Source organism: Microbispora sp. NPDC046973 (assembly GCF_040644495.1).
Taxonomy (GTDB): domain Bacteria; phylum Actinomycetota; class Actinomycetes; order Streptosporangiales; family Streptosporangiaceae; genus Microbispora.
The window spans coordinates 112,593-167,362 of record NZ_JBEYWQ010000019.1 but is presented as its reverse complement, the minus strand read 5'-3'; the positions used below and the strand labels follow the sequence as shown (position 1 = coordinate 167,362).

At 71.6% G+C, this 54,770-nt stretch carries 53 protein-coding genes and 1 pseudogene (1 of these 54 only partly in view); 24 read left to right on the top strand and 30 right to left on the bottom strand.

The features are described from left to right. Positions 1–423 (top strand): multicopper oxidase domain-containing protein (locus ABZ860_RS29815; protein ID WP_357226228.1); only part of this gene is annotated, 423 nt, incomplete at its 5' end. Between the two features lie 50 nt (positions 424–473). Here the strand turns inward: ABZ860_RS29815 and ABZ860_RS29810 are convergent. After that, the gene (locus tag ABZ860_RS29810) at positions 474–1,652 is read right to left on the bottom strand and encodes an ROK family transcriptional regulator (RefSeq protein WP_357226226.1); all 1,179 of its coding nucleotides are present in this window, start codon (positions 1,650–1,652) and stop codon (positions 474–476) included. 231 nt (positions 1,653–1,883) lie between these two features. On the opposite strand from ABZ860_RS29810, the gene ABZ860_RS29805 reads away from it, so the two are divergent. The 4 genes from ABZ860_RS29805 (at position 1,884) to ABZ860_RS29790 (ending at position 5,495) form a co-directional block, all read left to right on the top strand. Continuing rightward, positions 1,884–3,791, top strand: a complete 1,908-nt coding sequence (locus tag ABZ860_RS29805; protein ID WP_357226225.1) for an endonuclease/exonuclease/phosphatase family protein — start codon at positions 1,884–1,886, stop codon at positions 3,789–3,791. A 65-nt stretch (positions 3,792–3,856) separates the two neighbouring features. Next, positions 3,857–4,321, top strand: a complete 465-nt coding sequence (locus ABZ860_RS29800) for an Rrf2 family transcriptional regulator (RefSeq protein ID WP_079311982.1) — start codon at positions 3,857–3,859, stop codon at positions 4,319–4,321. A gap of 34 nt (positions 4,322–4,355) precedes the next feature. Next, entirely contained in the window at positions 4,356–5,141 is a 786-nt protein-coding gene (locus ABZ860_RS29795; protein WP_357226222.1) for a DNA-formamidopyrimidine glycosylase family protein, read from the top strand. 66 nt (positions 5,142–5,207) lie between these two features. Then, positions 5,208–5,495 (top strand): glyoxalase/bleomycin resistance/dioxygenase family protein, encoded by a 288-nt coding sequence (locus tag ABZ860_RS29790; protein WP_357226236.1) that lies wholly within the window; start codon positions 5,208–5,210, stop codon positions 5,493–5,495. Positions 5,496–5,863: 368 nt separating this feature from the next. Here the strand turns inward: ABZ860_RS29790 and ABZ860_RS29785 are convergent, their stop codons facing one another. The 8 genes from ABZ860_RS29785 to ABZ860_RS29750 form a co-directional block, all read right to left on the bottom strand. Further along, positions 5,864–6,220, bottom strand: coding sequence for a helix-turn-helix transcriptional regulator (locus ABZ860_RS29785; RefSeq protein ID WP_357226220.1), 357 nt, complete (start codon positions 6,218–6,220; stop codon positions 5,864–5,866). A gap of 253 nt (positions 6,221–6,473) precedes the next feature. Next, on the bottom strand, positions 6,474–6,968 hold the full coding sequence (locus tag ABZ860_RS29780; protein ID WP_357226217.1) for a nicotinamide-nucleotide amidohydrolase family protein: 495 nt from the start codon (positions 6,966–6,968) through the stop codon (positions 6,474–6,476). Then, positions 6,965–7,717 (bottom strand): CDP-diacylglycerol--glycerol-3-phosphate 3-phosphatidyltransferase, encoded by a 753-nt coding sequence (gene pgsA / locus ABZ860_RS29775; protein ID WP_357226216.1) that lies wholly within the window; start codon positions 7,715–7,717, stop codon positions 6,965–6,967. Before pgsA ends, ABZ860_RS29780 begins: the two co-directional genes overlap by 4 nt. Further along, complete coding sequence (gene rimO, locus ABZ860_RS29770) at positions 7,714–9,126, bottom strand: 30S ribosomal protein S12 methylthiotransferase RimO (protein ID WP_357226213.1); 1,413 nt, start codon at positions 9,124–9,126, stop codon at positions 7,714–7,716. Before rimO ends, pgsA begins: the two co-directional genes overlap by 4 nt. 30 nt (positions 9,127–9,156) lie before the next feature. Further along, positions 9,157–9,876 (bottom strand): helix-turn-helix domain-containing protein, encoded by a 720-nt coding sequence (locus ABZ860_RS29765; protein WP_357226212.1) that lies wholly within the window; start codon positions 9,874–9,876, stop codon positions 9,157–9,159. Between the two features lie 160 nt (positions 9,877–10,036). Continuing rightward, the gene (locus ABZ860_RS29760) at positions 10,037–11,425 is read right to left on the bottom strand and encodes a cytosine permease (protein ID WP_357226210.1); all 1,389 of its coding nucleotides are present in this window, start codon (positions 11,423–11,425) and stop codon (positions 10,037–10,039) included. Next, the gene (locus ABZ860_RS29755; RefSeq protein WP_357226208.1) at positions 11,422–12,378 is read right to left on the bottom strand and encodes a 2-oxoglutarate and iron-dependent oxygenase domain-containing protein; all 957 of its coding nucleotides are present in this window, start codon (positions 12,376–12,378) and stop codon (positions 11,422–11,424) included. The genes ABZ860_RS29760 and ABZ860_RS29755 overlap by 4 nt, the downstream gene beginning before the upstream one ends. Next, positions 12,375–12,824, bottom strand: a complete 450-nt coding sequence (locus tag ABZ860_RS29750) for a nucleoside deaminase (RefSeq protein WP_357226206.1) — start codon at positions 12,822–12,824, stop codon at positions 12,375–12,377. Before ABZ860_RS29750 ends, ABZ860_RS29755 begins: the two co-directional genes overlap by 4 nt. 94 nt (positions 12,825–12,918) lie before the next feature. Between ABZ860_RS29750 and ABZ860_RS29745 the strand changes: the two genes are divergently transcribed. Then, positions 12,919–14,424 carry a PucR family transcriptional regulator gene (locus tag ABZ860_RS29745; RefSeq protein ID WP_357226203.1) on the top strand — a complete coding sequence of 502 codons (1,506 nt, stop codon included), beginning with the start codon at positions 12,919–12,921 and terminating at the stop codon, positions 14,422–14,424. A 45-nt stretch (positions 14,425–14,469) separates the two neighbouring features. Here the strand turns inward: ABZ860_RS29745 and ABZ860_RS29740 are convergent, their stop codons facing one another. Further along, on the bottom strand, positions 14,470–17,025 hold the full coding sequence (locus tag ABZ860_RS29740; protein ID WP_357226201.1) for a DNA translocase FtsK: 2,556 nt from the start codon (positions 17,023–17,025) through the stop codon (positions 14,470–14,472). A 10-nt stretch (positions 17,026–17,035) separates the two neighbouring features. Then, positions 17,036–18,025: a helix-turn-helix transcriptional regulator gene (locus ABZ860_RS29735; RefSeq protein ID WP_357226198.1), complete on the bottom strand. Its 990-nt coding sequence runs from the start codon at positions 18,023–18,025 to the stop codon at positions 17,036–17,038. A gap of 29 nt (positions 18,026–18,054) precedes the next feature. Between ABZ860_RS29735 and ABZ860_RS29730 the strand changes: the two genes are divergently transcribed. Further along, positions 18,055–18,930: an NmrA/HSCARG family protein gene (locus ABZ860_RS29730; RefSeq protein WP_357226197.1), complete on the top strand. Its 876-nt coding sequence runs from the start codon at positions 18,055–18,057 to the stop codon at positions 18,928–18,930. A 25-nt stretch (positions 18,931–18,955) separates the two neighbouring features. On the opposite strand, the gene ABZ860_RS29725 is transcribed toward ABZ860_RS29730, so the two are convergent. The 5 genes from ABZ860_RS29725 to ABZ860_RS29705 form a co-directional block, all read right to left on the bottom strand. Then, entirely contained in the window at positions 18,956–19,729 is a 774-nt protein-coding gene (locus ABZ860_RS29725) for an IclR family transcriptional regulator (RefSeq protein ID WP_079315726.1), read from the bottom strand. A 30-nt stretch (positions 19,730–19,759) separates the two neighbouring features. Next, positions 19,760–20,923: an enolase C-terminal domain-like protein gene (locus tag ABZ860_RS29720; protein ID WP_357226194.1), complete on the bottom strand. Its 1,164-nt coding sequence runs from the start codon at positions 20,921–20,923 to the stop codon at positions 19,760–19,762. A gap of 168 nt (positions 20,924–21,091) precedes the next feature. After that, positions 21,092–22,381, bottom strand: coding sequence for a sugar ABC transporter substrate-binding protein (locus tag ABZ860_RS29715; protein WP_357226191.1), 1,290 nt, complete (start codon positions 22,379–22,381; stop codon positions 21,092–21,094). A 33-nt stretch (positions 22,382–22,414) separates the two neighbouring features. Beyond that, positions 22,415–23,293, bottom strand: coding sequence for a carbohydrate ABC transporter permease (locus tag ABZ860_RS29710; protein WP_142558464.1), 879 nt, complete (start codon positions 23,291–23,293; stop codon positions 22,415–22,417). A 19-nt stretch (positions 23,294–23,312) separates the two neighbouring features. After that, positions 23,313–24,170 carry a sugar ABC transporter permease gene (locus ABZ860_RS29705; RefSeq protein WP_357226233.1) on the bottom strand — a complete coding sequence of 286 codons (858 nt, stop codon included), beginning with the start codon at positions 24,168–24,170 and terminating at the stop codon, positions 23,313–23,315. A gap of 255 nt (positions 24,171–24,425) precedes the next feature. Between ABZ860_RS29705 and ABZ860_RS29700 the strand changes: the two genes are divergently transcribed. Together ABZ860_RS29700 and ABZ860_RS29695 are read left to right on the top strand one after the other, a co-directional pair. Continuing rightward, entirely contained in the window at positions 24,426–25,343 is a 918-nt protein-coding gene (locus ABZ860_RS29700; protein WP_357226189.1) for a 5-dehydro-4-deoxyglucarate dehydratase, read from the top strand. 57 nt (positions 25,344–25,400) lie between these two features. After that, a complete protein-coding gene (locus ABZ860_RS29695; RefSeq protein ID WP_357226187.1) occupies positions 25,401–26,702 on the top strand; it encodes a pectate lyase in 1,302 nt (433 codons plus the stop codon). A gap of 48 nt (positions 26,703–26,750) precedes the next feature. Here the strand turns inward: ABZ860_RS29695 and ABZ860_RS29690 are convergent, their stop codons facing one another. The 3 genes from ABZ860_RS29690 to ABZ860_RS29680 all read right to left on the bottom strand — a co-directional run bounded on the left by ABZ860_RS29690 (position 26,751) and on the right by ABZ860_RS29680 (position 29,532). Further along, positions 26,751–27,179, bottom strand: a complete 429-nt coding sequence (locus ABZ860_RS29690; protein WP_357226184.1) for a nuclear transport factor 2 family protein — start codon at positions 27,177–27,179, stop codon at positions 26,751–26,753. 132 nt (positions 27,180–27,311) lie between these two features. Next, the gene (locus ABZ860_RS29685; RefSeq protein WP_357226183.1) at positions 27,312–28,715 is read right to left on the bottom strand and encodes an aldehyde dehydrogenase (NADP(+)); all 1,404 of its coding nucleotides are present in this window, start codon (positions 28,713–28,715) and stop codon (positions 27,312–27,314) included. Positions 28,716–28,728: 13 nt separating this feature from the next. Continuing rightward, the gene (locus tag ABZ860_RS29680; protein WP_357226180.1) at positions 28,729–29,532 is read right to left on the bottom strand and encodes an NAD(P)-dependent oxidoreductase; all 804 of its coding nucleotides are present in this window, start codon (positions 29,530–29,532) and stop codon (positions 28,729–28,731) included. Positions 29,533–30,097: 565 nt separating this feature from the next. Here ABZ860_RS29680 and ABZ860_RS29675 point away from each other — a divergent pair. Genes ABZ860_RS29675 through ABZ860_RS29655 form a run of 5 tightly spaced genes read left to right on the top strand, consistent with a single transcriptional unit; the run spans position 30,098 to position 38,246 of the window. Continuing rightward, the gene (locus ABZ860_RS29675) at positions 30,098–31,000 is read left to right on the top strand and encodes a 5-dehydro-4-deoxyglucarate dehydratase (protein WP_357226177.1); all 903 of its coding nucleotides are present in this window, start codon (positions 30,098–30,100) and stop codon (positions 30,998–31,000) included. A gap of 8 nt (positions 31,001–31,008) precedes the next feature. Continuing rightward, the gene (locus tag ABZ860_RS29670; protein WP_357226175.1) at positions 31,009–32,268 is read left to right on the top strand and encodes a glucarate dehydratase family protein; all 1,260 of its coding nucleotides are present in this window, start codon (positions 31,009–31,011) and stop codon (positions 32,266–32,268) included. Then, complete coding sequence (locus ABZ860_RS29665; RefSeq protein WP_357226172.1) at positions 32,265–33,386, top strand: hypothetical protein; 1,122 nt, start codon at positions 32,265–32,267, stop codon at positions 33,384–33,386. Before ABZ860_RS29670 ends, ABZ860_RS29665 begins: the two co-directional genes overlap by 4 nt. A 47-nt stretch (positions 33,387–33,433) precedes the next feature. Next, positions 33,434–36,676, top strand: a complete 3,243-nt coding sequence (locus tag ABZ860_RS29660) for a BTAD domain-containing putative transcriptional regulator (RefSeq protein WP_357226170.1) — start codon at positions 33,434–33,436, stop codon at positions 36,674–36,676. Positions 36,677–36,707: 31 nt separating this feature from the next. Next, positions 36,708–38,246, top strand: a complete 1,539-nt coding sequence (locus ABZ860_RS29655) for a DHA2 family efflux MFS transporter permease subunit (RefSeq protein WP_357226169.1) — start codon at positions 36,708–36,710, stop codon at positions 38,244–38,246. A gap of 6 nt (positions 38,247–38,252) precedes the next feature. Here the strand turns inward: ABZ860_RS29655 and ABZ860_RS29650 are convergent, their stop codons facing one another. From ABZ860_RS29650 to ABZ860_RS29635, 4 genes are all read right to left on the bottom strand, one after another. Beyond that, a complete protein-coding gene (locus ABZ860_RS29650; protein ID WP_357226166.1) occupies positions 38,253–38,750 on the bottom strand; it encodes a DUF402 domain-containing protein in 498 nt (165 codons plus the stop codon). 49 nt (positions 38,751–38,799) lie between these two features. Beyond that, complete coding sequence (locus tag ABZ860_RS29645) at positions 38,800–40,485, bottom strand: ribonuclease J (RefSeq protein WP_357226163.1); 1,686 nt, start codon at positions 40,483–40,485, stop codon at positions 38,800–38,802. Positions 40,486–40,592: 107 nt separating this feature from the next. Next, positions 40,593–41,507: a 4-hydroxy-tetrahydrodipicolinate synthase gene (gene dapA / locus ABZ860_RS29640; protein ID WP_357226161.1), complete on the bottom strand. Its 915-nt coding sequence runs from the start codon at positions 41,505–41,507 to the stop codon at positions 40,593–40,595. Positions 41,508–41,791: 284 nt separating this feature from the next. After that, complete coding sequence (locus ABZ860_RS29635; RefSeq protein WP_357226159.1) at positions 41,792–42,004, bottom strand: hypothetical protein; 213 nt, start codon at positions 42,002–42,004, stop codon at positions 41,792–41,794. Positions 42,005–42,225: 221 nt separating this feature from the next. On the opposite strand from ABZ860_RS29635, the gene ABZ860_RS29630 reads away from it, so the two are divergent. From ABZ860_RS29630 to ABZ860_RS29610, 5 genes and pseudogenes are all read left to right on the top strand, one after another. Then, positions 42,226–42,963 carry a GntR family transcriptional regulator gene (locus ABZ860_RS29630; protein WP_079315738.1) on the top strand — a complete coding sequence of 246 codons (738 nt, stop codon included), beginning with the start codon at positions 42,226–42,228 and terminating at the stop codon, positions 42,961–42,963. A 52-nt stretch (positions 42,964–43,015) separates the two neighbouring features. Continuing rightward, a complete protein-coding gene (gene radC / locus ABZ860_RS29625; protein ID WP_357226157.1) occupies positions 43,016–43,693 on the top strand; it encodes a DNA repair protein RadC in 678 nt (225 codons plus the stop codon). A gap of 94 nt (positions 43,694–43,787) precedes the next feature. Next, positions 43,788–44,267 (top strand): GntR family transcriptional regulator, encoded by a 480-nt coding sequence (locus tag ABZ860_RS29620; protein ID WP_357226156.1) that lies wholly within the window; start codon positions 43,788–43,790, stop codon positions 44,265–44,267. Then, a pseudogene (locus ABZ860_RS29615) lies at positions 44,233–44,481 on the top strand (GntR family transcriptional regulator); the annotation flags it as partial. The gene ABZ860_RS29620 and the pseudogene ABZ860_RS29615, both read left to right, overlap by 35 nt. 187 nt (positions 44,482–44,668) lie before the next feature. Then, positions 44,669–44,803 (top strand): GntR family transcriptional regulator, encoded by a 135-nt coding sequence (locus ABZ860_RS29610; protein ID WP_357226153.1) that lies wholly within the window; start codon positions 44,669–44,671, stop codon positions 44,801–44,803. A 77-nt stretch (positions 44,804–44,880) separates the two neighbouring features. Here the strand turns inward: ABZ860_RS29610 and ABZ860_RS29605 are convergent, their stop codons facing one another. Next, positions 44,881–45,738: an SAM-dependent methyltransferase gene (locus ABZ860_RS29605; RefSeq protein WP_357226151.1), complete on the bottom strand. Its 858-nt coding sequence runs from the start codon at positions 45,736–45,738 to the stop codon at positions 44,881–44,883. 79 nt (positions 45,739–45,817) lie between these two features. Between ABZ860_RS29605 and ABZ860_RS29600 the strand changes: the two genes are divergently transcribed. Together ABZ860_RS29600 and ABZ860_RS29595 are read left to right on the top strand one after the other, a co-directional pair. Beyond that, positions 45,818–46,228 carry a MarR family transcriptional regulator gene (locus ABZ860_RS29600; protein WP_357226149.1) on the top strand — a complete coding sequence of 137 codons (411 nt, stop codon included), beginning with the start codon at positions 45,818–45,820 and terminating at the stop codon, positions 46,226–46,228. Positions 46,229–46,532: 304 nt separating this feature from the next. After that, on the top strand, positions 46,533–47,183 hold the full coding sequence (locus tag ABZ860_RS29595) for a DUF2306 domain-containing protein (RefSeq protein ID WP_357226146.1): 651 nt from the start codon (positions 46,533–46,535) through the stop codon (positions 47,181–47,183). 89 nt (positions 47,184–47,272) lie between these two features. On the opposite strand, the gene ABZ860_RS29590 is transcribed toward ABZ860_RS29595, so the two are convergent. From ABZ860_RS29590 to ABZ860_RS29580, 3 genes are all read right to left on the bottom strand, one after another. Continuing rightward, complete coding sequence (locus ABZ860_RS29590) at positions 47,273–48,535, bottom strand: serine hydrolase domain-containing protein (protein ID WP_357226232.1); 1,263 nt, start codon at positions 48,533–48,535, stop codon at positions 47,273–47,275. A 173-nt stretch (positions 48,536–48,708) separates the two neighbouring features. Further along, on the bottom strand, positions 48,709–49,329 hold the full coding sequence (locus ABZ860_RS29585; RefSeq protein ID WP_357226144.1) for a DJ-1/PfpI family protein: 621 nt from the start codon (positions 49,327–49,329) through the stop codon (positions 48,709–48,711). Next, positions 49,326–50,300 (bottom strand): GlxA family transcriptional regulator, encoded by a 975-nt coding sequence (locus ABZ860_RS29580; protein ID WP_357226141.1) that lies wholly within the window; start codon positions 50,298–50,300, stop codon positions 49,326–49,328. The genes ABZ860_RS29585 and ABZ860_RS29580 overlap by 4 nt, the downstream gene beginning before the upstream one ends. 175 nt (positions 50,301–50,475) lie before the next feature. Here ABZ860_RS29580 and ABZ860_RS29575 point away from each other — a divergent pair, with 175 nt between their 5' ends. Next, positions 50,476–50,910, top strand: a complete 435-nt coding sequence (locus ABZ860_RS29575; RefSeq protein ID WP_357226139.1) for a nuclear transport factor 2 family protein — start codon at positions 50,476–50,478, stop codon at positions 50,908–50,910. Between the two features lie 18 nt (positions 50,911–50,928). On the opposite strand, the gene ABZ860_RS29570 is transcribed toward ABZ860_RS29575, so the two are convergent. Continuing rightward, positions 50,929–51,570: a helix-turn-helix domain-containing protein gene (locus ABZ860_RS29570; protein WP_357226136.1), complete on the bottom strand. Its 642-nt coding sequence runs from the start codon at positions 51,568–51,570 to the stop codon at positions 50,929–50,931. Between the two features lie 97 nt (positions 51,571–51,667). On the opposite strand from ABZ860_RS29570, the gene ABZ860_RS29565 reads away from it, so the two are divergent. After that, entirely contained in the window at positions 51,668–52,642 is a 975-nt protein-coding gene (locus ABZ860_RS29565) for a zinc-binding dehydrogenase (protein WP_357226134.1), read from the top strand. Positions 52,643–52,704: 62 nt separating this feature from the next. Here ABZ860_RS29565 and ABZ860_RS29560 read toward each other — a convergent pair whose 3' ends face one another. After that, complete coding sequence (locus ABZ860_RS29560) at positions 52,705–53,112, bottom strand: VOC family protein (RefSeq protein ID WP_357226132.1); 408 nt, start codon at positions 53,110–53,112, stop codon at positions 52,705–52,707. 562 nt (positions 53,113–53,674) lie between these two features. Between ABZ860_RS29560 and ABZ860_RS29555 the strand changes: the two genes are divergently transcribed. Then, entirely contained in the window at positions 53,675–54,493 is an 819-nt protein-coding gene (locus ABZ860_RS29555) for a cellulose binding domain-containing protein (protein ID WP_357226129.1), read from the top strand. Positions 54,494–54,537: 44 nt separating this feature from the next. Here ABZ860_RS29555 and ABZ860_RS29550 read toward each other — a convergent pair whose 3' ends face one another. After that, positions 54,538–54,770, bottom strand: the 3' portion of a protein-coding gene (locus ABZ860_RS29550) for a ClpX C4-type zinc finger protein (RefSeq protein ID WP_357226126.1). 133 nt of this gene lie beyond the right edge of the window; 233 of the gene's 366 nt are visible here — the last part of the coding sequence; its start codon lies off the right edge, out of view; the stop codon is at positions 54,538–54,540.

The window sequence follows — 54,770 nt, the reverse complement described above, 5'->3', positions numbered from 1 at the left end:
CTCCCCGACAAGACCTTCACCGTCGTCTTCAACGACATGAAAACCAACAACCTCACCCAGGCGCCCGACTTCACCGCCCAACTCGGCCAACGAGTCGAGTTCATCGTCATCGCCCACGGAAACCTCTTCCACACCTTCCACATCCACGGACACCGCTGGGCCGACAACCGCACCGGCATGCTGAAAGACCCCCAAGACCAGAGCCGGATCATCGACACCAAGACCACAGGACCCGCCGAATCCTTCGGCTTCCAAGTCATCGCCGGCGAACGCGTCGGCCCCGGAATGTGGATGTACCACTGCCACGTACAAAGCCACTCCGACATGGGAATGGCCGGGATGTTCACGGTGACCGACGCGGACGGGAACGTGCCGGGCCACTCCATGGACGACATGCCGGGCCACGCGATGAGCGGCATGTAACGGGGACGCGGTCGTACGCCGAGACCGGGGGGTCGGCCGGGAAGCACTCCCTATGCCGTGAAGATCTCCTCGCGGGCCTGGTCGAGCGCGGCGAGGACGGCGCCGCGCAGCACCGGGTTGCCCTCCACCTCGCTCGTGACGACCTGCGGCGGGACCGGGCAGATGCGCGCGACCGCCTCTTCCACGCGGGCGGTCAGCGCCGCCCCGCCGGCCCGGCAGACCTCTCCGGCCAGCACCACGAGGCCGGGGTCGAGCACCACGCACACCGACGCCACGCCGAGGGCGAGCCGCGAGGCGACCTCGTCGAGCAGGGGCTCGCCCGCGGCACCGGCCGCGACGGCCGCGGTCACGCAGTCGGCGGCCGTGCCCCCGGCGAAGCCGTGCCCGCGGGCCAGTTCGGTGACGGCCTCGGAGCTGACCAGCGACTGCAGGCCGCCCCCGAGCGACGGCAGACGCCCGGGCACCGCCCTGACGTCGTCGGCGAGCGGCACCCCGGGCACCGGGAGGTAGCCGATCTCCCCCGCGCTGCCCGACCGGCCCCGGTGCAGCCGTCCCCCCAGGACGACGGCCAGGCCGATGCCGCGGCCCACCCACACGAGCACGAAGTCGTCCACCTCCTGGGCGGAGCCCTTCGCGCGTTCGGCGATCGCGGCGAGGTTGACGTCGTTCTCGATCGTGACGTCCCTGCGCAGGTCGCGCGCGAGCGCCTCGTGGATGCCCTCGTGCCACTGCGGCAGGTCGAAGGAGAACCGCACGTCCCCGGTGCGGGGATCGACGACGCCGGGCGTGCCGATGACCACGCCGCGCAGCCGCGACAGCGCCACCTTCGCGCTCCTGCAGGCCTTCACCACGGCCGCGTGCACCAGCGACACCGGGTCGTCCTGCTCCTCGGGGGACGCCGTCACCTCGGCCACCACGTCGCCGTTGATGTCGGCGATCGCCGCCGACACCCGGTCGGGCCCCACCTCGAGCCCCGCGACGTACGCGCAGGAGGCGATCACGCCGTACAGCGCGGCGTTGGGCCCCCGGTTGCCCGCCTGCTCCCCCACGACCTCGACCAGGCCGCGCTCTTCCAGGCGCGCCAGCGTCTGGGACGCGGTGACCTTGGACAGGCCGGTGAGCTCCCCGATCTGGCCGCGCGTCAGGGGACCCGAGGCGAGCAGCAGTTCCAGGGCGGCCCGGTCGTTGATCTCCCGGAGCAGCCGGGGCACGCCAGGACGTCGCTCCATGCTCCTGCTTCCCATCGTCTGAGTCTCCGGCTCGCCGTCGGTGCGCCCACCCACGCCCCTCCGGTTCGCTCGGCCCCCGGCGGCGCTCCGGCCATGTGCGCCCGTGAATGAACAACAAGGTTTCCAGCAAGCTTAGCGAGCCGACAGGGACGAGGAACGCCCCAGGTCGAACGTATTGGTAACGCTCCCATGGTTTATGAGGATGGCTCATAGGAGCCCGAAGGGAGCGCGATGACCGAAACGACCGGGCAGCCGCACGCCACACCGGCCCGGAGGCTTCCCGCTGCCCCGTGGCCGTTGCTCATGCTCATGACGGGCGTCGCGCTCCTGTTCGACGTGGTGCGGGTGTTCCTGCCGTCCCTCATCACCCTGTACGGCAGGGCGGGCGAGACCGACCCCGCGAGCATGGGGCTGTACGCCGCGCTGTGGTTCGTCCTGCCGTTCGCCGCCGTCCCCGCGGCGCGGCTCGCGTCGCCCCGGATCGTCAGGACGGCGGGCGCGGTGGCGCTCGTCGCGGCCCGGCTCGGCCTGCAGGCGGCGAACGGCGGCACGCCCCAGCTTCTGCTCGCCTCCGCCGGGGTCACGGCGGGCCTGGTCTTCCTGTACGGCTGCGCGCGGACGACGGCGGGCACATGGGTGCCGGCCGGGCTTGCCGGCGGCCTGGCCGGGTCGTCGATCCTCCATCTGGCCCTCGACCGGGTGGACCTCGTCTGGCGGGACGGGCCGCTGCCCTGGCTCGCCGTCGCCCTGCTCTGCCTCGCCTTCCTGTGGTCCGTACGGCTCTCGCCCGCCTCCCCTGACCAGGCCCCTGCGGCCGTGTGGTTCGTCTTCGGCCCGATGCTCATGCTCGCGGGCATGTACTGCGGCGGCCCGGCCATACTCGCCCAGGACACCGCGCAGCACAGCGGGCCCTTCACCGCCCTTGCGGTCGCGCTCCAGGTCGCGGCGCTGTGCGCGGCCGTCGTCTGCGCCTGGACCACGTCGTGGGGCTGGACGGCCGGGCTCTTCCTGGTCGCCGGAGTGGCGGCGGAGGAGACCGGCGTGCAGGGCCTGCCGGCCCTCGTGACGGCGGTCGCCCTCGGCGCCTGCGCCGGCATCGCCGGGAACCACAAGGGCACCGCGCAGAGCGCGGGCGGGGGCGTCGCGGCGCTGAGCGGGATGCTCGTGTTCCTGACCGGAGCGTTCCTCTACTACGCGGCCTTCGACGCCGACCTGGGGTTCCCCAACGCGCTGGTCCCGGTGGCGGTGGCCGTCCTGGTCGCCGTCGTGACCGTGCGCGCGGACCGGCGGAACCGGACCGCCGGGATCGATGCACAGGCCGTGCGGCGGGCACCGCACCGATGGGGGTCGATCGCGCTGTCGCTCGCCCTGCTGACCGGCCTCCTCACCTGGCAGTCGCCGCCCGCCACGAAGGCGATCACGGGGAACGAGTTCACGCTCGTGGCGTACAACATCCGGATGGGCTTCGGGCTCGGCGGCAGGCTCGACCTCGACGGCGTCGCCGCCTGGGCCGCGACGCGGCGTCCCGACGTGGTGCTGCTCAGCGAGGTGGACCGGGGCTGGCTGCTGAACGGCGGGCACGACGACCTGGCGAGGATCGCCCGCGGCCTGGGCATGCGCTACTACTTCGCCCCCGCCGCGGACCGCCTCTGGGGCGACGCGCTGCTCACGAACCTGCCCGTCTCCGAGATCGGCTCGACCCGGCTGGGGCGGCACGGCTACCCGACCGGCGCCCAGGCCCAGCCGATCGTGCTGGAGGTCGGCGACCACGAGGTGGGCATCGTGAACACGCACCTGCAGGAGCCGCGCGGGCAGGCGCCCGAGGTGGCGGCGATCGCCCGGCGGCTCGCCGCGAACACCCTCCCGCCCGGGGTCGGTGTGGCCGACCCGCGACCGGTGATCGTGGCGGGAGACCTCAACACGACGCCGTCGGACCCCCAGATGCGCGTGCTGGAGGCCGCGGGGCTGTCCGACCCGCTGCGGGCGCTCGGCGACCCGCCCACCTCGCCCGCCGACGCTCCGGTGCGGCGTATCGACCACGTGCTGATCTCGGACGGGCTCACCGCGGTGGCGGCCGACGCGCCCCGGGTGCCGTTCTCCGACCACCTCCCGCTCGTCGTACGGCTCCGGCTGAAGTAGGCCCGGCCGGGCCATGTCGGCAGGCGGCGTCCTACCGATGCCAACCAGGCGGGATAATCGACTACATGCGACTTTCTGCCCGTGTCGACTACGCCCTCCGTGCCGCCGCCGAACTCGCCGCGGCGGGTGAGGGACCCACCACGGTGGGCGAGCTGGCCAAGGAGCAGGAGATGCCCCCCAAATATCTGGAGAACATCCTGCTGCAGATGCGCCGCGCCGGACTGGTGCGCGGGCAGCGGGGCCCAGAGGGGGGCTATGTCCTGGCGCGGCCGGCCAGTCAGATCTCGCTCGCCGACGTGATCCGCGCGGTGGACGGGCCGCTGGCCAACGTGCGGGGCGAGCGGCCCGAGCACGTCGGATACCAGGGCGCCGCCCAGGCGCTGCAGCAGGTGTGGATCGCGCTGCGGGCGAGTGAGCGGGCCATCCTCGAAGAGGTCACCCTGGAGCAGATCGCCAAGGGCGAGCTGCCGCCCCGGGTGACCGAGCTCGCCGCCGACCCGGCGGCGTGGGACTCACACATGCCGGTGTGAGCCGCCTGTACCCGATCCTCCCGGGAGGAGAGCCGTGCCGGAGGGTGACGCCGTCTACCGGACCGCCAAGCGGCTCAGGCAGGCCCTGGACGGCCGGAGGCTGACCCGCAGCGACTTCCGGGTGCCCCGGTACGCCACGGCCGACCTGCGCGGCCGGACCGTGCTGACGACGGTCTCGCGCGGCAAGCACCTCCTGACCCGGGTGGAGGGCGGGCTCACGGTCCACACTCACCTGCGCATGGAGGGAAGCTGGCGGGTGGGCCCGGCGGGCCGTCCGGCACCGAGGGGCGACGTGGTCCGGCTGATCCTCGCCAACATCGAGTGGCAGGCGGTCGGGACGCGGCTGGGAATGGTCGATCTCGTGCCGACCGACCGTGAGGAGCGGGTGGTGGGGCATCTCGGCCCGGACCTGCTCGGGCCGGACTGGGACGCCGCCCTCGCCGTACGGAACCTGCTGCGCGCCCCGCAGCGGACGATCGGGGAGGCGCTGCTCGACCAGCGCGACCTGGCGGGCATCGGCACGATCTGGCGGGCCGAGACGTTGTACGCCGCGCGGCTGTCCCCGTGGCGTCCGGTGGGGTCGATCGCGCCGGACGAGCTGGAGGAGCTGGTCTCGGTCGCCCACCGTCTGATGGACGCGAGCAAGGACGCGCCGCTCCCGGTGACGACGGGCGATCCGCGCCCCGGGCGGGCGCTGCTCGTGTACGGCAGGGCACGCCGCCCGTGTCACCGCTGCGGCGGCCCGATCAGCGGCGGGGAGATGGGACCGCAGCCGGCCGAGCGGCTCATCTACTGGTGCCCCGCCTGCCAGCGGGACTGAGAACCGACAATAGGGCGGTACGTGAGACACGAAGGGGATTCCGTGCCGCCCACCGCCGCCCGCGTCATGCTGCTCGTCCTGTACACCGATCGGCTGGAGGAGTGCCGTGCCTTCTACGGCGCGCTCGGCATCGAATTCACCCGGGAGCGGCACGGCCGTGGCCCGCGGCACTACGCCGCCGTCCTGGCCGACGGCACCGTGTTCGAGTTGTATCCCGCGACCGCCGAGCGCAGAACCGGAGCGGTGCGGCTCGGTCTCCAGGTGGACGGCGCCGGCGCCGAGCCGCGGCTGGAGCCCGGCCGGCACCTCATGACCGACCCGGACGGCAGGGTGGTCGAGATCCAGGCATCGTGATCACGGCCGTGAGACAGCCCGTAAGGGGACAGCCGTAAGGGGATGAGGGCAGCCACGGGACCGCGATGCGGAAGAGACCGCGGAGACAGGAGGAGACGAGCGCGACCAAGCGCGAACGGCACGTCGGAACGGAACCGGGCCTGCGGGGGCCAGGCGCCCGCCCGTGGCATCGGGACAGGGCACCCGGGCCCGGGTCGACCCGGACTGCGAGCGCGGGGCCACGCCTGGCCTCTGCCGGGCGTGTCCTATCGAGCCATGTCTTTATGGGGCCTGTGTCTTCAGGCCTGCGTCTTTATGGGGCCTGCGGGGACGTCAGGCGAGGTCGCGGAGACGCCGTCCGCCGGCGCGGCGGGGCGTCGAGACGCCGCCTAGGCGGCGACCATGTCCTTGACCTCGGGGAAGCCATCGAATTCCGGCCCTGAGGGGACGGTCTCCGGGATGGGCAGGCGCTCGTGCTCGGGCACCTCGGCCAGCACGGGGGCGGCCTGCAGTTCGGCCAGCGCGAACTGATCGGACACCTCGCGCAACACCTGGGACAGCGGGACTCCGAGCGCGCCGCAGATCGAGGCGAGCAGCTCGGAAGAGGCTTCCTTCTGACCGCGCTCGACCTCGGACAGATAGCCGAGTGAGACACGCGCCAGAGTGGAGACCTCGCGAAGGGTGCGATTCTGCCGCACCCTCAGCCGCCGCAGTACGTCACCGAGCAGCTGACGCAGCAGGATCATCTGTCGCTCCCTCCCCAAGGGGGGCGCCTTCACGACGCCTCTCGCGGTGGGCTCATGTCGCCCCTTCTTCATCTGCCCTTCGTACATACGCCTCGCCGTCATCATGGGTTCGCTCGGCCCCTTCGCCGGGCGTGCGCCTGTCTTGCTCCTCGCCGTTGGCTCACGGACCTCACTCACAGCTCCACCGTACCTGTAGAGGGCAACACCGCGGCAGACCGAGGCGAGCATGTTCGCTGGGGACGTAACGCGGTAATCACCCCGAATGTTCCCCCAAATTTGCCTTCAGCACACCTTCCAGCAGGCTCAACGCCTCCTGACAGGTGGCAGTTCTGATCCCGTCCCTGTCTCCGGTCAAGCGCAGGTCGCGATGCCAGAGCCGCTCTCCCGGTCCCGCCAGGGCGATGTGGACCGTCCCGACCGGCTTGCCGTCCTGAGGGTCTGGGCCGGCGACCCCGGTCACGGCCAGGCCGTAGTCGGAGTCGGCGAGCTTGCGCACTCCCGTGGCCATGGCCGCGGCCACGTCGGGGTGCACCGCCCCCTCCCTGTCGAGGAGGCCGGACGGCACGTCGAGGAGGCTCGCCTTGAGTTCCGTGGCGTAGGCGATCACTCCGCCCCGGAACGCCGCGGAGGCCCCCATCGGGCCGGTCATCGCGGCCCCGATGAGGCCGCCCGTGAGCGACTCCGCCACGGCGACGGTCGCGCCCTGACGGACCAGCAGGGACAGCACCTCGCTCGCCACGCCCATCATGAGCTTCGCGCGCTCCTCGCCACCTGCCGCAGCCGCACCGCCCGCACCACGTAGTCGGCGCCGGTTCCCACCGTGACCACCAGGGCGAGGCCCATGGCCACCCATCTGATCAGATCGGGCACCCCCGGCACGATGTAGAGCGCGATGGCGACGATCTGCAACACGGTCTTCACCTTGCCCCCGTAACTGGCCGGGATAACCCCGTGCCGGATCACGAGGAAGCGCAGCAGCGTCACCCCCGCCTCGCGGGCGATGATCACCACGGTGACCCACCACGGGATCTCCCCGAGGTACGACAGGCTGAGCAGCGCGGCGCCGATCAGCGCCTTGTCCGCGATGGGGTCGGCGATCTTCCCGAAGTCGGTGATCAGCGCGTACTTCCTGGCGAGCCAGCCGTCGAGCTGGTCGGTGAGGGACGCGAGCAGGAAGACGCCGAGGGCTGCCAGCCGCCAGCCCTCCCCCTCGACGAACAGGAAGACGGTGAAGACGGGGACGATCGCCAGCCGGGCGAGAGTCAGGACGTTCGCGATGTTCCAGGTGCTGACGCGGCGCGCCGTGCCTTCTCCGGCGCCCTCCCCGGCGCCGTCTCCGGCCACGTCGGACGGCTCCTCGAAGACGCCGGGCCCCGTTTGCGGACCGGGCGCCGGGATCGCCACCGGCACGGCGGCAGCGACCGGCGGCGCCGCGGGCTCCGGTGTCATCTCTCCCGGGCCCGCCACGTCCACCGGCGGCTCACCGCGCTCCGTCATGTGCCTGCCTTGATCCGCGCGATGAGGTCGACCCCCTCGGAGTCGACCGCGACCGCTTGGACGATCTGGCCGGGAACCAGGCCGATCCCCTGGACCGTGACCGCACCGTCCACCTCGGGGCCCTGGTGCGCCGCCCGGCCCTCGTATCCGCCGTCGCCGAGGTCCTCCTCGATCAGGACCTCCAGCTCGGTGCCGATGCGCTCCTCGGCCCGCTGTGCGGTCAGCTCCTCGGCGAGCTCGGTCAGCGTCGCGACCCGCTCGTCGATCACGTCCTGGTCGAGCTTGCCCTCGAAGCCGTACGCCTCGGTGCCCTCCTCGTCGGAGTAGCCGAAGACGCCGATGACGTCCAGCCTGGCCTCCTCCAGAAAGCCCACCAGCTCGTCGAACTCCTCCTGGGTCTCTCCCGGGAACCCGACGATGAAGTTGGACCTGACGCCCGCCTCGGGCGCGCGGTCGCGGATCTGCGCCAGCAGGTCGAGGAACCGCTTGGGGTCGCCGAAGCGCCGCATCCGCCGCAGCACGGTCCCGCTGGCGTGCTGGAAGGACAGGTCGAAGTAGGGCGCGACCCCTTCGGTCGAGGCGATCACGTCGAGCAGCCCGGGCCGCAGCTCGGCGGGCTGCAGGTAGCTGACCCGCACCCGCTCGATGCCCTCGGTCGCGGCCAGCGGGGGCAGCAGCTTCTCTAGCGCGCGCAGGTCGCCCAGGTCCTTGCCGTACGACGTGGAGTTCTCGCTGACCAGCACGAGCTCCTTGACGCCCTGCCCGGCCAGCCAGGCGGCCTCGGCGAGCAGGTCCTCCGGCCGGCGCGAGACGTACGAGCCGCGGAAGGCCGGGATCGCGCAGAACGTGCAGCGCCGGTCGCAGCCCGAGGCGAGCTTCAGCGAGGCCACCGGCCCCGAGCCGAGCCGCTTGCGCAGCATGCGAGGGCCGCTGGCGGGGGCGACGCCCTCCGGCAGCGGGTCCTCCTGGGCGTGACCGGGAATGTGGGCCCGGGCGGCCGAGCGCTCCACCGGCGTGATCGGCAGGAGCGTGCGGCGGTCCCGCGGCGAGTGCGGGACCAGCGGCCTGCCCGCGATGACGTCGTCGAGACGCTCCCCGATCTCGGCGTAGTCGTCGAAGGAGATCACGGTCGCCTCGGGCAGGGCGTCGGCGAGCTGCGCGCCGTAGCGCTCGGCCATGCAGCCCGCCGCCACCACCTTCGCGCCCGAGTCGGCCGCGGCGAGCAGGGTGTCGATCGAGTCCTTCTTCGCCGAATCGATGAAGCCGCACGTGTTGACGACGACGACGTCGGGATCGTCGTCATCGGTGTGCCAGCCGGCGGCCTCCAGCCGCGCGGCCAGCTCCTCGGAGTCGACCTCGTTGCGGGCGCAGCCCAGCGTGATCAGCGATACGGTTCGGCGAGAAGACATGATGCGAACTACGGTATCGGCAGTCGGCGATTAACGGGGACTCGGGCCGCCCGCGTCGAAGGTCCGCCGGATCATCTGGCCGTCCTTGCCCGGCGTGCCGAGGTCCCTTCCGTTGACCTCCAGCCGCACGGCCCCCGCGTCGCCGATGGTCACCTTCATCCGGTCCTTGGCCGAATAGGTCGTGGTCTTCCCCTCGGGAAGCGTCCCCTGGAAGATCTCGTGACCCTTGGCGTCCCGCACGTTGAGGTAGGCCGGCTTGCGTGCGGTGACCTTCACGACCACGAGGCCGGGCGCGACGGCCTCCTCGAGGGTCTTCTTCTCGTGGCCCTTGTCGTGACGCGCCTGCGCGTGCGGCGCGTTCACCGGAAGCTGGGCGGCCGTCGGGCCCGCCTTCCCGCCGGAGCCGCCGAGCATCCGCGCGATGACGACGACCGCGACGATGGCCAGCGCCACCGCGACGGCCATCGTCCAGTTGGGGGCCCTGCGGGCGCGCTCGCCCACGTCGCCCCTGAACACCGCCGACGCCTTGACCGGTGACGCGATGTCGGCGTTCTCCTGCTCGTACTGCCGCACGATCTCGTCCGGGTCCAGGCCGAGGTCGGAGGCGATGGTCCGGATGTGCCCGCGCGCGTAGAAGTCGCCCACCGAGAAGTCGTCGCGCTCGAAGCGCTCGATGACGGTCTCGCGGATCCGCGTGCGCTCGCTGAGCTGACGCACGGTCAGCCCGGCGCGCTCACGGGCTTCGGCCAAAACAGCACCAACGCTCATTGGTCAGGCCCCCCTGTCCGAGCTTACAGCTCGCCCCACAATGCGTAGTTAGTCACATTCAATCAGTAACTGGCTACGATGGGTACCCGGGGGTGTGCCAAATGTGCACGGAGAGTGTACGCGGGGAGCGGCCGGGGCCGGTTCAGCGCCGCAGGGGCTTCAGCGCGAGATAGAGCCCGGCGGAGATGAGGAACCCGGCCTCGAACGCGATGTCCCCCACCTGGGGCACGCTCCGCGGCACCAGGCCGACGTACTGCTCCTGGTTGGAGAACAGCCAGACCGACACGACGACCCCCGCGACCATCGCGACGGGCCCGGCCCAGTTGGCGTGCCGCCGGTCGAACATGAGCGGTTCGAGCGCGCGGACGTCCTGGCCGCGCCGCAGCAGCATGTCCGTCAGCACCACGCCCAGCCAGGGGCCGATCCAGTACGCGATGACCAGCAGGAACGCCTCGTACTTGTGCCCGGCGTCCTCCAGGCCCGACAGCGCCACCGCGAAGCCGATCACGCCGCAGGCCAGCGCGACGATGGCCCGCCGCATCGTCAGCGGCAGCCGTACGCCGAGGGCGAGCAGCGACATCGCGCCCGAGTAGACGTTGAGCGCGTTGGCCGACACGGCCCCGAGGGCGATCGCGAGCAGCGTCAGGTTCGCCACGAGCGCGGGCAGGTGGCCGGTGAACGCCGAGGTGGGCTGTCCGAGGGCGTCGCCGCCCCCGATCGTCACGGACGCCGCGCCGACGACCTCCAGCAGCACGCACGACACGAACACGCCGAGGCCCGCCGACAGGCCGGTGGCCCGCCTGCTCGCGTCCTGCGGCAGGTACCGCGTGTAGTCGGCGGCGTACGGGTTCCAGCCGGCCGCGTAGCCGAACGTGGCGCCCACGGTCAGCAGGAAGCCGCCGAGCCCTCCCCCGCTGCCCGCGTAGCCCGGCTGGGCCTTCGACAGGATGATCACGGAGGTGACCGCGAAGATCGCCGCGAGGACCGGGAACGCGTACTTCTCGAAGGCCTGCACCAGGTTGTGGCCGAAGAAGCCGAGCACCACCATGACCGCGACGACGATCAGCAGGCAGGCCCAGCCCGGCAGACCGGTCAGCGTGTTCAGCGCGAGCGCGCCGCTCACGCTGTTGACCGCGAACCAGCCGATTCCGGCGGCGACGGAGTTGAACGCCGAGGGGATGACGTTGCCCCAATAGCCGAACGGCAGCCTGCCGAGCACCATCTGCGGCAGTCCCGCGCTCACGCCCCTGGCCGACAGCACGCCGTGGGTGAGGGCTCCGAGGCCGCTGCCCACGACGACGGCGAGCACGGCCTGCCAGAAGCCGAGCCCGAACGCCGCCACGGCGAGGACCCCGAGGAAGATCGTGGCGAACTCCAGGTTCGGCGAGGTCCACGTCCAGAAGAGCTGCCGGGGCCTGCCGTGACGCTCGGACAGGGGGATGAACTCGATGCCGCCGGGCTCGATCGCGGCGACCTTGTCGCCGTACCGGCCCTCGCGTACGGCGACCTCGGGGGGTTCCAGAACTGTCATACGGTGATCGCCCTCAGCTTCTCGAGGAGGTAGTCGGATGCGCGGACGGGCTCGTGGGAGACCCGGCCGATCGGGGGGCCGAGCGACTCCACCTCGGCCAGGGGATTGCACTCGTAGAAGTAGATGAGCGAGATCAGCTCCTCGTCCGGCGCCGACGGGTCGGGCGGGAGCACCCGGTGCCGGGTGGAGCGCCAGCGGTCGCCCGTCCAGCGGGCCAGCAGATCGCCGATGTTGATCGTGAACGAGTCCGGCACGAACGGCGCGTCGATCCACTCGCCGTCGAGCGTGTAGACCTGCAGGCCGCCGACGCCCCGCTGCCGGTCGAGCACGGTCACCGTGCCGAAGTCGGTGTGCGGCCCGATCCGGAACTGCCCCGGCTCCGGCTCGCCCACCTGCGACAGCGGCGGGTAGCGGTTGATGTTCAGCGTGTACGACGGATGGTCGGCCCGGGAGGCGAAGAAGTCCTCCTCGATCCCCAGAGCGGCCGCGCAGACCACCAGGAGTTCGCCGGCCAGCGAGCGCATCTCCGCCAGGTAGCGGGTGAGCAGCACCTGGAGCTCGGGCACCTCGGACGGCCAGACGTTGGCGAGGAACCAGTCGGCGTCGATCTCCGGGACGCCGATCGGCTGGTCGGCGCCCACGGCGAAGGTCTCCTTGAGGTCGGGCGGGGTGGGGGTGCCCTCGGCGTAGCCGTTGGCCTCGACGCCCGGCGGCAGCCAGCCCCGCTCCCCCACGACGGCCGCGTACCGCTGCTTCACCTCGGCGGGCAGGGCGAAGAACCGCCGGGCCGCGGCGCGCACGTCCTCGCGCAGCGCGGCCGGCACGCCGTGCCCGGTGACCAGCAGGAAGCCGATCTCGCGCAGCGCGGCGTCGACCTGGGCGGCCACCCGCGCCCGGCCGTCCGCCTCACCGGAGAACCAGGGAGTCAGGTCGACGACGGGAACCGAATTCATGCCTCATCTCCGATGTCCTCGTTCCAGACGGCCGGGTTGGCCGCGATGAAGGCCGTCATGAGCCCGGCGCACTCGGGATCGTCGAGCACGACGACCTCCACCCCGGCCTCGGCGAGCCACTCGTGCGCGCCCATGAACGTGCGGCACTCGCCGACGACCAGGCGCGGGATGCGGAACTGCCGGATCAGGCCGCTGCAGTACCAGCAGGGCGACAGGGTGGTCACCATGGTGGTCTTCCGGTAGGAGGGCTGGCGGCCCGCGTCGCGGAAGGCGGCGGTCTCCCCGTGCACCGAGGGATCGCCGTCCTGGACCCGCCGGTTGCGCCCGCGCCCGAGCAGGCGGCCGTCCGGGCCGAACAGGGCCGCGCCGACGGGCACGCCGCCTTCGGCGAACCCCTTCCTGGCCTCTTCCAGGGCCACGCTGAGCATGGCGGCGTCGCTTGTCATGCGCTCACTATCCCTCCGGGCGGGGCCTTCGGGAACGGACGAAACGTCCGTACTATGGCGACCCTTAACGGACGATCCGTATAGGGGTGCACCGATGCCTCTGACCCTGCGCGAGCTACTGTCCTTCGAGGTGCTGCGGGAGGCCCGGCCGGAGGTCCTCGCCGGGGAGGGGGCGCTCGACCGGGTGGTCCGATGGGTGCACTCCAGCGAGATCTACGAGATCGGCCCCCTGCTCACCGGCGGCGAGCTGCTGCTGACGACCGGGCTCGGCCTGGCCGGCACCGACGCGGGGGCGCGGCGGCACTACCTGCGGGAGATCGCCGCCAGGGGCGTGGCCGGGGTCGCCCTCGAACTCGGCCGCACGTTCCCCGAGACGCCGCGCGAGCTGGTGGAGGAGGCTCGCAGGCAGGAGCTGCCGTTCGTCGCCCTGCACGCGGTCGTCCCGTTCATCCGGATCACCGAGCACGTCAACACGCTGATCGTCGACTACGCGAGCCGGCGGCTGCGGGTGGGCGACTCGGCCACCCGCGCGCTCAACGAGGCGCTCATCGCCGGCGCCGGGGTCGCCGGGGTGCTGGCGACCGGAGCCGAGGTCGTGGGGGCACCGCTGATGCTGCTGTCCGCCAGCGGCGCGCTGGTCGCCGCCCACGGCGTGGGCAGCGACCGGGACGCCTGGCGCGCGGCCGAGCGTGCGGTCTGCGAGTCGCCGGTCACCCTCCACGGCCATCCCTGGGGGCGGCTGGTGGCCGGCCCCGGTTCGGCGCTGCCCGCCGACGACCTGGCGATCGCGCTGGAGCGCACGGCCGTCGCCCTCGCCCTCGCCATGCTCAGGACGGGCAGTCCGCCGAGCGAGCGCGACCGCCAGGCGTCCGCGCTGCTGCGGGACCTCATCGAGGGCACGGCCGAGGCCGACCCCGGCGTACGGGCGGTCATGGCGGGCCTGCCCACCGGGCCCGGCCACCTGCTGGTGGGCGTGGCCGTGGACGCCCTGGAGACGGCGGCCGCGCTCGCCGTGCTCGACCGGGCCGCGCACATCCTGCACACGACCGCCCTGCGCGGGCGGGTGGGCCGGCTGGTGCTCGGCGCCCTCGCGGTGCCGGTGGCCGTGGCGGACGCCGCCGGCGCGGCCGCCCAGGCGCTGGAGGAGGCGCTGCGGCGGCTGCACACCCCCCAGCTCAGAGTCGCCGTGGGGCACGCCGCGACCGGGCTGGCCGAGCTGGGCGGTTCGCTGCGGGACGCGCGGGCCGCGCTCGGGCTGCGGCGGGACGCGCGGCTCGTCACCACCCGCGCGCTCGCCCTCGAACTGGAGCTCACCCGCCACGCCGACGCCCGGCACGCCGCCGAGCTCGTACGGCGGACCATCGGCCCGCTGGTGGACTGGGACACGGCCCACCGGACCGACCTCGTCGGCACGCTGGAGGTCTTCCTGCTGCACGGGTGCAGCGCGACCCGGGCGGCCGCCGCGCTGCACCTCGGGCGGCAGACGTTCTACCAGCGGCTGCAGCGCATCGAGACGCTGCTGGGCCACCCGGTGACCGACCCCGGCGCGCACGCGGCCCTGCTGCTCGCCACCGCCGCCCACCGGGTCGCCGGCCGCTGAGGTCAGGTGATCCAGGCCGTGCAGACGCTCGGCGAGGCCCGGCGGCTACTCGCCGCCGCGGAGGTCGGCGAGCAGGCCGGGCAGGTCGTCGGGCTTGACCAGCACCTCCCGGGCCTTGGACCCCTCGCTCGGGCCGACCACGTTGCGGCTCTCCAGCAGGTCCATCAGCCGCCCGGCCTTGGCGAAGCCCACGCGCAGCTTGCGCTGGAGCATGGACGTCGAGCCGAATTGGGTCGACACGATCAGCTCCGCGGCCTGGATCAATAGGTCGAGGTCGTCGCCGATCTCCTCGTCGATCTCCCGCTTCGCGGCGGCGGGCGCGGCGACGTCCTCCCGATACTCGGCCTGCATCTGGGCCTTGCAGTGGCCGACGACCTCCGCGATCTCCTTCTCGGAGATGAAGGCGTTCTGCAGCCGCATCGGCTTGCTCGCGCCCATCGGCAGGAACAGCGCGTCGCCCTGCCCGACGAGCTTCTCCGCTCCCGGCTGGTCGAGGATGACCCGCGAGTCGGCGAGCGAGGAGGTCGCGAACGCCAGCCGCGAGGGCACGTTCGCCTTGATCAGGCCGGTGACGACGTCCACGGACGGCCGCTGGGTGGCGATGACCAGGTGGATGCCGGCGGCCCGGGCGAGCTGCGTGATGCGGACGATCGAGTCCTCGACGTCGCGCGGCGCGACCATCATCAGGTCGGCCAGCTCGTCCACGATCACCAGCAGGTAGGGGTACGGCTGGTAGACGCGCTCGCTGCCCGGCGGCGGCACGAGCTTGCCCGCGCGTACGGCCTTGTTGAAGTCGTCCACGTGCCGGAAGCCGCTGGCCGCCAGGTCGTCGTATCGCCGGTCCATCTCGCCCACCACCCATTCGAGGGCCTCGGCGGCCTTCTTCGGGTTCGTGATGATGGGCGTGATGAGGTGCGGGATGCCCTCGTACGAGCTGAGCTCGACCCGCTTGGGGTCGACGAGCACCATGCGGACCTCGTCGGGCGTGGCCCGCATGAGAATCGAGGAGATCAGGCCGTTGATGCAGGTCGACTTGCCCGCGCCGGTGGCGCCCGCGATGAGGATGTGCGGCATCTTGGCCAGGTTGGCCACGATGGTGCGGCCCTCGACGTCCTTGCCCAGCCCGACGATCATCGGGTGGTGGTCGGCCTGGGCCACCTGCGAGCGCAGCACGTCGCCGAGCGACACGAGGTCCTTGTCGACGTTGGGGATCTCCACGCCGATCGCCGACTTGCCGGGGATGGGAGACAGGATCCGCACGTCCGCGGACTTGACGGCGTAGGCGATGTTCTTGGTGAGCGCGGTGACCTTCTCGACCTTGACGGCCGGGCCCAGCTCGATCTCATACCTGGTCACCGTCGGGCCACGGGTGAAGCCGACGACCTGCGCGTCGATGGCGAACTGCTCCAGCACGCTGGTCAGCGCGTTCACGACCGTCCGGTTGCCCTTGGTCTCCTGCTTGGGCGCGCTGCCCGGCCGCAGCAGCGTGAGGTCCGGCAGCGTGTACGGCCCCTCCTGGCTGGACAGGACGAGCTGTTCCACCTTGCGCGGCGCGGGGGTCGGCAGCGGGGGCTGCGGCGCCGGCTTGGGGAGCTGCATCTCCGGCTCGGTGGGCTCGGCCGACTCCACGACGTCGTCCACCAGGCCGGGGACGATCTCCGGCGAGTGGTCCTTCTCCGACAGCACGGGCGTGTCGTACGGCTTGACGTTGTCGCCGCCCTCGACCGCGTCGCGCCCGCCGCCCTGCTGCTTGCGCGTGCGCTTCTTGGCCGGCGCGGGGGCCTTGCGGGACTCCCCGGTCTCCTCCGGCCGCTGGAAGAGCATGTGCTGGATCTCGGCGAGGCGCTCGGGGATGCGGTGGACCGGGGTCGCGGTGATCACCAGCAGGCCGAAGCCGGACAGCATCAGCAGCAGCGGGATCGTGATGAACGCCGGCAGGATGCTCGACGGCGGGGCCGAGACGATGAAGCCGATCATGCCGCCCGCCGCCGACACGTTGTCCATGCCGTCGTTCGGCCCGCCGGAGGGGTATGGCGTGCCGTGGGCGACGTGCACGATCCCGAGGATCCCGGCCAGCAGCGCCGTCCAGCCGATGCCCATCCTGCCGGTCTCGGCGTTCTGGTCGGGGTGGCGCAGCAGCCGCCAGGCGAGCAGCGCGAGCAGCACGGGCACCGCCCAGGCGAGCGATCCCACCGTCCCGCGCACCACGGCGTCGACGAACGCGGCGAAACCCGTCTTGGCGTCCCGCCAGGTCAGGGCGGCGAGCACGATGGCGCCCGCGAGCACGGACAGCCCCTGCCCGTCGCGGCGGTGCATGGGGTCGAGATCGCGGGCTCCCTGGCCGAGTGCCCGCGCCGCCATGCCCACGCCGTTCGCCACCAGCATCCACATGCCGATGACGAGCTTGCCGATCACGAGGAAGAACCAGCTGATCGGGTCCTGGCCGGTGGCGACCGGCCGCTTCGGCGCGGGTCTGGGCGCGGGCTTGGGCGCCCCCCTGCCTCGGGAACCCGCCGGGGATCGCTTCGGGGAAGCCGTACGGGATCCGGAGCGCGACGCGGGGCGCTTGCCGGACCCCTGTCCGGACGTACGGGTGGCCATGATGCCGAAGTTACCCCGGATGCGGGCGATTACCGGGGCGGCGCGCCGGGAGGCCGCCCGATGGGGCGCCACCGGAGCCCCGCCGTCCGTCGAGGAGCGCGGTCACCCGCCTGCGACCGTCCTCGCCCGCCGGCACCTGCAGCACCAGCAGGAGATCGGGGTGCTCCGCCGGACGCAGCTGGAACAGCTCCAGGTCCAGCCGCCCGATCTCGGGGTGGTCGATCGCGATCGTCGCGGGCCTGAAGCGGCGGACCGGGTAGTCCGCCCACCACTCCCGGAACTCCGGGCTGACCTCGCTCAGCTCCGCCACCAGCGCGGTGAAGGCGGGGTCACCCGGCCGGCGTCCCATCGCGGCGCGGATCTGGCTGATCAAGGCGCGGGCGGCGGTTTCCCAGTCGGCCATCCGGGCGCGGTTGCCGGCGTCGGTGAACATCATCCACAGCAGGTTCCGCCTTCCCGGCGGGAGCGTCAGCGGATCGTGGCGGAGCAGGGCGTAGGGGGTGTTCCAGGCCAGGTAGTCGAAGCGCGCGTCGTAGACGGAGGCGGCGTTCGGGGCGGCGGCGTCCACCAGGCGCCGCAGCCGGTCCCGTGGCCGCTCCCCCTCGCCGGACGGCGTGTCCGGCGGGGCCAGGCCGGCCAGGTCGCGCAGGTGGCGGTGTTCGTCGGGATCGAGCAGCAGCGCGCGGGCCAGCGCGTCGATCACCTGAGCCGACGCCGAGATGTCCCGTCCCTGTTCCAGGTAGGTGTACCAGGTGACACCCACACCCGAGAGCTCGGCGATCTCCTCGCGGCGCAGGCCGGGGGTGCGGCGCAGGGCCTGATCGCCTTCCGGCAGGCCGACGTCGGCCGGGCGCAGGCTGGCCCGCCGGGCGCGGAGGAACGCGCCGAGCTCGGCCCTGCGGTCCGACGCCCTGGCGCGGCGGCCGGGCGCGAGACTGGCAGCACGAGTGCCAGGACCGCCGGACGCCGTCTCGTTATCGTGACGTCCATGATCCTTCACACCGCGAGTGTGCCACGGAGGTAGGCGTCATGAGCGATCCCGTACTGGTGATCGGCGCCACGGGCCGGCAGGGCGGCGCCACCGCGCGGCAACTGCTCGCCCGGGGCCGGAGCGTACGCGCCCTGGTGCGCGACCCGGGCGGCTCCGCCGCGAAGACCCTGGATGAGTCGGGGGCGGAACTCGTCGTGGGCGACCTCGACGACGAGGCGTCGCTGCGCCGCGCGATGCGGGGGGTGGACGGGGTCTTCCTGGCGCTGACCATGATGCAGGGCCCGAGGATCACCGTCGAGGGCGCCGCCGCCGAGGAGCGGCGGGGCCTGACGGTGGCCAGGCTGGCCGCGGAGATCGGCACGGGACACCTGGTGTACAGCTCGGTCCCGGGCACCGACGCGCCTTCCGGAATCCCCCACTTCGAGAGCAAGGCACGGATCGAGCGCGAGATCCACGCGCTCGGGCTCCCGGCGACGATCCTGCGCCCGGTCTCCTTCATGGAGAACTTCGCCACCTACAACCGGCCGGTCCTGGAGGACGGCACGCTGGTCGTGCGGCTTCCCGCGCAGCCCGGCAAACCGATGCAGCTCATCGGCGTCGAGGACATCGGGGTGTTCGCCGCCCTCGCCTTCGAGCGCCCCGGCCGGTTCCTCGGCCGTACGGTCGACCTGGGCGCCGACGAGCTCACCCCGGAGGAGATCGCCGCGACGTTCGGCCGGGTGTGCGGCCTGCCGGCCCGCTTCGAACGGACGCCGATCGAGCAGGTGCGCGCGTTCGACGAGTGGGTGGCCCGGATGTTCGAGTTCTTCGACGAGCAGCCGTCCGCCCAGGTCGATCTGCGAGCCCTGCGATCCGAGCACCCCGGCCTGATGACCCTGGAGACGTGGCTGCGCGCCACCGGCTGGAGCGCGTGAGGCGCGGCGGCGGAGCCGCGTCCGGTCAGTAGGCGCGGCGCTGCCGCATGGCGGAGCGCTCGATGCGCTCTCGCGCCTCCAGCAGGCAGGAGGCGATCTCCTTCTCCCGCTCGGGCGTGAGGCGCGGGATCGGCACCGAGCAGCTGATGGCGTCGCGCGGCGGGTCGCTGATGTGCAGCGCGACGCCGAAGCACCGCAGCCCCTCGGTGTTCTCCTCGCGGTCCACCGCGTAGCCCTGCTTGCGCACCCGGCGCAGGTCGACCAGCAGCTCCTCGGCGTCCACGATCGTGTGGGCCGTCAGCGAGGGCAGCTCGGCGGGCAGCATCGCGCGCACCTCGTCGTCGTCCCTGCTCGCCAGGATCGCCTTGCCGAGCGACGTGGTGCTCGCCGGCAGGCGCCGGCCCACCCGCGAGAACGGCCGCAGGTAGTGCCGCGAGGCGCGCGTGGCGAGGTACACGATGTCGAAGTGGTCCAGACGGGCGAGGTGCACCGTCTCGCCCGTGACCTCGGCCAGCCAGTCCAGCGCGTCGTGCGCGAGCTGGACCACCGGGTCGCCGTCGATGTACGTCGCCCCGACCAGCAGAGCACGCATGCCGATCCGGTAGAGCGTGCCGGTGACGTCGGTCTCGATCCAGCCCAGGTCGACCAGCGTGCGCAGCAGGGCGTGCAGGCTGCTCTTGGGGTAGCCCAGCTTGCCCTGTAGGTCGGTGAGGCTGTGCAGTCCGGGATACTGCGCGAAGAAGTCGAGCAGCTCGACCGTCCGGAGTGCCGACTTCACGTGCGGCACGGGTTCCGCCATGTGTACCTCCCTGACCTGCCTGTCCGCCTCCTATTGTGAGCCGGTTCCCCAGGAGGTGACCGTCCGGGAGGCGATGTAGTCCATATCCAGATCATCCCCCAGTCCGGGAGTGTCCGGCATCCGCACCTTTCCGTCGACGAGCGGGTCGACGATCGACCGCAGGTGCGGGGCGGGCGTGTCGTAGTCCGAGTGCGGGTGCAGCAGCCCCCGCTCGTACCACTGCCCGCACAGCGTGGCGCCGATCACGGCGAGTGCGCCGGAGCCGTTGCCGTGGATCTCGCAGTCCATGCCGAACGACTCGGCCAGGTGGACCGCCTTGATCGCCGGGATGATCCCGCCGGAGCCGACCACGCCGACCCTGAGGATGTCACAGGCCCCCGCGGCCACCCACTCCGCCCGCGCCATGTGCTTGCCCCAGGAGGTCTCCGGCCCGAGGATCGGCGTCCTGAGCTGGTCGGCGAGCCATCGGTACGACTGCACCGACGCCTCCTCCATCGGCTCCTCGTACCAGGCGAAGTTCAGCTCGTCGAGAGCCCTGCCGAGCGCCAGGGCCTCGGAGCGGGAGTACCAGTGGTTGCTGTCGAGCATGAGCGCGACGTCCGGCCCGACCGCCTCCCGGACCGCGGCGCACGCCTCGATGTCGCGGTCCACACCGTACGGCATGGGCGGCATCCAGGTGTGCAGCTTGATCCCGCGGTAGCCGCGGGAGACGAGTTCCTTGGCGAACGCGGCATAGTCCTCGGGGGTGGCCAGGCCGCCGGGGATGTCGTCGCCGCACATCGTGCTCGCGTAGGCGGGCACCTCGGAGCGGGCGCCGCCGAGCAGCTTCCAGACCGGCAGGCCGAGCTTGCGCCCGGCGAGGTCCCACAGGGCCTGGTCGGCCGCGCTGAGCGCCCGGTCGGACAGGTTGCCCTGGGCTCCCCGCTGCCGGCGGGCGACGCGGTGCCACAGCCGCTCCCGGTCGAGGCTGTCCTGCCCGACCAGCGCCGGCCCGATGTGGCTCATGATCACCGACTCCCTGACGGTGTCCGGCGCCGTCAGGCAGTATCCGGTCGCGCCGTCGCTGTCGGTGACGGCCAGCAGCGCCTCCCGCACCTCCCGGGGCGGACCGGGATGCCGGTGGCCGTGCCCGTCAACCACGGACCTGGTGACCGTGGTGAAGACCGTGACGACGACGCGTTCGACGACCGCCATGGGCTCTTCCCTTCTCTCTCTCGGTGCTGGAGGGGCCGGAGGGGCCATGTCAATCGGGCCCGGAGGGGCCGTGTCAATCGGGCCCGGAGGGGCCGTGTCAATCGGGCCCGGAGGGCCGGTGCGCGGTCAGGTACGCACCGGCCCGGTCCCGGGACGCGGCGGCGATCGTCAGCCGCCGGTCGCCTTCTTCCACTCGGCCTGGGCGTCGGTCAGCTTCTGCGCCAGGGTGTCGAGGAACTCCTGGGGCTTCATCTGGCCGAGCAGCACCTTCTGGAAGAGGGGCTCGGTGTCGGCCTTGGTGATGGAGGAGAACTGGGGCAGGTAGTAGGGCGGGGACACGACCTGGGTGTTCGGGTCGTTCAGCGTGTCGACGGCCGTCTTCAGGTGCTCCAGGCCCTGCAGCCAGGAGTCGCCCTGCGCCTCGGTGTTGGCCGGGATCTGGCCCGTCTGCTGGTTCCAGTAGCTGTTGCCGTCGTGGGAGACCAGGAACTCCACGAACTTCCAGGCGGCGTCCTTGTGCTCGCTGTTCTTGAAGACCGCGAAGCCGTCCACGGGGTTGGCGACGATCGTCCGCTTGCCGCCGGGGCCGGTCGGCAGCGCGAAGGCGCCGATCTTGTCCTTGCCGTGCGCCTTGACGTGGTCGTTGTAGGAGCCCAGGTTGTGGTGCATCATCGCGATCTTCCCGGTGCCGAACGCGGCGACCATCTTGGGGAAGTCGTTGGTGACGTCGGCCTCGGGGGTGTCCCTCTTGTACAACCCGGCCATCTTGGTGAGGAACTCGACGTTCTTCGGGTCGTTGACCGTGCTCTTGCCGGAGGCGTCGAAGAACGCGTTCACGCCCGAGTAGGAGTACATCTCGGCCAGGATCTGGAAGATCGAGCCGGCGCCGCCGCGGATCGTGTAGCCGTACTCGTCGGGCTTCTTGGTCAGGTCGTCGGCGTCCTTGAAGAACTCGTCCCAGGTGTTCGGCGCCTGCTGGAGCTTGTCCTTCAGGTACCACACCACGTCCATGTTGGAGGTGCCCGGCACCAGGTAGAGCTTGCCGTCGGGCACGGTCTTGCGGACCGAGTCGAGCATGGGCGTGGCCAGCTTGCCGTTCACCGAGCTCTTGGCCAGCCACTCGTCCGCCGGCTCCAGCGCCTGCTGGCCGGTCAGGTTGGCCAGGTACGACGTGGTGACGCCGCCGACGTCGGGGGTGTCCCCGCCGGCGATGGCGGTGTCGTACTTCTGCTGGACGGAGGCGATGGGGACGCCGACGTACTCGACGTGGATGGAGGGGTTGGCCGCTTCGAACCGCTTGATCAGCTCCTGGTAGATCGGGGTGCGGGCGCCCCCGTTGTTGTCCCAGAAGGTGATGGTCGTCTTGCCGGAGCCGTCGTCGGAACCCGAGTCCGACCCACATCCGGTAGCGGTGACGGCGAGAACGGCGAGCGCCGCCCAGGCCACTTTCACTTTCATGGTTCCTCCTGCGTACGACAGGCTGGGGGGTTGCTATCCCTTGACCGCGCCGGCGCTGATGCCGTGCACGAGATAGCGCTGGACCACTGCGAACACGCAGACCACCGGCAGGGCGGCGACGACGCCCCCGGCCGCCAGGGCCCCGAAGTCGGCGCTGTACTCCCCGATCGTGTAGCTGAGCCCGACGGGGATCGTGAAGCTGTCCTGCCTGCTGACGAACATCAGCGCGAACAGGAAGTTGTTCCACGTGTGGATGAAGGCGAACGACCCGACGGCGATCAGGCCGGGGCGCAGCTGCGGCAGCACGATCGCGAGGAAGCCGCGGAACCGGGTGCAGCCGTCGACCATCGCGGCCTCCTCGACCGTGAACGGCACGGCCGAGATGAATCCGCTCATCAAGATGATCGACAGGGGCAGGTTGAAGACGGTGTCGGCGACGATGAGGCTGGCCAGGTTGTTGATCAGGCCGAGCGACTTGAAGATCGAAAACAGCGGGATCAGCATCATCGCGCCGGGGATGAACTGGGTGCACAGCAGCACGACCATGAACAGGCCCCGGCCGCGGAACCGGTAGCGCGACAGCGCGTACCCTCCCATGACCGCGATGACCGTGGTGACCAGCAGCGACCAGACCCCGACGATCACGCTGTTCTTGAAGAAGACCGCGTAGCCGATGTCGTTCCAGACGGTCTCGAAGTGCTCGAACGTGATCGGCCAGGGCACCGGGTCGGTCGATCCGGCCGGCCGCAGGGCGAACACGAGCATCCAGTAGAACGGCACGAGGGTGAAGACCAGGTACATCCCGAGGGGGACGTAGAGCCGCAGCACGCGGCCGGGGTCGCGCCTCTTCCGGCGGCGGGCCCCCGCGGGCACCGCTCGGGTGCGCGGGCGGGTCATCACGTCGGCGCTCATTGCGAAACCCCTCGCCTCTTCATCGTTCCTCGCCGAACCGGCTGAGCCGGAGGTAGAGGATGGAGCAGAACAGCAGGATCACGAAGCCCGCCATCGTCAGCGCGGAGCCGTACCCGAAGTCCTTGGAGTCGACGGCCCGCTGCGCGACGTACAGCGGCAGCGTGGTCGTGACCTGCGCCGGGCCGCCGCCGGTGAGCGTGTAGAGCAGGTCGACGTTGTTGAACTCCCAGACGCCGCGCAGCAGCGTGGCCAGCACGATCGCGTCCCGCAGGTGCGGCAGCGTGACGTGGAGGAAGCGCCTGATCCGCCCGGCGCCGTCCACCGCCGCCGCCTCGTAGAGCTCGCCCGGGATGCCCTGAAGGCCGGCGAGCAGAAGGATCGCGAAGAACGGCACGCCACGCCACAACTCGGTCACCACCACGGCCGGGAAGACCGTGTCGGGGTTGCCGAGGACCGCCGCCTCGGGCTGCCCGAGGAAGCGCAGCACCCCGGTGCTCGGCGTGTAGAGCAGGATCCAGATGCCCGTCGTCAGCACCCCGGAGACGGCCCAGGGAGAGAAGACGAGCGACCGGGCGAGCCCTCTGCCGATGAAACTTTCATTGACGATAAGGGCCAGGGCCAGCCCGAGGATCAGCTGGAGGCCGATCTCGGCGATCACCCATTTGGCGGTGAAGCCCAGGCTGTGCCAGAAGACCTCGTCCTCGAACAGCATCTGCCGGAAGTTGTCCAGACCGGCGAAGCCGTCCGCCCATGGCCGGGTGAGGTTGCGGTGCTGCAGGCTGTAGTACGCGACGCTGGCGATCGGGTAGACGAGAAACGCGGCGATGAGCGCGACCGTCGGTGAGATCAGCAGGTACGGCACGGCCCTGCGGCGCATCGTCGTCACCGGCGCATCTCCTCTGCGACTTTTCCGGAACCACGTCAAGACATATTCCTGAACGTAGTTCACAAACGTGGACGGATCAACGGTGATGTTCATGCCTCGGTCCTGTCAAGAACCCGTGTCCCATTCGAGACATTGCCCCTCTTCGGGGTGCGCGTCTTGACCGCGCGCCGCCGCTCGCCGTACGGTCCCGGTGTTCATGAAGTTCATGAATATGAATCAGGTTCAGATGGATGACGGAGGAAGCCGGTGACATTCGACGGCCTGCTGTTCTTCCCGGTCACGCCCTGCGACGAGGAGGAGCGGCTGGACCTCGAGGTGTTCCGCCGGCACGTGCGCCAGGGCGTCGAGGCGGGGTGCGGCGCGGTGTTCGCCTGCTGCGGCACCGGTGAGTTCCCCTCGCTCAGCCTGCGCGACTACGCCGCCTGCGTGGCCGCCGCGGTCGAGGAGGCGGCCGGGCGCGTCCCGGTGGTCGCCGGGACCGGCTACGGCACGGCGATGGCCCTGGAGTTCGCCAGGGCGGCCGAGGACGGCGGGGCCTCGGCCCTGCTCGCGCTGCCGCCCTACCTCGTGCAGGCGGGCCAGGACGGCCTGCGCCGCCACTACGAGGCGATCGCGGACGGCACCCGGCTGCCGATCATCCTCTACCAGCGGGACAACGCCGTCTTCGAGCCGGAGACGGTCGCGGCGCTCGCGGAGCACCCGGGCGTCATCGGGCTCAAGGACGGCTACGGCGACCTCGGCCTCATGCGCCGGATCATCGAGGCCGCACCGCCCGGAATGCTCTACTTCAACGGCATGCCCACAGCGGAGCTGTCCCAGCTCGGTTATCGGGACCTCGGGGTGGTCCGCTACTCCTCCGCCGTCTTCTGTTTCCTCCCCGACCTCGCGCTCGCCTGCTACCGGGCGCTGCGGGACGGCCGCGACGACGTCGCGAACCGTCTGATCGAGGGCTTCTACCGTCCCCTGGTCGACCTCCGCCGTGAGGGTCCTGGGTACGCCGTCTCGCTCATCAAGGCGGGTGTGCGCCTGCGTGGTCTGGACGTGGGACCCGTCCGCCGGCCGCTGTCCGATCCCGGCCCCGAGCACCTCGACAGGCTCGCCACGCTGATCGACCGCGGTCTCGCCCTTCTCGAAGAACTGGAGCGGTCGCCCAACCCGGCCTGAGCGCCGGCGACACGTACGGACTCGTCTCGGGGGAGCGACCGCGGAACGGAGACAGTCATGCCCGGAAGATCCTTACTCCTGTCGGCCGCCATCGCGATCACGGCCGCCGTCCCCGTGCTGGGAGCGGGCGCCGCCGGGGCGGCCACCCCGCCGGCCGGCGAACCGGCCGATCTCGGGCGGCAGACGCTGCCCGCGGGCGACGGCTGGGCCTCGGCCGGCACCGGCACCACCGGCGGCTCGGCGGCCCCCGAGTCGAACGTCCACGTGGTCACCGACCGCGCGGGCCTGGCCGCGGCGCTCGCCTCCCCCGGCCCCCGCATCATCTACGTCAAGGGCGTCATCGACGTCGACAAGACCTGCGCGGACTTCGCCACCGGCGGCTACACGCTGGCCGGCTACCTCGCGGCGTACGACCCGGCCGTGTGGGGCCGCGACACCGAGCCGTCCGGGCCGATGGAGGACGCGCGGGCGGCCTCCGCCGCGGCGCAGACGAAGTACATCAAGCTCAAGGTGCCGTCCGACACCACGATCGCAGGCCTGCCGGGAGCGACCATCCGGCACGTCAACCTGCACGTGGACAAGGCCGACAACGTCATCATCCGCAACATCCGCTTCGAGGACGCCGCCGACTGCTTCCCCCAGTGGGACCCGACCGACGGCGCCGAGGGCAACTGGAACTCCCTCTACGACAACATCTCGGTCACCGGCTCGACCCATGTCTGGATCGACCACAACACGTTCACCGACGCGGACAACCCCGACTCGGACCAGCCGGTCTACTTCGGCCGGCCCTACCAGGTGCACGACGGGCAGGCGGACATCACCAGCGCGTCCGACTTCGTGACCGTGTCGTGGAACAGGTTCTCCGACCACGACAAGACGATGCTGATCGGCTCGACCAACAACCCCGCCAACGACCGGGGCAAGCTCAGCGTCACCGTGCACCACAACGAGTTCTCCGGCAACCTGCAGCGGCTCCCCCGCGTGCGGTTCGGCAAGGTGCACGTCTACAACAACTACTACCAGGTGCCCGACGCCGAGCCCTTCGAGTACGCGCTGGGCGTGGGCGTGGAGTCGCAGATCTACGCCGAGAACAACTACTTCCGCCTGAGCCGGAGCGTGGACCCCGCCGACCTGCTCTACAACTGGGGCGGCACCGCGCTGACGGCCAGGGGCAACCTGCTGCGGGTCGGCGGCAAGGAGCAGCCCGTCGACCTGATCGCCGCCTACAACGCGAAGAACGACCCCGACCTCGGCGCCGACGCGGGCTGGACGCCGACCCTGCACACGGAGATCGACCCCGCGGAGACGGTGCGCAGGGAGGTCTCCCGGCACGCCGGGGCCGGCGAGATCCACTGACGGCCGGCGGCGCGCGGCCCCTGTGAGTGCCGGGGGCCGCGCGCGCCCTCACGGCGGCAGGCCGAGGCGGGACAGCGGCAGCCCGAGCTGGAGATACAGCTCCAGCTGGTCGAAGAAGACCTGCTGGTCGACGATCAGGCCGCCCTCCGCGGCGAAGAACCAGCAGCACCGCACGCTGACGTACCGCCCGGTGCCCTGGAGCACCTCGCCCGTGGTGAGCGGGAACGGCCCGGTGTGCCTGCCGGTCCCCACCGCCGTGATCGCCGTGGCCTCGCGGTCCACGACCTTCCGCAACACCGTGACGTGCACGTCGGGGAACGCCTGCCAGATCGCGGTGTGGTAGGACGCCATCTCGGAACGGCCCTCCACCGGGCCGCCCGGCCCCACCGCGACGGGCTTGGAGCAGTAACACCCCATGATCGCGTCCAGATCGTGGGCGTTGTACGCACTGAAGTATCGGTCCACCACGTCGGCCACGGCGAGACCCCCGATTCCCGCGTCCGGAAGTCCAGGCTATCGAGAGGCGGTTGCCGTCCTCCTCGTCCGGGTCCGGGCACACGGGCGCCGCTCCCCCCGAGGGGAAAGCGGCGCGGGAGCATAGCGGCGGCGTCAGGCGCGCAGGCGGCCGTCCACGCGTTGCGGCACGCCGAGGGGGTTGTCGTCGCGCAGCTCCGGCGGCAGCAGATCCGCCGGCCAGTCCTGGTAGGCCACGGGGGTCGTCCAGCGCCTGATCGAGGCCGCGCCGACGGACGTGTGCGCCGGAGCCGTGGAGGCGGGCCAGGGGCCGCCGTGATGCATCGCCCAGCAGACGGCGACACCCGTGGGCCAGCCGTTCCAGATGAGCCGCCCGGCCAGCCGGCGCAGGACCGGCACGAGGTCGCGGGCCTCCTCAGGCCCGGCCGCATGGACGGTCGCGGTCAGCGACCCGGGCAGCCGGCCCAGCACGGCGGGCAGGCCGGCGGGGTCGCGGTAGCGGACGACGATCGCCGACGGGCCGAAGCACTCCTCCCCCAGCTCGGGCAGGCCGTCCGCGAACGCCTCCAGGTCGGCGGCGAAGACCTGCGGGGTGATGCCGTCCACCGCGCCACCACTGGCCAGCACGGTGAGGCGCTCGGCCAGCCGGCCGGACGCCCGCAGGTAGCCCTCGCGGATCTTGGCGGTCAGCATGGGCCCGCCCGCGGTGGCGGCGACCGCCTCGGCGACGGCCTGCTCGAACCCTCCCTCGGCCGGGACGAACACCAGGCCGGGGTTGGTGCAGAACTGCCCCACGCCCAGCGTGAGCGAGGCCGCGAAGCCCGAGGCCACCTCGGCGGGATCGGCCGAGGGCAGCACGACGACCGGGTTCACGCTGCCCAGTTCTCCGTAGAACGGGATGGGGTCGGGCCGCTCGTCGATCAGCTTCTGGATGGCCTTCCCGCCCGCGAGCGAGCCGGTGAAGCCGACCGCCGTGACGAGCGGGTGCTTCACCAGCGGGGCCCCCGCCTCGAACCCGTGCACGAGTCCGAGCAGGTCGGGGTCGGGCAGGGCCTGCCGTACGACGGAGGCGGTCAGGTCGGAGGTGCGGGGGTGCCCCTCGTGGGCCTTGACCACGACCGGGCAGCCGGCCGCGAGCGCCGACACCGTGTCGCCGCCCGCCACGGAGAACGCGAAGGGGAAGTTGCTGGCCGCGAAGACGGCCACGACGCCGAGCGGGTGGTTCATCCGGCGCACGTCGGGACACGGCGGAGTGGCGCCGGGGTCGGGGTGGTCGATCACCGCCTCGACCCAGCCGCCGTCCCGCAGGACGTCGGCGAACAGCCGGAACTGCGCTGCCGTACGGGCGATCTCGCCGCGCAGCCGCGCCTCCGGCAGCCGGGTCTCCTCCGCGGCGGCCGGCCACAGCTCCTCGGCGTGCTTGAGCAGGGCGTCGCAGACGCCCTCGAGGACGGTCGCGCGCTCGGCCGGGGGCCTCGCCCGCCACGCCTCGCCCGCCGCGGCGGCCCGCTCGACCGCCTGCTGGACCGAATCCTTCACCTGCCCGGTCACCTCATCCCCCCGCCGTAAGGTTGTCGACATCGTAGCGGGGGCCGCAGAACGCCCCGCCGACCAGTGAGTGCGGCAGCTCGCCGAGATCGGGCTCGCCGTGCTCGGCGATCAGCTTCTCGGCGTGGACCTCCGAGTCGTCCTCGGGCTCGTAGCCGATGGCCCGGCCCTCCTCCAGCGACCACCAGCGGCGCGTGTTGGCCGACACGCCCCACACCACGTGGAAGCCGTCGGCCGCCAGCGACGCCTCGACCAGGCGGGCGCAGTCGTCCGGGGACAGCCAGGTCGACAGCATGCGCACGTCCTTGGGCTGCTCGAAGCACGAGCCGATGCGCAGGCAGGTCACCTGCAGGCCGTAGCGGTCGTGGTAGAGCGAGCCGAGCGCCTCCTTGGTCACCTTGCTCACGCCGTAGAAGGTGTCGGGGCGCGGGAAAAGGTAGTCGGGAGCCTCGCCCGCACTGCGCGGGAAGAACCCGACCGCGTGATTGCTGCTGGCCAGCACGACGTGGCGCACTCCGGCCCGCCTCGCGGCCTCCAGCACCACGTAGGTGCCGTGGATGTTGACCTGCAGGATGTCCGCCCACGGCTGTTCGAGGCTGTGGCCGCCCAGGTGCAGCACCGCGTCCACGCCGTCCATCGCCGCGTCCATGGCCTCGGGGTCGGTGATGTCGGCGGTCACCGCCTCCTCGTCCGGCCCCGCCTCCAGCGGGACGACGTCGAGCAGGCGCAGCACGCGCCCCTCCCTGGCCAGCCGGGGTCGCAGCAGGGTGCCGACGCCGCCCGCCGCGCCGGTCATGAGAATTCGCATGTGCCTCCTGTCGGATCGGCCCCGCAATACGGCGCGGCCCCGCTGACGGGGATCCGGTGCCCACGCCCGAGCGCGGGGCTCCGCGATCGTCCGCGCGACGTGCGGACCATGTCAATGCCGAACGGTCAATGCCGAACGGCGCCAGTCTCGCAGCAACCCCTAATTGTTCACAACTACGGGCATGATTCACATATATGACCCGGGATCGCTTCTTGACGCAACTGTTGTCAATTTCTACGGTCTTGCTAGCGAATGGACGCAATTGCGGAGCCGCTTCAAGAATGTGAACAGTCCGAGCACGTGAGCTGGAGGCGGGCGCATGCCGCGTCATCTACCCGATCGGCGTCCTTCATTCGACCGGCTGCACCCAACCGCGGTCGCCCGGCACTCGCCGCGCCGCCGACGGCCTCCTCACGCTCCCGGCCTTCCTCCGGCCGTTCACGGGCGGGCTGACCAGCGGCGCGGTCACGGGTGACCAGGTTGACTTTCGTCGGATCACCCGGCTAGCTTCATGGACATATTGAAGAACTTTGTCCATGTATGTGGACATCGAGGGAGTGGGCGGATGCAGCTCGACGGCGTTCTCTTCTTTCCGGTCACACCGTTCGGTCCCGACGGTGAGCTGGCCGAGGACGTGCTGGCCACGCACGTGACCCGAGGGGTGAGCGAAGGAGCGGGCGGGGTGTTCGCCGCCTGCGGCACGGGCGAGTTCAACGCGCTCGGCATCGACGAGTACGCGCGGGTGGTGCGGATCGCCGTCGAGTCGGCGGACGGGCGGGTCCCCGTCCTGTCCGGCGCCGGCGGCTCGCTCCCGTTCGCCCGCGAGTGCGCCCGCAGGGCCGCCGACGCGGGCGCCGACGGCCTGCTGCTGCTGCCGCCCTACCTGGTCAGCGCTCCCGCCGAGGGGCTGGTGCGCTACGTCCGCGAGGTCGCGGCGTCCACCGATCTGCCGATCATCGTCTACCAGCGGGCCAACGCCCGCTTCACGCCCGCCGCCGCCGCGGAGCTGACCGGGATCCCCAACGTCGTCGGGTTCAAGGACGGCCTCGGCGACGTCGACGCCATGCAGCGCATCGTGCTCGCCGTCAGGGAGGCGACCGGCCGCGACTTCACCTTCTTCAACGGGCTGCCGACGGCCGAGATGACCGTGCCCGCCTATCGGGGGATCGGCGTGAGCCTGTACTCCTCCGCCGTGTTCTGCTTCCTCCCCGAGGTGGCCCTGGCCTTCCACAAGGCCGTGACCGCGGGGGACGACGACCTCGTCCGGCGCCTGCTCGCCGGTTTCTACCGCCCCCTGGTCGAGCTGCGCGACCTCGTGCCCGGCTACGCCGTCTCGCTCGTCAAGGCGGGCGTCGCCCTGCGCGGCCTCGACGTGGGCCGGGTGCGGCCGCCGCTGGTCGACGCGGCCCCCGAGCACGTCGCCCGGCTGGAGAAGCTGATCGCGGCCGGACTGGACATCGTGGGATGAGGAGCGGGATGAGGATTCGCGAGATCAACGTCACACCGGTCGCCTTCCGCGACCCGCCGCTGCTCAACGCCGCCGGCGTCCACGAGCCCTGGGCGCTGCGCACGGTCGTCGAGGTCGTCACCGACGAGGGGCTGACCGGCCTCGGGGAGACCTACGGCGACCTCGACCACCTCGTGCGGGTGCGCGACGCCGCCGAGGCGCTGATCGGCCACGACGTCTACGGCCACAACGCGATGTACGCCACCGTGGCCGGCCTCGTCGGGGCCGACGTCGTCACCGACCTGCACGGCCTGACCGGCACCTCCTCGCGGGCCAAGACCGTCGACCGGATCTTCTCCCCCTTCGAGGTCGCCTGCCTGGACATCCGCGGCAAGGCGGCGGGCCGGCCCGTCGTGGACCTGCTCGGCGGCCGGGTGCGCGACGCCGTGCCGTACAGCGCCTACCTGTTCTACAAGTGGGCGGGTCATCCGGGTGCGCCGGAGGACGGCTTCGGCGCCGCGCTCGACCCCGAGGGGGTGGTCGAGCAGGCCCGCCTGCTGATCGGCCGGTACGGCTTCCGCTCGATCAAACTCAAGGGCGGCGTGTACCCGCCCGAGCAGGAGGTCGAGGCGATCCGCGCGCTGCGCGAGGCCTTCCCCGGGCATCCGCTGCGCCTCGACCCCAACGCGGTGTGGAGCGTGGAGACCTCGATCCGGGTGGGCCGCGAGCTCGACGGCGTGCTGGAATACCTGGAGGACCCGACCGAGGGCATCGAGGGCATGGCGCGGGTCGCCGCCGAGGTGCCGATGCCGCTCGCCACGAACATGTGCGTCGTCACCCCCGAGCACCTGCCCGAGGCCGTCCGGCGCAACGCGATCGGCGTGCTGCTGACCGATCACCACTACTGGGGCGGCCTGGTGCGCTCGGCGCACATCGCCACGTTGTGCGAGACCTTCGGCATCGAGCTGTCCATGCACTCCAACTCCCACCTCGGCATCAGCCTCGCCGCGATGACCCACCTGGCCGCCGCCACCCCGTCGGTCACCCACGCCTGCGACACCCACACCCCCTGGCAGGACGGCCAGGACGTGGTGGCCCCCGGCGCGCTGCGCTTCGTGGACGGCGCGGTCCCGGTGCCGGACGGCCCGGGACTCGGGGTGGAACTCGACCGCGACGCCCTCGCAATCATGAACGAGCAGTATGAGAAGTGCGGGGTCCGCTCCCGCGACGACACGACGTACATGAGGTCCGTCGACCCGTCCTTCTCCGCACGGAGGCCACGCTGGTGAACGTCATCTACGCCTACCCCTGGGACATCGTCGGCGACCCCGGCGCCGCCGCGCGGCTCAAGGCGCTCGGCGTCGACGCGGTGGCGCTCGCCGCGTCCTACCACACCACCCGCGCCGCCACCCCCGCCCATCCGGCCCACCGGCTGGTCGAGGCGCGGCACGCGGCCTGCTACGTCCCCGTACGCGAGGAGGCGTGGAAGGGCAACCGGCTGGTGCCGGGCACGCCGTCGTGGATGGACTCGGCCGACCCGTTCGGGGAGGCCAGGGACGCCCTGCGCGCCGCCGGCCTGCAGGTCCAGGCGTGGACCGTCCTGACCCACAACACGCTGCTCGGCTCGGCCAACCCCGACCTGGTCGTCACCAACGCCTTCGGCGAGCTTTACCCGTACGCGCTGTGCCCGGCGGCGGCCGAGGTGCGCGACTACTGCCGCACGCTGGTCCACGAGGTCGTCGAGGCCGGCGACCCCGACGCGCTGATCCTGGAGGCGTGCGGCGCGCTCGGTTTCCGCCACGGCGGCCACCACGAGAAGACCGACGGCGCGGACTGGTCGCCCGCGCAGATCGCGCTGCTGTCGCTGTGCTTCTGCGCGGCCTGCCTGCGCCGCTACGAGGCGGCCGGGCTGGACGTCGCCGAGGTCCGCGCGCGGGTGCGGGCCGGCGTGGACGGCGCGCCGGGCTCGGTCGAGGACGCGCTCGGCGACCTGGCCGGCGCGATGCGCGGCCTGCGCACGGGCCTCGCGGGCGAGCTGCGCGACCTGCTGCTGGCCGAGGCCAGGGCGGTGCGGCCGGACCTGAAGATCGCCCTGCACGCCAACGCCGACCCGTGGGCGACCGGCCCGTTCGCGACCGTCCCCGAGGGGGTGGACGTCGACCTGCTCGTCGGCAACTGCTGGAACGCCCCCGAGGTGGACGAGGCCGGGCTGCGCGCGCTCGGCCGGCTCGGCCCCCGCGTGGGCGCGTACGTGCTGGCCCTGCCCCCGCGCCCGGCGGACGGCGCGGCGCTGTCGTTCCTGGCCGATGCCTACACGGCGGCCGGCGCCGCCGAGATCCACTGGTATCACGGCGGCCTCGCCTCCGCGGCCCGGCTGAAGGCGATCACGGAGGCTATCAGCCGCTGAGCCGCACCGCTCCGCACAGGGCCGGGCGATGCGGGACAATCATGACCATGCGGTTCGGCATCCTCGGCCCCACGGAGGCCCGGCCCGACGGCGGCCGCCCGGTCCCGGTCGGCGGGCCGGGGCTGCGGGCGCTGCTCGGCCTGCTGCTCCTCAACGCGGGGCGGGTCGTCACGACCGACCGCCTGATCGACGGCCTGTACGGCGCGCAGCCGCCGTCCGGGGCGACCAACGCGCTGCAGGCCCAGGTGTCGCGGCTGCGCCAGCACCTCGGCGACCTGGTCGTACGGGAACCGGCGGGCTACCGGCTGGCGGTGGACCCCGACGACGTGGACGCGCCGCGCTTCGAACGGCTGGCGGCCGAGGGCCGGCGGGCGCTCGACGCGGGCGACCCCGCCCGGGCCGCCCGTCTGCTCGACCAGGCCCTCGCGCTGTGGCGCGGCCCGGCGCTCGCGGACGTGCCCGACGCGCCGTTCGCGCCCGCGCAGGCGGCCCGGCTGGAGGAGCTGCGCCTGTCGGCGGCCGAGGACCTCGCCGAGGCGGGCCTCGCCCTCGGGCGGCACCGCGACCTGCTGCCCGAGTTGCAGGAACGGGTCGCCGCGCACCCGCTGCGGGAGCGCTCGCGCGGGCAGCTCATGCGCGCGCTGTACGCGGCGGGCCGCCCGGCGGAGGCGCTGGCCCTCTACGACGACGCCCGGCGGGTCCTCGCCGACGAGCTGGGCGCCGACCCGTCGGCCGAGCTGTCCGCGATCCACCTCGCGGTGCTGCGCTCCGATCCGGCCCTCGCTCCCGCCTCCGCCGCGCCCGGCGCGCGGGCGGCCCCGCTCACCTCGCTCGTGGGCCGGGCCGACGAGCTGGAGCGCATCGGCGCGCTGCTCGCCGAGGCGCGGCTGGTGACGCTCACCGGCCCGGGCGGCACCGGCAAGACCCGGCTGGCGGTCGAGGCGGCCACCCGGTGGCCCGGCGAGGTCTGCCTCGTGGAACTGGCCCCGCTCACCGACGGCGCCGACGTGCCGCAGGCCGTGCTCGGCGCGCTCGGGCTGCGCGAGACCGCCGTGGCCATCCCCACTCCGGGGGCCCGGCAGGTCACGGCCGACCCCGTCGCCCGTCTGGTGGCCGCCCTGACCCTGCGGCCGGTGCTGCTGGTGCTCGACAACTGCGAGCACGTCGTGGAGGAGGCGGCCCGGCTCGCCGACCGGTTGCTCGCGGCGTGCCCCGCCCTGCGCGTGCTGGCCACCGGCAGGGAGGCGCTCGGCATCACCGGCGAGCGCCTGTGCCCGGTTCCCCCGCTGCCGGTTCCGCCGCCCGGCGGCGAGCTCGCCGTCGAGGACGCGCTCGCCTATCCGGCCGTGCGGCTGTTCGTCGAGCGGGCGGCCGCCGTACGGCCCGGCTTCGTCCTCGCGCCCGGCGACGTCGAGCACGTGCTGCGGATCTGCCGGGCGCTCGACGGGCTGCCGCTCGCCGTCGAGCTGGCCGCCGCGCGGCTGCGCTCGCTGCCCCTGGCCCGGATCGCCGCCCGTCTCGGAACCGATGACGGTGCAGGTGACATGGCACCGGAGGGCGACGCTCCTCGCTTCGCGCTGCTGTCGCGCGGCAGCCGTACGGCGCAGCCGCGCCACCGGACGCTGCGCGCGGTCGTCGAGTGGAGCTGGGACCTGCTCGACGAACCGGAACGCGTGCTCGCGCGGCGCCTGACGGTCTTCGCGGGCGGCGCGACACTGGAGGCGGCCGAGCGGGTGTGCGACCTGCCCGACACCGACGGCGTGCTCGCCTCCCTGGTGGACAAGTCATTCGTCGAGGTGGTGGACGACCGCTACCGGATGCTGGAGACGATCCGCGCGTTCTGCGCCGAACGGCTGGCCGGGGCCGGCGAGAGCGAGCCCATGCGGAAGGCCCACCTCGCGTACGTCCTGGACCTGGCCACCACGGCCGACCCGCACCTGCGCGGGCCGGACCAGATCGAGTGGCTGCGCCGGCTGGACGGCGAGTACGAGAATCTCACCGCCGCGCTGCGCCGGGCCGCCCGCGCAGGTGACGCGGAGGGCGGGCTGCGGCTGCTGTCGGCCACGGCCGGCTACTGGATCCTGCGCGGCCTGCGTGGGGAGGCGGCCCGGCCGGCCGCCGAGTTGCTCGGCAGGATCGGCTCCGCGCCGCCCGAGGGGCTGGAAGAGGAGTACATCGTGTGCGCCTGCCTCGTGGGCTGGGGCGGAATGAGCGGCCCCGGCCTGGACACCCGCGTGGCCGAGGCCGCCCGGCGGACCTACACCCTGCCCATGCCGCCCCGGCAGCCGTTCCTCCTCGTCCTGCACGCCTTGATCAACGGCCCGCCCCCGCGGGAGGAGTTCCATGACATGGGGGGCCTGTTCGACGCGCTCACCCACGACCCGTGGACGCGAACGCTCAGCCGCTTCAGCCTCTCGTACCTGAAGATGTTCGACGGCCGGCTCGCGGAGGCGGAACAGGAGCTCACCGAAGCGCTCCGCGAGGCCCGTTCCATCGGCGACCTGTGGGTCCTGGTGATCATCCTGTCCGCGGTGGCGGACGTCGCCGACCGGCGGGGAGACCACGAACAGGTCGAGGCGCTGGTGAACGAGGCTCTTGAGCTGGCCGAGCGGCTCGGCGCGACGTCGGACGTCGCGGAGACCCTCTGCCGGCGCGCCTGGGCACGGATGCGCTCCGGACGCGTGGACGCCGCGAAAGACGACTACGACCGCGCCGCCGCGCTGTCCCGCCGCGCGGGCGCCCCGGAGGTGCTCGCCGCGGCGCTCCTCGGGCTCGGCGAGCTCGCCAGGCTGGACGGCGACCTGGCCGGAGCCCGGCGCCGGTACGAGGCGGCCCTGGCGGAGTGCACGACCGCGTGGTTCAACGTCGAGGAGACGCGCTCACGTGTCTACCTCGCGCTCGGCTGGGCCGCGCAGAACTCCGAGTCGGCCGCCGAGGCGCTGGCGTGGCACCGCCGCGCCCTCACCACCGTGCCCGGCACCCGCCGCAGCTTCGGGATGACCGCCGCGGTCGCGGAGGGAGTCGCCGGCGTCGCGCTGCTGGAGGGGGATCCCGGGCGGTCCGCGTGGCTGCTGGGCGTGGGCGCCGCCCTGCGCGGGGCTCCGGCCGCGGGCGACCCGGACGTCGCCCGGGTCGAGGCGGGCTCCCGGGCCGCCCTCGGCGGCGACGCGTTCGACCGGGCGTACGGCCAGGGCAGGGCGTACGCGCGCGAGCGGATGGCGATCACCGCGGACACGGATGCGGCGGCGCTGACCATCGTCGAAGGGCACCTGTCAGCGCTCGGTGGGTGAGCCGTCAGCGCCCGCGCGCACGCTGACGGCCATGAACGACACCTCCCGCAAATGGGGCACACTGGTCATCGCCTGCCTGGCCATGCTCCTGCTGTCCCTCGATCTCACCGTGCTGCACCTCGCCCTGCCGAAGCTCGGCGAGGACCTCGCCCCCTCGGCCACCCAGTTGCTGTGGATCGCCGACATCTACGGCTTCGCGCTGGCCGCGCTGCTCGTCACCATGGGCAACCTCGGCGACCGGATCGGGCGCAGGCGGCTGCTGCTCACCGGCTTGGCCGCCTTCGGCGCGACCTCGGTGCTGACGGCGTACGCGCCGGACGCGCCGCTGCTGATCGCCGCCCGGGCCCTGCTCGGCGTCGCCGGCGCGACGATCATGCCCTCGACGCTGTCGCTGATCCGCAACGTGTTCCCCGACCCGAAGGAGCGGACCACCGCGGTCGGCATCTGGAGCAGCGTGGGTGCGATCGGGTTCGCCCTCGGGCCGATCGTCGGCGGCCTGATGCTCGACCACTTCTGGTGGGGCTCGGTCTTCCTGATCAACGTTCCCGTCGTCGTGGCCGTCCTGATCGCCGGGCTCGTCGTGCTGCCCGAGTCGCGCAACCCTCGTCCCGGACGGCTCGACCTCCTCAGCGTCCCGCTGTCCGCCGTGGGCGTGCTCGGCCTGATCTACGCGATGAAGGAGGCCACCACCGGCGGCGTCGCGCAGGCCCCCGTGATCGTCGCGGCGGTGGTCGCGGTCGCCGCGCTGGTCGTGTTCGTCCGCAGGCAGACCCGGCTGGCCGAGCCGCTGATCGACGTGGCGCTGTTCCGGCGGCGGGCGTTCGCGGCCACGGTCGGCGCCGAACTGGTCGCGGTCTTCGCGATGCTCGCCATGTCGGTGGTCTTCGCCCAGTACTTCCAGCTCGTCATGGGCTGGTCGCCGCTGACCGCAGGGCTCGCCGGCATGCCGGGCGGCCTCGCCGGGGGCCTCGGCGGCGCGCTGTCCGGGGTGCTCGTGCACCGGTGGGGCCGCGGGCCGGTCGTCAGCCTCGGGCTGGTGCTGACCGCGATCGGGTTCATCCTGTTCAGCCGGATCGACACCGAGACGCCCTACCTCTACATGCTCGTCGCCATGATCATTCAGGGCGTCGGGATGGGCTTCACGTTCGCGGTGACCGGTGACACGCTGCTCGCCTCGGTGCCCAAGGAGCGGGCCGGCGCGGCGAGCGCGATCTCGGAGACCGCCCACGAGATGGGCGGCGCGCTCGGCATCGCCGTGCTCGGCACCGTGCTGACCAGCGCCTACCGCAGCGGCCTTGTGCTTCCGCCCGGGCTGCCCGGCGGCGCGGCGGCCGAGGCCCGCGACACGCTCGCGGGCGCGCTGAAGGTCGCCGCCGGGCTCCCGGGCGACACCGCGGGGGCCGTCGCCCGGGCCGCTCGGCAGGCGTTCGTCGAGGGCATCCACGTGACCGTGCTGACCGGCGCGGCCATCCTGCTCGTGCTCGCGGTCGCCGTGCCGTTCGCGCTGCGCGGCGTGCCCAAGGTGATCCCGGAGACCGTCGACGAGCCCGAGCCGGTCCCGGCAACGTGATCCCGGTCAGGTGACCTGGGACAGCCAGCGGTCGTGGGCGCCGCCGAAGGGGCCGGTGCGCGCGCCCACGGCCTCCATCAGCCAGGCGGCCGACCGCTCCGCCTGCCGAATGATCTCCTCCGGGTAGGCGTACCGCACCTGGTGCTCGGCGAACTCGTCCTCGTCGTCCAGGATCAGCCGTCCGTCGCGCATCCGGAGCACGTCGAGATCGAGGTCGACCATCGTGATCCGGGCGTCGCCGCGGACGGGGACCGTCGTGATGTCGCAGTAGATCTCGGCCTTGTGCGGCGGCGCGTTGAACGCCGCCGTCCACCACGCGTCGCGGGGGAACAGGATGACGGACGCGAACTCGAAGACCGTGGGGCGCTCGTGCCCCCGCTGGGCGACCATCCCGGAGGGACAGCCGACCCAGACTCCGTGCTCGTCCTCGCCCAGCACGCGCGCGTGGTGGTGCCAATGGAGCGATCCGCCGTACTTGCGGTAGATGATCCTCACCTCGGACACGGGCGGGACGCTACGCCACGCCCGTCTCCGAGTTCAACGGGATTACCGGTCAGACCTCGACGACCACCGGAATGATCATCGGGCGGCGGCGGTAGGTGTCGCTCACCCAGCGGCCCACCGTACGCCGGATGGTCCTGCGGATCTGCATCTCGTCGGCCACACCGGACGCGGCGACCTCCTGCAGCGCGGCCTCTATCTGCGGGACGACCGCGTCGAACGCGTCGGGGTCGATGCCCGAGCCGCGCGCGGTGATCTCCGGTCCGCCGGTGAGCTTCCCGGTGGTGGAGTCCACGACGACGACGATGGAGATGAACCCCTCGTCGCCCAGGATGCGCCGGTCCTTGAGCGCCACGTCGGTGATGTCGCCCACCGAGGTGCCGTCCACGAAGACGTATCCGCACGGGACCGCGCCGGTGATCCTCGCCTGGCCGTCGACGAGGTCCACGACCACGCCGTCCTCGGCGATCACGATGTTCTCCCGGGGGACGCCGGTCAGCTCGGCCAGCCTGGCGTGCGCCCGCAGGTGCCGCCACTCCCCGTGCACCGGCATGAAGTTGGACGGCTTGGTGAGGTTGAGCACGTACAGCAGCTCGCCCGCGGCGGCGTGGCCGGAGACGTGCACCCGCGCGTTGCCCTTGTGGACCACCCGCGCGCCCCAGCGGTTGAGGCCGTTGATGACCTTGCTGACCGCCGTCTCGTTGCCCGGCACGAGCGACGAGGCGAGCAGGACGGTGTCGCCCTCGGCGATCCTGATCGGGTGGTCGCGGTTGGCCATGCGCGACAGCGCGGCCATCGGCTCGCCCTGGGATCCGGTGCAGATCAGCACCACGTCCTCCGGCGGCCACTCCTCGATCTCCCTGGAGTCCACGAGCAGGCCCCCGGGCACCTTCAGGTAGCCGAGTTCGCGCGCCACGCCCATGTTGCGGACCATGGACCTGCCGATGAGCGCGACCTTGCGGCCGTGCTTCTCGGCCGCGTCCATGATCTGCTGGACGCGGTGGATGTGCGAGGCGAAGCTCGCCACGATGATCCGCTTGGACGCGCTGCGGAAGACGTCGTCGATGACCGGCGCGATCTCCCGCTCGCTGGTGACGAAGCCCGGCACCTCCGAGTTGGTGGAGTCGGACATCAGCAGGTCGACGCCCTCGGCCCCGAGCCGGGCGAACGCCCCGAGGTCGGTCAGCCGTCCGTCCAGCGGAAGCTGGTCCATCTTGAAGTCGCCGGTGTGCAGGACGAGGCCCGCCGGGGTGCGGATCGCCACGGCCAGCGCGTCGGGGATCGAGTGGTTCACCGAGACGAACTCGCACTCGAACGGCCCGAACGAGCGCCGCTCGCCCTCGATCACCTCGACCGTGACCGGCTGCATCCGGTGCTCGGTCAGCTTGCTCTCGATGAGCCCGAGCGTCAGCCGCGAGCCCACGACCGGGATGTCGCGCCGCTCGCGCAGCAGGTACGGCACCGCGCCGATGTGGTCCTCGTGGGCGTGCGTGAGCACGAGCGCCTCGATGTCGTCGAGCCGCCCCCGTATGTAGTCGAAGTCGGGCAGGATGAGATCGACGCCCGGCTGGTCCGGCTCGGGGAACAGCACACCGCAGTCCACCACGAGCAGGCGGCCCTCGTACTCGAACACCGCCATGTTGCGGCCGATCTCGCCGAGTCCGCCCAGCGCGACGATGCGCAGGCCGTTTTCCGGCAGCGGCGGAGGCGGCCCGAGTTCGGGATGCGGATGACTCATTCTGCGACCTCCGCCCCGTGCTCGTCCTGGGGCCGCTCGCCGCCCTGGTGTGCTCCCCTATCGTCGTTTCTTCTGGTCAAGTCGCTCATTCGGCTCCATCTGCTGATCTAATCCACAAGCTTGAGGCCCCCCGTGATGAGGTCCTCCCGAAGCGCTGTCACCTGCTCCTCCGTGGCGTCCACGAGCGGCGGCCGGACCCACCCGGCGTCCTGGCCCACCAGCTTCAACGCCGCCTTGACCATGATCGCCCCCTGGGTGCGCGTCATGATCGCCGAGACCACCGGAAGGAGCCGGCGGTGGACGGCCAGTGCGTTCTCGACGTCGCCCGACCGGTAGGAGTCGGCCATCGAGGCCAGCTCGGCGCCCACCACATGGCCCACCACGCTGACGTATCCCGCCGCGCCGACCGAAAGCCACGGCAGGTTCAGCAGGTCGTCGCCGGAGTAGAAGACGAGGTCGGTGGAGGCCATCACCTGCGAGCCCGCGAACAGGTCGCCCTTGGCGTCCTTGACGGCGGCGATGCGCGGGTGCTCGGCCAGCCGGAACAGGGTCTCGATCGTGATGGGCACCCCCGCGCGGCCGGGGATGTCGTACAGCATCACCGGAAGGCCGGTCGCGTCCGCGACGGCCGTGAAGTGCCGGAGCAGGCCCTCCTGCGGCGGTTTGTTGTAGTAGGGGGTCACCACCAGGAGACCGTGCGCACCCGCGCGCTCGGCGGCCTTTGCCAGCTCGACGCTGTGCCGTGTGTCGTTGGTGCCGGCACCGGCCACGACGGTGGCCCGGTCGCCCACGGCCTCGACGACCGCGCGGAGGATGCGGTCCTTCTCCTCGTCTGAGGTGGTGGGGGACTCCCCCGTGGTGCCGCTGACGACCAGGCCGTCGTTGCGCTGCTCGTCCACGAGATAGGCGGCGAGCCGCTGGACGCCCTCGTAATCGACGGCGCCGTCAGAGGTGAACGGCGTGACCATCGCGGTCAGCATGCGGCCGAAGGGGGCGTCGGAGGTTCCAGTAGGCGATGCCATAGACCGAACGGTACCCGGATCCGCAGGAGTGATGGACCTCGCCACCCCGTTATGTCCAGTACGGCCCCGCGGGCGCCGCCGGTAACGGAAGAGGCCGCCGATATGTGCTCGGGGGTACACACATCAGCGACCTCTAACCGGGAATCGCCGCGCCTTACGCGGACGTTACACGCCGCTGGCGAAATTTTTCCGGAAGGCTGGCAACTGCGGCTTCTGCGCCTCCTGCACCCCCGTCGCCCCCTGGCACCCCCTCGCCCGTCCTGACCGCCGCCGGGCGGCCTCGATCAGTGGACCTCGCCGGAGAGGAGCCTCACCCACAGCTCCTCCATCCGCGCCGCGACGAGCCGCTCGGTCTCGCGGATCTCCACCTTCTTGCCCCGTGTCGTCCGCCGGATGAACAACAGCCCGCCCGCCGCGCACAGCTCGTAGATCGTCGCCTTGCACTCGCATGTGTGGCGGCGCACCCGCACGCGATCGCTGCGGTTGGTGGGCTTCATCCAGTCGATCTTCTTGTGGCCGTCTCGGGGAGGGCTGGCATGGATGCCGTGATAGGGCGGCGGGAGGGGAATATCGGCACCTGGCCGCTTAGCGGCACAATCACCCATTAGCAGCCCTTTCACCAGGCAAAGTTGGAGTCACAGGCCATCTCCGTCACTCTCGGTCGCCCGGCGAATACGCCAAGATTTGGAGGACCCGTCACCCCCTCAGGGATGGATTGATGGCAAACTCTGATCCGGTCTACCTGCGCGTAGTCGAGGACATTCGCCGCCAGATCGTCGATGGCACGCTCCCCCCGGGCGCACCGATCCCCTCGCGGCACCAGATCACCCGGAAGTACAGCGTCGGAGAGACGGCCGCCCGCCACGCGCTGCGCGTGCTCGCCCAGGAGGGCCTCATCATCGGCCGCGTGGGCTCCGGGCACCGGGTGCGGGAGAAACCGATCCTGCTCCCGCTCCACCGCAGCCGCCTCCCCGAACCGCATGCCGCCTTCGCCAGCGACATGCAGGCGGGCGGGCGGCAACCCAGCTGGAGCTGGCGCAGCGAGCTCGCCGACGCCCCTCCCGACATCGCCCACCGGTTGCGCGTCGGAGAGTGCAGCCCGGTGATCAGGACCCGCTACGTCTTCCGGGGGGACGGCCGCCCGGTGCAGTTGCTCACGTCGTACGAACCGGTCGAGCCCGGGCAGAGCCAGGCGCCCGAGGAGGGCACGTACGAACGCAGGAGCGCGGCCTTCCGGCTCGCGGCGAGTGGCCTGCCGCTCACCGAGATCAGCGAGACCGTGCTCATCCGTGTCCCCCAGCCGACCGAGAGCGACCTGCTGGAGCTGCCCGCCGGCGTCCAGGTGCTCCAGATCGAGCGCACGTACTGGGCCGGGGAGCGACCGGTGGAGACCAGCGACGCCGTGGTGCCCGGCGACCGATTCCGCCTGGTCTACGGCATTCCCAGCCCCCTCTGACTGTCGGTGCCCACTGGTACAACCGATCCGGATCCCCCATCCGGAGGTGCCGATGCGCGTCAAGGACATGCCCCTGGCCGACCAGCCGCGTGAGCGGCTGCTGGCGTCGGGAGCCGCGGCGCTCGCCGACAGGGAGTTGCTCGCCCTGCTGCTCGGCTCGGGCAGCAGGGGCGTGAGCGCCGTCGAACTCGCCTCCCAGCTCATCGCCCACTGCGGCGACCTCGGGGAGCTGGCCCGCTCCGAGGCCCATCGGCTACTCGCCGTCCCCGGTGTGGGCCCCGCCAAGGCCGCCCGCGTGGCGGCCGCGTTCCACCTCGTACGGCGGGCCCAGGCGGAGCCGGAGCGAAGCCGGATCACCTGCTCGGCCGACATCGCTTCGGCTGCCGCTCCCCTGCTGCACGGACAGCCGCGCGAGCGGCTCGTCGTGGTCGTGTGCGACGGCCGCGGCGCGGTGCTGCGCCGCACCGTGGTCACCGAGGGCGGCAGCGACCACACCCCCGCGCCCGTCCGCGACATCGTCACGACCGTCCTCCTCTCCGGCGGGGCCGCCTTCGGCCTCGCCCACAACCACCCGAGCGGATCGCTCGACCCCAGCCCCGCCGACGTCGAGGTCACGGCCCGCCTCCACGAGGCCGCCGACACCGTCGGCCTCCGCTTCCTCGACCACGTGATCGTCACCGACACCGCCTGGCGCCGGATCGCGCCTGACGGCCGGCTTGACGACCTGTAGACCATATTAGTTATAGCGGTCTACTGCACCTATACATTGCGGTAGAAGTTGTCTGCTTTGTAGATAGACGTCCGGTTTCGTCTATCATTCCCTCATGATTGATCGCGACGGTCCGGTGCCGATCTACAAACAGATCGCCGAGATCATCCGTGAGCAGATCGATCACGGCGAGTTGGAGCCGGGTGACGCCGTTCCGAGCGAGACGGAACTGGAAGCCGAATACGGCATCGCCCGTCTCACGGCACGACGCGTCACCCGAGAGCTTCGCGAGCAGGGGCTCGTCTATACCGTTCAAGGCGAAGGAACGTTCGTCGGACAGCCGGGCACTCCACGGTCAGCCGAACGGACGCCGGTCTACCAGCGCATAGCGGCTGAGATCCGCGATCAGATCCGCAGTGGTGTGTTCCTGCCCAATCGGCGCATCCCGCCGGAGAAGGCACTGATGAAGCAGTACGGCGTCGCCAAGGCCACCGCTCGCAACGCCGTGGATTTCCTTCGTAAGCAGGGATGGGTGTTCACCGTCCCGCATCGCGGAACCTATGTGTCCCCGCCAGAGAACTGGCCGCAAAGCTGACTTATCCACAGCTTGCTCGCCGAGGCGATCGCGGCGCCGCCGTGATGTCTACCGTGAGCTCGTGCTGGACCACGACGGCGACACCCACCTCTACCTTCAAATTGCCGCGATTCTGCGGAAGCGACTCCAACAGCTACGGCCGGGAGCGTCCGTGCCCAGCGAGACCGCCATACAGCGCGAGTTCGGCGTGGCCCGCACCACCGCTCGGCGGGCGGTCAAGGCGCTGTGCAGGGAAGGCTTGGTCTACACCGTGCAGGGCCAGGGCACCTTTGTCGGGCGGCCCGGTGAGGCCTCCCGGGAAGCGCGGAGAACGCCGTTGTATCGGGAGATCGCCGACGACGTCATCGGCCGCATCCGCCGCGGAGATCTCACCGCGCAGGCCGGTCCCCAGCGAGACCCTGATGACGCAGTCGTACGGAGTGGCCAGGATGACCATACGTCAGGCCATGGCCACCCTGCGGGCCGAAGGCTGGGTCTACACCGTCCCCCATCGCGGAACCTATGTGTCCCCGCCGGAGAACTGGCCGCAGAGCTGAATCCTGGCGGGCACCCAGAGCGGGCGGCACCGTGAGTGCTGCGGGTACGAGGCGCAGCGCCCGATCCTCGGAGATGGTCAGCGGCCCGTACGGATGGCGGTGAGGAACCCGCCGCTCGACGGTCCGGGGATGGGACGGTCGCAGGAGGCGGCGAGTTCGGCGCGATCGTGGATCTGCGGCCGCCAACCGTGCCGGCTGAGCCACCCGGGGGCGTCTTCGCCCGGCCCTCCCCGCCACAGTGAGGCGTACTCGTCCATCGCCGGCATGCCGCGAGCCCGGGCAAGGAGCGCGGGATCGGCGATGCCGCCGTGCTCGAAGGCGAGTCGGCTGCCCGGCGTGGAGAGTTCGCCGACCTCGGTCAGCAGCCGCGAGGCCTCGTCGGCCGTCAGGTAGAGCAGCAGTCCTTCGGCGAGCCATGCGGTCGGCACGGCACGGTCGAACCCGGCCGCGACCAGCTCGCCCGTCCAGCTTGCGCGCAGGTCGGCCGGAACAGCCTTGCGCTCGCACGCGGGCACGGCATCCACCCCGTCCAGCACCGCCTCCTTGAACGCGAACACCTCGGGGAGGTCGAGCTCGAAAACTCTCACTCCGTCCGGCCACGGCAGCCGGAACGCACGGGTGTCGAGCCCCGCGGCGAGCAGGACCACCTGGGGGCAACCGGCGGCCGTCGCGGCGAGCAGGAAGTCATCGAAGAACCGCGTGCGCAGCACGCCGTGGAAGGCGAACACCGCCCCCAGGGAGGTCAGCGGCCCCAGTGCGGCGAGGTCTTCTGCGGTGGCGGGCTGCTCGGGGAACGCCCCCGGGGCAGCGTCCAGGAATCTCTGGGCGTACGGGTCGTCGAACAGGCGGTCGCCTCTGAGGCTCTCATGGGCCCTCACCATGGCCATCCCCAGGGCCGTCTTCGCCACGCCCTTCAGCGCACCCTGTGGCTTCATTGCCGCCTCCTCACATGCTGAATCTATCGGCAACGATACATCGTCAGCGATGTTTCGGTGGCGATGTAGTCTGCGACGTATGGACGGCGGACGACTGCACCGGCTGGGAAAGCGCCTCATCGAACTGTCCTCGCAGGTCACCGGCGAGGTCGGTGACCTGTCGCTCACCCCCGGAGAGGCCGCCGTCCTGGAAGATGTGATCAAGCACCCGGCCGGTTCGGTCAGCGAAATCCACCAACGGACGGGATTCGTGCAAAGCCACGTGTCCGCGTCGGTGTCACGCCTCAAAGCGCGCGGGCTGGTGGAAACCACGACCGACCCGAACGACGGCCGGCGCACCCGGGTCACCATCGCCGACGAAGCACTACAGGCGATCACCCGCCGCGCAGCCCGCGACATCGACCAGGTGATCGGCCACGCCGTCACCGACCCCGTCCAGGCCCGCCGAGCGGCCGAGTTGCTGGAGGAACTGGCCGACCTCCTGCTGTGACGAGCGGGCTGGACCATGACGGACAAGGCCGGGCCGCAGGTAAGGACACGGAGAAGTCGCGGCTTCACGTGGGTGATCGCCTCGGCGTCCCTATCTGCCGGGCATGCCAATGCCCGAGGAGCGCATGGATGCCATAGAACGTGACGTCGCCGAGATCAGGGCGCCTGACGAGGCCGCGCTTCTCCGGCTGCCGCCGTCGACTCCGTCCACCGCCAGGTGACGGGGTCCGTACGCCGATTTTCGTATGCGCACGGCCATCCGCAGGCGGATGCCGGAGCAGCCTGTGCCTGCGAGGCTCCGGGACATGCACAGGCGAACGGCATGGGTGATCTTCATCGTCGCGGTCGTCGCGACCTCGGTGCTCGTCTATCCGTACCTGGGCCTCGATGTCGACGACAGCCGCCTCGATGTGGGCGACAGCCTTCACTACTACGTTCTGGTCGGTCACATCGGGACCGCCGCGGTCGCGCTCGTGCTCGGCTCCCTGCAGTTCATGCCCGCGGTGCGGGCGCGCAGGCGGGTCCACCGGACGCTCGGCCGGGTCTATCTCCTCGCCGGGGTGCTGCCGTCCGCGGTGGCCACGATCCCGGTCGCGCTGTGGTCGGGCCGCCTCATGACGCAGATCGGCCTCACGACCGCGGCCGTCCTGTGGCTGATCACCGGTGGTCTCGCGTACCGGGCCGCCCGCCGGCGCGACTTCACCGCCCACCGGAACTGGATGATGCGCAACTATGCCCTGACCTTCCTCGCGGTCACCGCGCGCATCCTCGTTCCCCTGTTCCTGCTGGTCCAGCTCCCCTTCCGCGGGGCCGATCCGGGATCGATGGGAGAACTCGCGACCTCGATGATCCCGATCGGTCAGACGCTGGGCTGGGTCGTCAACCTGGTCGTGGTCGAAATCGTCATCAGGCGGCGCCGTCACCAGCCCGAAGCCCGCCTGGCGGCCGGGCAGTGACGTCGGGAGCGGCCAGCACACCGGCGAGCCAGTTGTACCAAACCTCTCCCGGTGAGGAATCCACAGTACGAGGGGAACCCGTCACCCGCTCACGGTGCGAAGGCGGCGGTGATGATCTGGTTGACCAGGGCCATGTCGTTGCCTCCGCCTGTGACGGGGTTGAAGCAGTACGCCAGGCGGCGGCGAAGATCGGAGGTCGTGAACATGCCGTCGGTGTAGCCGTAGGTGCTGCCGGTCTTGCCCCATACGGTCACGCCCGGGCGGCCGTCGCTGCCGGGAATCGTGACGCGCATCAGGCCCGCACTGTAGTAAGCCTTGCCATGACCCGGGTCCTGGTCGGATCCGCCCAGGTACGGTACGCCGGGGACCGTGAACAGTTCCTTCATCTGGGCCGGCGCCAGGAGCCGCCCCCTGAACAAGGCGGTCAGGAAGCGGTCGAGGTCGGCGGTGGTCGAGATCATGCCGCCCGCGCCGGGGTTCTGCTCAGTCACGTCGACCAGCTTGCTCTTTCCGTCCGATTGGGGGACGGCGAGGTAGCCATGAGCGTGGGGGCCGGGGATGGTGGGGTCGGTCTCGGGAGCGGTGGTGTGCCGCAGGTGCAGCGGGCGCAGGATGCGGCGGGTGATCTCCTGCTCATAGCTGTGTCCAGTGAGCTTCTCGACGAGCATTCCTGCGACGTAGTAGCCGGTGGCTCCGTAGATCTGCATGCTGCCTGGCTCAGTGAAAGGCCGGTCATGACGGACGGCCTTGGCGACCAGCTCGGACAGCGGATGGTCGTCGAAGCGGTGCTGGACGATGGCGTCGGGTGTGGACGGCATGTCGTCGGCTGTCAGCTCGGGCAGGCTGCTGGTGAAGTTCAGCAAGGTGCGAACCGGGATCGGCGGGTAGTCGGCGGGCATTACGCCCGGAAGGTAGTGCTGGACGGGCTTGTCGAGGTCGACGCGGTGTTCGGCGGCCAGTTGCAACATCACGGTGGCGATGAAGGTCTTGGTGACGCTGCCGAGACGGAAGCGGCCGTCGAGCGGAACCGGCTGCTGCGTGGTGATGTCGGCGACTCCGTAGGTCCCCGTCCATTTCCCGGCGGGTCCGCTGACCCGTGCGAGTACGCCCGTCACTCGGTTGGGTGCGCTGGAGATCGCCTCCTGGAGCGCCTGGGGGTTCAGCTTGGGCAGTGAGGAGTCGGCACGCCTGATTGCGGCAGCCGGGTGCGTGGCAGGCGTGGCCGACGCGGGCGCGGCCCCACCGATGACCATGGCGGCAGCGACTGCGGACGACAGCACCGCCCACGTTCGCCTGCGTCGCCGCGACCCCGGAGCAATCGGACGATAGGTGGAAGAAGGCTCAAATGTCATGCGGAACAAGATCGCAGCTCCCCGGCCTGCCCGCCCTCAGGGATCACCCGGGCTCAGCCCCGAGCTGCCCCTGACCCGACCTCATGGCTGGTCGCGTCGGCGCCGCCCAAAGATCGCCGCGTACACGGATCCCCGGGTGTCCGCCACGATCTCCGGATGCCTCCGGTCTCCGATCAGATAAGAGCCATCGCCCTGTCGGTCAGGCCTGCCGGTGCGGTCTTCGGGTTGCCCGCGTCGAAGGGCGGCCGGGGGTCGTACTCGATCGCGAGCTGCACGGCCTGCGCCGTCTCCTCGTCGCGCATCTCGGCCAGCAGGGTCAGGGCCATGTCGATGCCGGCGGACACACCCGCCGCCGTGACGATCCTGCCGTCGGCCACCACGCGCTCGCTCACGGGCTCGGCGCCGAATCCGGCGAGCTGGTCGAGCCATCCCCAGTGGGTCGTCGCCCTGCGGCCCTTCAGCAGCCCCGCCGCGCCCAGCAGGAACGAGCCGCTGCACACCGAGGTCGTCCACCGGGTCCGCTCGTGGGCCCGCGCGATCCAGCCCAGAAGCTCGGCGTCGGCCAGCGCCTCGATCGTCCCGGGTCCCCCGGGCACGACGATCACGTCCGGCGCGGGCACGTCGTCGTACGACGCGGTGGCCGCGAGGCTCAGGCTTCCCCGGTCGTCGAGCACCGGACCGGGCTCGGCCGCGACGAACGTGACCGTGCAGCCCGGCGCGAAGGCCAGCACCGTGTACGGCCCCACGGCGTCGAGCGCGGTGAACCGGGGATAGAGGGGGATGGCGATGTTCATGAGCTGCTGCCTTCCTTCGATCGGAACCGGCGGCGGTAGTCGCCGGGTGAGACGCGCCAGTGGCGGCGGAAGACCCGATAGAGGGTCTCGGGAACGCCGAGTCCCGACTCCCTGGCCACTCTGTCCAGGGGATGACCGGTGGTCTCCAGCAGCCGCCTGGCGGCGTCGGCCCTGCTGCGTTCGACGTACCTGCCGGGCGAGACCCCGGTCTGCTCGGTGAAGACGCGGGAGAAGTGCCGCTCGCTCATCCCCGCCCGGCGGGCGAGTGCGGGCACGCTCAGGTCCTCGGCCGGATTGGCGTCGATGAACGCCTGGATCTCCCGCAGTGGCTCGGCGCGCGGGACCGCGGCCCTCATCGGGGCGCTGAACTGGCTCTGCCCGCCCGGGCGGTGCAGGTACACCACGAGTCCGCAGGCGACGTCGCGGGCGAGCGTGTGCCCGTGGTCGTCGGCCACGAGCGCCAGGGCGAGATCCACTCCCGAGCTGACCCCGGCCGAGGTCCAGACGTTCCCGTCGCGGATGTAGATGGGATCGGCGTCCACCTCGACGTCCGGATAGCGGTCGGCCATCTCGGCCGCGACCAGCCAGTGGGTGGTCGCGCGCCTGCCGCCGAGCAGCCCGGCCTCCGCGAGAAGGAAGCTCCCGTTGCAGACGGAGGCGACGCGCCGGGCCCCGGCCGCCAGCCGGGCGACGCCCGCGATCAGCTCCCGATCGCGCAGGTGTTCCGGCACCGACAGCCCGCCCACGACCAGCAGCGTGTCGATCGGTCCCGCGACCTCGGCCAGCGGAGTCTCCGCGATGGTCACGATCCCGTTCTGGGCCGGTACGGCACCGCCGCGCACGGCCGCCACCTCGACCCGATAGCCGGGCTCCGGCACGAGCAGGTTCGCCGTCGTGAAGACGTCGGCAGGTCCGGCGAGGTCGAACATCTGGAAGCCATCGAAGATCACGATGACCACGCGTCGCTGCATGGCCTCAATGCTTGCGAGCAGGGCTCGATGGCGTCAACGACACGGATATTGCACATTACGCCATCAGGCCGAGCATCAGCCTGGCCGAGCACCCGGCGGCGGAGTGCTTGTTAGATTTGAACCAGGTCTCTGCGGCGCCGTCGGACGTCGGAGCGCCAAGGAGGTGGCCGAGACGATGCCGAGCGCTCGAGAACTCAAAGACAGACTCTTCACCGCGATCAACAGTCACGACCTCTACGACGTGCTGGACTGTTACGCGTCCGACGCCGTGTACATCAGCCCGGCGGGCATCGCGGAGGGCCACGAGCAGATCGCCTGGACCTACGAGGACCTCTGCAAGGTCTTCCCCGACATCTGCTACACCGCCTGGTACAAGGCCCCCTGTGAGGACCCCGCCTTCACCGAGTACACGATGACCGGCACGCACGTGGGCCCGCTCCTGCTGCCGGGCGGCCGGGTGGCAGCCGCAACAGGCCGTCGTATAGCGGTGCGGGGCAGCTGTGCCTGCGCGGTCGAGAACGGCAAGATCATCACCGATCGGGACTACTACGACCAACTGGAGCTCTACTCCCAGCTCGGCATCCGCCTCGAACCGCCGCCGGACTCCTGACCGGAGCGGCCCGCTCGGCTACGACCTCCCGCCGGGCACGCTGCGTTGGTCTCCCATGGACCGGGCCGAGCCCGGGCCGAGCAGGGACGTCGCGAGCGACCGCAGTCCGGCGGCGAGCCGCCCGGACTCACCGTCGAGCAGCAGCCGCGCCACCGGTTCGTTGTGCAGCGAGCCGATGAGGAGGTGGGCGACGAGCGCGGCGTCCAGGTCCGGACGCGCCCGCGCGATCAGCTCCGAGACGTGGTCATGCCACCGCCGGTAGACCGGGTTGGCCTCCCGGGGGCCGGCGGCATTCCTCTGCGTGGCCACGGCGTGTTCGTGCGCCGTGATCAGGCCGACGTTTCGCGAGGCGAGAGCCACCATGGCGTCGAGGAAGGCCAGGATCCTCTCGTGCGGCGGCGCCCCCGGACCCAGTGGAGGAGGGCCGGCGGCGATGGCCTCGCTCAGCTCCTGTGCGCGTTCCTCCATCAGGGCGAGCATCAGCCCGGCCCGGCTGCCGAAACGGTGGAACACCGTGCCCTTGCCCACGCCGGCGGCCGCCGCGACCTGCTCGACCGACACCTCGTCGGGCCGGTGCCGCCGCAGCAGCTCCTCCGCCGCCTCCAGGATCGCGCGCCGATTTCGCGCCGCGTCAGCGCGCTCGCGCCGCTGTTCGCCCACTCTTGCCTCTCGATAGACAACTTGACCAACGGTCCATATAGTAGCGCCCACATCAACTTGACCTATGGTCCAGTTAACTCTGGCAAGGGGGAAACACATGCGTGCGATCGTGATGCACGAGAACGGCGGACCCGAGGTCCTTCGGCTGGAAGAGGTCCCCACTCCCACCGCGGGCCCCGGGCAGGTGGTCGTACGGACGGAGGCGGTGGGCGTCGGCTACGCCGACACCCTGCTGCGCGGGGGCGCGTTCCCCTTCCCCGCGCCGCTTCCGGCGGTGTTCGGCTTCGAGGCCGCCGGGACGGTCACCGAGGTCGGCGAGGGGGTGGATCCCTCCCTGTCCGGCGCCCGCGCACACGTCATGAACGTGAACGCCGCAGGCGGCGCGTACGCCGAGTACGTGGCGGCGGACGCGGGAGCTCTCACGCTCATTCCCGACGGGGTGACGGCGACGGACGCCGTCGCGGTGGCCATGCAGGGGGCGTTGGCGCTGACCCTGCTACGGGCGGCGCGCCTGAACGGAACAGAGAACGTGCTGATCGAGGCAGCGGGAGGCGCCACCGGCGGCTACCTGACCCTCCTCGCCAGGGAGTCGGGCGCCGGCCGGGTAATCGGGACGGCGGGCAGCGAGGCCAAGCGGCGCAGGGCGCTGGCCTTGGGCGCCGACCAGGTGCTCGACCACTCGGACCCGGACTGGCCCGGCCGGGTGCGCGACGTTCTCGACGGCGAGACGGTGGACGTGGTCTTCGAATCCCTCGGCGGCGCGTCCGCCGGGCGACTGCTGGATGTGCTCACGCCCGGTAGCGGCCGGATCATGTTCTACGGCGTCCTCAACGGCGCGCCCGTCATCGCTCCCATGGACCTCCTGCAGCGCGGGCTGACCCTCGTGGGCTGCGGCGGCATGGACGCCTGGGCACAGGGGGTGCTGGCCGCCCGCGCGGACGTGCTGGGCATGGTCGCCGAGGGCCGCCTCCTCCCGCAGGTCGACACCGTGCTCCCCCTCGCGGAGGCCGCGAAGGCACACCGGCGCATGGAGGACAGGGCCGCCATGGGCAAGATCGTGCTCGTACCCTGACGGAAGTCCGATGCTCATGCGCGGGACGGCATGCGCGGCAACGATGCGACGGGCGAAGGTGATCAAGAGGGCAGCAGGTGGGCCACGACGATGACGTTGCCGTACAGATCGGCGAAGTGGAGGGAGCGGCTGCCCGGGTCCTCTCGCTCGTCCCAGACCCGTACGCCGTGCTCCCGCAGCCGCTTGGCGACCACGTCGAGGTCGGGGGTGTAGAGGACCAGCAGCGGCTGCCCGCCGGTCTGCCTGCCGATGAGCCCGCGCTGCTGCTCGGAGGTGATCGGCATCAGCCACAGACCCACCCCCTCCTGTCCGGGCAGCCCGATGTGGAGGAAGCGGTAACCGCCCGCCACGTAGTCGTGCAGGACGGCGAAGCCGAGGACGTCGCGGTAGAAGGCCAGCGCCTCGTCGGGATCGTCGACGAGCACCACCATTCGGCCGATCGCGGAGAAGGGAGTCTCACCCGTGGTCATGGCCCAACCCTGGTTCTCGCCCCCGACAGTTCAACGGCCTCACGAGGATCATGCCTCCAGGATGGGTCCGACGAGCATCGGGCGGTCGAGCATGTCCTTCGCGAAGGGCACCCCGGTGATCTTCGCGGCCAGGGCGAAGCCCCTCGGCACGGCGGTGGGGTAGTCGTCCTCCCAGGCGGCGTCCCACGCGGCCTCTTGTCGCCGAGCCCGGCGAAGTCCGACTCCTGGCCGGAGTCCTCGCCGCGGCTGAAGCGGCGCACCACCTCCGCCGGGTCGAGCCCGCGGAAGAAGGCCACGCTGAAGATCACACCCAGCGGGCCGCCGCCCTCGTCCTCGGGCACGTTGAGCCACTGGAACGGGGCCAAAAGGTCGGTCGTCGTCACACGGGCCATGGTGGCAGGCCGCACCGACAGTCCCGGGCCTGGAATGACGGACGAAAGTTTCATCGTCCTGTCGCCCTTACCAGCGGCACCGCCGGCCGGATGAAGGCGCAGCGTTGACGACCCCCCGGCCGCGAAAGATCCTCGCGTAGACACGACCAGGCGGCGCGAGGGGGATGCGCGTGCGAAAGGAACTGCTGGGCGCGGGGGCAGTGGTGCTGGCGGCCCTGACCGCCTTCGTGTTCCCCGGCCTGGGCCGTGCCGCGACGGATCCCACACCGGTTCCGACGCCGGTTCCGGCCGCGACGCCGTGCATGACCGGCCCGACCCGATCCGGTGACGCTCCCACCGCCCCTGGCACGCCCGAGGTCGTGAGCGTCTTGATGAACACCGCCGAGCTGCGCTGGGCACCCGCGGCCGACCCGGACGGCATCGCCTGTTACGAGGTCATGGAGGAGGCCGGCGGCCTGCTCAAGCTGCGGGCCACCTTCCAGTTCCCTCTGGCCACCGAAGGGACCGTCACCCTGCCGTTCCCTCCGTACGGGGTCGCATCCGAGACGCACACCCTCTACGTGAGGGCCGTCGACACCAAGGGCGTCCCGGGCCCCCTGTCGGAGCCGGTCACGGTGACGGTCTACAACGACGTGCTGCCCGCCTCGCCGTCCCCGTCGACGGCGCCCATCCCGCCCTCCTGTCACGTGAACTACACCTCCACGTCCTGGCAGGGCGGCATGAGCACCTCCATCGCGGTCACCAACACCGGTTCGCGAATCATCCCCGGCTGGCACCTGCCGTTCGTCTTCCCCTCCGGCGGCCAGCACGTGACCTCCGGCTGGTCGGCCCAGTGGACCCAGAGCGGGAGCAACGTGGACGCCCAGGGCTACGAGTGGAACAGGGACCTCGCTCCCGGGCAGACCCTGTACATCGGCTTCACCGGCACGAACACCGGAACGAATCCGGCGCCGGCGTTCTTCAGCGTCAACGGCGTCAAGTGCACCTGACCTCGGTCCCTCACGGCCGCGGGGGGAGGAGCCATCGGCCCCCGTCACTCCTCGCCGGAGAACCTCTCCCAGGCGGACTGCCGGGTCATGCCGAGCGCGGCGCCGATCCTGGCCCAGGTGGCGCCGCGGTCGCGCGCCCGCTGCACCCAGACCCGCAGGCTGTCCTCGACCTGCGCGCCCACCTCGGCGACGCGCGGAAGGAGCTCCAGGATCTGCTCGACGGTCATGCTCTCGGTGTAGGAGATCTCCGGAGTCCCGGCGGACTCCGCCGCCAGGA

Excerpts from the sequence above, each read along its gene's own strand:
- ABZ860_RS29810 (WP_357226226.1), bottom strand. The coding sequence starts at position 1,652 with ATGGAGCGACGTCCTGGCGTGCCCCGGCTGCTCCGGGAGATCAACGAC.
- ABZ860_RS29805 (WP_357226225.1), top strand. The coding sequence starts at position 1,884 with ATGACCGAAACGACCGGGCAGCCGCACGCCACACCGGCCCGGAGGCTT.
- ABZ860_RS29800 (WP_079311982.1), top strand. The coding sequence starts at position 3,857 with ATGCGACTTTCTGCCCGTGTCGACTACGCCCTCCGTGCCGCCGCCGAA.
- ABZ860_RS29790 (WP_357226236.1), top strand. The coding sequence starts at position 5,208 with ATGCTGCTCGTCCTGTACACCGATCGGCTGGAGGAGTGCCGTGCCTTC.
- ABZ860_RS29785 (WP_357226220.1), bottom strand. The coding sequence starts at position 6,220 with ATGATCCTGCTGCGTCAGCTGCTCGGTGACGTACTGCGGCGGCTGAGG.
- ABZ860_RS29780 (WP_357226217.1), bottom strand. The coding sequence starts at position 6,968 with ATGATGGGCGTGGCGAGCGAGGTGCTGTCCCTGCTGGTCCGTCAGGGC.
- pgsA (WP_357226216.1), bottom strand. The coding sequence starts at position 7,717 with ATGACGGAGCGCGGTGAGCCGCCGGTGGACGTGGCGGGCCCGGGAGAG.
- rimO (WP_357226213.1), bottom strand. The coding sequence starts at position 9,126 with ATGTCTTCTCGCCGAACCGTATCGCTGATCACGCTGGGCTGCGCCCGC.
- ABZ860_RS29760 (WP_357226210.1), bottom strand. The coding sequence starts at position 11,425 with ATGACAGTTCTGGAACCCCCCGAGGTCGCCGTACGCGAGGGCCGGTAC.
- ABZ860_RS29755 (WP_357226208.1), bottom strand. The coding sequence starts at position 12,378 with ATGAATTCGGTTCCCGTCGTCGACCTGACTCCCTGGTTCTCCGGTGAG.
- ABZ860_RS29750 (WP_357226206.1), bottom strand. The coding sequence starts at position 12,824 with ATGACAAGCGACGCCGCCATGCTCAGCGTGGCCCTGGAAGAGGCCAGG.
- ABZ860_RS29745 (WP_357226203.1), top strand. The coding sequence starts at position 12,919 with ATGCCTCTGACCCTGCGCGAGCTACTGTCCTTCGAGGTGCTGCGGGAG.
- ABZ860_RS29740 (WP_357226201.1), bottom strand. The coding sequence starts at position 17,025 with ATGGCCACCCGTACGTCCGGACAGGGGTCCGGCAAGCGCCCCGCGTCG.
- ABZ860_RS29730 (WP_357226197.1), top strand. The coding sequence starts at position 18,055 with ATGAGCGATCCCGTACTGGTGATCGGCGCCACGGGCCGGCAGGGCGGC.
- ABZ860_RS29725 (WP_079315726.1), bottom strand. The coding sequence starts at position 19,729 with ATGGCGGAACCCGTGCCGCACGTGAAGTCGGCACTCCGGACGGTCGAG.
- ABZ860_RS29720 (WP_357226194.1), bottom strand. The coding sequence starts at position 20,923 with ATGGCGGTCGTCGAACGCGTCGTCGTCACGGTCTTCACCACGGTCACC.
- ABZ860_RS29715 (WP_357226191.1), bottom strand. The coding sequence starts at position 22,381 with ATGAAAGTGAAAGTGGCCTGGGCGGCGCTCGCCGTTCTCGCCGTCACC.
- ABZ860_RS29710 (WP_142558464.1), bottom strand. The coding sequence starts at position 23,293 with ATGAGCGCCGACGTGATGACCCGCCCGCGCACCCGAGCGGTGCCCGCG.
- ABZ860_RS29705 (WP_357226233.1), bottom strand. The coding sequence starts at position 24,170 with ATGCGCCGCAGGGCCGTGCCGTACCTGCTGATCTCACCGACGGTCGCG.
- ABZ860_RS29695 (WP_357226187.1), top strand. The coding sequence starts at position 25,401 with ATGCCCGGAAGATCCTTACTCCTGTCGGCCGCCATCGCGATCACGGCC.
- ABZ860_RS29680 (WP_357226180.1), bottom strand. The coding sequence starts at position 29,532 with ATGCGAATTCTCATGACCGGCGCGGCGGGCGGCGTCGGCACCCTGCTG.
- ABZ860_RS29675 (WP_357226177.1), top strand. The coding sequence starts at position 30,098 with ATGCAGCTCGACGGCGTTCTCTTCTTTCCGGTCACACCGTTCGGTCCC.
- ABZ860_RS29670 (WP_357226175.1), top strand. The coding sequence starts at position 31,009 with ATGAGGATTCGCGAGATCAACGTCACACCGGTCGCCTTCCGCGACCCG.
- ABZ860_RS29660 (WP_357226170.1), top strand. The coding sequence starts at position 33,434 with ATGCGGTTCGGCATCCTCGGCCCCACGGAGGCCCGGCCCGACGGCGGC.
- ABZ860_RS29655 (WP_357226169.1), top strand. The coding sequence starts at position 36,708 with ATGAACGACACCTCCCGCAAATGGGGCACACTGGTCATCGCCTGCCTG.
- ABZ860_RS29645 (WP_357226163.1), bottom strand. The coding sequence starts at position 40,485 with ATGAGTCATCCGCATCCCGAACTCGGGCCGCCTCCGCCGCTGCCGGAA.
- dapA (WP_357226161.1), bottom strand. The coding sequence starts at position 41,507 with ATGGCATCGCCTACTGGAACCTCCGACGCCCCCTTCGGCCGCATGCTG.
- ABZ860_RS29635 (WP_357226159.1), bottom strand. The coding sequence starts at position 42,004 with ATGAAGCCCACCAACCGCAGCGATCGCGTGCGGGTGCGCCGCCACACA.
- ABZ860_RS29630 (WP_079315738.1), top strand. The coding sequence starts at position 42,226 with ATGGCAAACTCTGATCCGGTCTACCTGCGCGTAGTCGAGGACATTCGC.
- radC (WP_357226157.1), top strand. The coding sequence starts at position 43,016 with ATGCGCGTCAAGGACATGCCCCTGGCCGACCAGCCGCGTGAGCGGCTG.
- ABZ860_RS29620 (WP_357226156.1), top strand. The coding sequence starts at position 43,788 with ATGATTGATCGCGACGGTCCGGTGCCGATCTACAAACAGATCGCCGAG.
- ABZ860_RS29610 (WP_357226153.1), top strand. The coding sequence starts at position 44,669 with ATGACGCAGTCGTACGGAGTGGCCAGGATGACCATACGTCAGGCCATG.
- ABZ860_RS29605 (WP_357226151.1), bottom strand. The coding sequence starts at position 45,738 with ATGAAGCCACAGGGTGCGCTGAAGGGCGTGGCGAAGACGGCCCTGGGG.
- ABZ860_RS29600 (WP_357226149.1), top strand. The coding sequence starts at position 45,818 with ATGGACGGCGGACGACTGCACCGGCTGGGAAAGCGCCTCATCGAACTG.
- ABZ860_RS29595 (WP_357226146.1), top strand. The coding sequence starts at position 46,533 with ATGCACAGGCGAACGGCATGGGTGATCTTCATCGTCGCGGTCGTCGCG.
- ABZ860_RS29590 (WP_357226232.1), bottom strand. The coding sequence starts at position 48,535 with ATGACATTTGAGCCTTCTTCCACCTATCGTCCGATTGCTCCGGGGTCG.
- ABZ860_RS29585 (WP_357226144.1), bottom strand. The coding sequence starts at position 49,329 with ATGAACATCGCCATCCCCCTCTATCCCCGGTTCACCGCGCTCGACGCC.
- ABZ860_RS29580 (WP_357226141.1), bottom strand. The coding sequence starts at position 50,300 with ATGCAGCGACGCGTGGTCATCGTGATCTTCGATGGCTTCCAGATGTTC.
- ABZ860_RS29575 (WP_357226139.1), top strand. The coding sequence starts at position 50,476 with ATGCCGAGCGCTCGAGAACTCAAAGACAGACTCTTCACCGCGATCAAC.
- ABZ860_RS29565 (WP_357226134.1), top strand. The coding sequence starts at position 51,668 with ATGCGTGCGATCGTGATGCACGAGAACGGCGGACCCGAGGTCCTTCGG.
- ABZ860_RS29560 (WP_357226132.1), bottom strand. The coding sequence starts at position 53,112 with ATGACCACGGGTGAGACTCCCTTCTCCGCGATCGGCCGAATGGTGGTG.